This is a genomic window from Streptomyces sp. CA-210063 (assembly GCF_024612015.1).
GTDB lineage: Bacteria > Actinomycetota > Actinomycetes > Streptomycetales > Streptomycetaceae > Streptomyces.
In genome coordinates this window covers 5,174,144-5,229,258 of sequence record NZ_CP102512.1, presented here as the reverse complement: position 1 = coordinate 5,229,258, position 55,115 = coordinate 5,174,144, and the positions used below count along the sequence as shown (strand labels likewise).

The 55,115-nt window shown below is 70.6% G+C and carries 56 protein-coding genes and 1 pseudogene (2 of these 57 running past the window's edge); 26 read left to right on the top strand and 31 right to left on the bottom strand.

Translation table 11 applies throughout. The features are described from left to right. Positions 1-37: the 5' portion of an ATP-binding protein gene (locus tag JIX56_RS22680; RefSeq protein ID WP_257543039.1), read on the bottom strand. The gene continues 950 nt to the left of window position 1, outside the view; the window shows 37 of its 987 coding nt (coding positions 1-37); its start codon is at positions 35-37; its stop codon lies off the left edge, out of view. A 463-nt stretch (positions 38-500) separates the two neighbouring features. Between JIX56_RS22680 and JIX56_RS22675 the strand changes: the two genes are divergently transcribed. Further along, complete coding sequence (locus JIX56_RS22675) at positions 501-1,463, top strand: hypothetical protein (RefSeq protein WP_257543038.1); 963 nt, start codon at positions 501-503, stop codon at positions 1,461-1,463. Between the two features lie 179 nt (positions 1,464-1,642). On the opposite strand, the gene JIX56_RS22670 is transcribed toward JIX56_RS22675, so the two are convergent. Beyond that, entirely contained in the window at positions 1,643-2,083 is a 441-nt protein-coding gene (locus tag JIX56_RS22670; protein WP_257543037.1) for a hypothetical protein, read from the bottom strand. Between the two features lie 366 nt (positions 2,084-2,449). Here JIX56_RS22670 and JIX56_RS22665 point away from each other — a divergent pair, with 366 nt between their 5' ends. Beyond that, positions 2,450-2,896 (top strand): hypothetical protein, encoded by a 447-nt coding sequence (locus JIX56_RS22665; RefSeq protein ID WP_257551036.1) that lies wholly within the window; start codon positions 2,450-2,452, stop codon positions 2,894-2,896. On the opposite strand, the gene JIX56_RS22660 is transcribed toward JIX56_RS22665, so the two are convergent. Both JIX56_RS22660 and JIX56_RS22655 read right to left on the bottom strand, forming a co-directional pair. Next, complete coding sequence (locus JIX56_RS22660; protein ID WP_257543036.1) at positions 2,878-3,348, bottom strand: DUF6174 domain-containing protein; 471 nt, start codon at positions 3,346-3,348, stop codon at positions 2,878-2,880. The genes JIX56_RS22665 and JIX56_RS22660 overlap by 19 nt on opposite strands. A 101-nt stretch (positions 3,349-3,449) precedes the next feature. Continuing rightward, entirely contained in the window at positions 3,450-3,821 is a 372-nt protein-coding gene (locus tag JIX56_RS22655; protein ID WP_257543035.1) for a MerR family transcriptional regulator, read from the bottom strand. 90 nt (positions 3,822-3,911) lie between these two features. On the opposite strand from JIX56_RS22655, the gene JIX56_RS22650 reads away from it, so the two are divergent. Continuing rightward, on the top strand, positions 3,912-4,889 hold the full coding sequence (locus JIX56_RS22650) for an alpha/beta hydrolase family protein (protein WP_331595714.1): 978 nt from the start codon (positions 3,912-3,914) through the stop codon (positions 4,887-4,889). A 243-nt stretch (positions 4,890-5,132) separates the two neighbouring features. On the opposite strand, the gene JIX56_RS22645 is transcribed toward JIX56_RS22650, so the two are convergent. The 8 genes and pseudogenes from JIX56_RS22645 to JIX56_RS22610 form a co-directional block, all read right to left on the bottom strand. Further along, positions 5,133-5,738, bottom strand: coding sequence for a hypothetical protein (locus JIX56_RS22645; RefSeq protein WP_257543034.1), 606 nt, complete (start codon positions 5,736-5,738; stop codon positions 5,133-5,135). A gap of 291 nt (positions 5,739-6,029) precedes the next feature. Beyond that, a complete protein-coding gene (locus JIX56_RS22640; protein WP_257543033.1) occupies positions 6,030-7,445 on the bottom strand; it encodes a glycoside hydrolase family 43 protein in 1,416 nt (471 codons plus the stop codon). After that, a complete protein-coding gene (locus tag JIX56_RS22635; protein WP_257543032.1) occupies positions 7,442-9,460 on the bottom strand; it encodes a ricin-type beta-trefoil lectin domain protein in 2,019 nt (672 codons plus the stop codon). The genes JIX56_RS22640 and JIX56_RS22635 overlap by 4 nt, the downstream gene beginning before the upstream one ends. A gap of 282 nt (positions 9,461-9,742) precedes the next feature. Continuing rightward, positions 9,743-9,931, bottom strand: a pseudogene (locus JIX56_RS22630) (hypothetical protein); the annotation flags it as partial. 4 nt (positions 9,932-9,935) lie between these two features. After that, positions 9,936-11,084: a hypothetical protein gene (locus JIX56_RS22625; RefSeq protein ID WP_257543031.1), complete on the bottom strand. Its 1,149-nt coding sequence runs from the start codon at positions 11,082-11,084 to the stop codon at positions 9,936-9,938. 163 nt (positions 11,085-11,247) lie between these two features. Next, on the bottom strand, positions 11,248-11,508 hold the full coding sequence (locus tag JIX56_RS22620; protein ID WP_257543030.1) for a hypothetical protein: 261 nt from the start codon (positions 11,506-11,508) through the stop codon (positions 11,248-11,250). Then, positions 11,505-11,708, bottom strand: a complete 204-nt coding sequence (locus tag JIX56_RS22615) for a hypothetical protein (protein ID WP_257543029.1) — start codon at positions 11,706-11,708, stop codon at positions 11,505-11,507. Before JIX56_RS22615 ends, JIX56_RS22620 begins: the two co-directional genes overlap by 4 nt. Before the next feature lie 821 nt (positions 11,709-12,529). Next, entirely contained in the window at positions 12,530-16,438 is a 3,909-nt protein-coding gene (locus JIX56_RS22610) for a glycoside hydrolase family 2 TIM barrel-domain containing protein (RefSeq protein WP_257543028.1), read from the bottom strand. Between the two features lie 216 nt (positions 16,439-16,654). Here JIX56_RS22610 and JIX56_RS22605 point away from each other — a divergent pair, with 216 nt between their 5' ends. Beyond that, positions 16,655-17,545, top strand: coding sequence for a hypothetical protein (locus tag JIX56_RS22605; protein ID WP_257543027.1), 891 nt, complete (start codon positions 16,655-16,657; stop codon positions 17,543-17,545). Positions 17,546-17,581: 36 nt separating this feature from the next. On the opposite strand, the gene JIX56_RS22600 is transcribed toward JIX56_RS22605, so the two are convergent. Beyond that, positions 17,582-18,061: an Lrp/AsnC family transcriptional regulator gene (locus JIX56_RS22600; RefSeq protein WP_257543026.1), complete on the bottom strand. Its 480-nt coding sequence runs from the start codon at positions 18,059-18,061 to the stop codon at positions 17,582-17,584. A 110-nt stretch (positions 18,062-18,171) separates the two neighbouring features. Here JIX56_RS22600 and JIX56_RS22595 point away from each other — a divergent pair, with 110 nt between their 5' ends. From JIX56_RS22595 to argG, 5 genes are all read left to right on the top strand, one after another. Then, positions 18,172-19,062, top strand: a complete 891-nt coding sequence (locus JIX56_RS22595; RefSeq protein ID WP_257543025.1) for a class I SAM-dependent methyltransferase — start codon at positions 18,172-18,174, stop codon at positions 19,060-19,062. A 43-nt stretch (positions 19,063-19,105) separates the two neighbouring features. Continuing rightward, a complete protein-coding gene (locus JIX56_RS22590) occupies positions 19,106-20,014 on the top strand; it encodes a hypothetical protein (RefSeq protein ID WP_257543024.1) in 909 nt (302 codons plus the stop codon). 177 nt (positions 20,015-20,191) lie between these two features. Next, a complete protein-coding gene (locus tag JIX56_RS22585; RefSeq protein ID WP_257543023.1) occupies positions 20,192-21,574 on the top strand; it encodes a serine hydrolase domain-containing protein in 1,383 nt (460 codons plus the stop codon). Between the two features lie 76 nt (positions 21,575-21,650). Further along, positions 21,651-22,247, top strand: a complete 597-nt coding sequence (locus JIX56_RS22580; RefSeq protein WP_257543022.1) for a 3'-5' exonuclease — start codon at positions 21,651-21,653, stop codon at positions 22,245-22,247. Positions 22,248-22,415: 168 nt separating this feature from the next. Continuing rightward, on the top strand, positions 22,416-23,870 hold the full coding sequence (argG, locus tag JIX56_RS22575) for an argininosuccinate synthase (RefSeq protein WP_257543021.1): 1,455 nt from the start codon (positions 22,416-22,418) through the stop codon (positions 23,868-23,870). Positions 23,871-23,956: 86 nt separating this feature from the next. Here the strand turns inward: argG and JIX56_RS22570 are convergent, their stop codons facing one another. The 4 genes from JIX56_RS22570 to JIX56_RS22555 form a co-directional block, all read right to left on the bottom strand. After that, positions 23,957-25,531, bottom strand: a complete 1,575-nt coding sequence (locus JIX56_RS22570) for a HEAT repeat domain-containing protein (RefSeq protein WP_257543020.1) — start codon at positions 25,529-25,531, stop codon at positions 23,957-23,959. Between the two features lie 130 nt (positions 25,532-25,661). Beyond that, positions 25,662-25,865 carry a hypothetical protein gene (locus JIX56_RS22565; protein ID WP_257543019.1) on the bottom strand — a complete coding sequence of 68 codons (204 nt, stop codon included), beginning with the start codon at positions 25,863-25,865 and terminating at the stop codon, positions 25,662-25,664. 99 nt (positions 25,866-25,964) lie between these two features. After that, positions 25,965-26,543 carry a dihydrofolate reductase family protein gene (locus JIX56_RS22560; protein ID WP_257543018.1) on the bottom strand — a complete coding sequence of 193 codons (579 nt, stop codon included), beginning with the start codon at positions 26,541-26,543 and terminating at the stop codon, positions 25,965-25,967. A gap of 130 nt (positions 26,544-26,673) precedes the next feature. After that, complete coding sequence (locus JIX56_RS22555) at positions 26,674-26,862, bottom strand: hypothetical protein (protein ID WP_257543017.1); 189 nt, start codon at positions 26,860-26,862, stop codon at positions 26,674-26,676. Positions 26,863-27,011: 149 nt separating this feature from the next. Here JIX56_RS22555 and JIX56_RS22550 point away from each other — a divergent pair, with 149 nt between their 5' ends. Genes JIX56_RS22550 through JIX56_RS22540 form a run of 3 tightly spaced genes read left to right on the top strand, consistent with a single transcriptional unit; the run spans position 27,012 to position 29,454 of the window. Continuing rightward, positions 27,012-27,314, top strand: a complete 303-nt coding sequence (locus JIX56_RS22550) for a hypothetical protein (RefSeq protein ID WP_257543016.1) — start codon at positions 27,012-27,014, stop codon at positions 27,312-27,314. A gap of 1 nt (position 27,315) precedes the next feature. Beyond that, the gene (locus tag JIX56_RS22545; protein ID WP_257543015.1) at positions 27,316-28,779 is read left to right on the top strand and encodes a purple acid phosphatase family protein; all 1,464 of its coding nucleotides are present in this window, start codon (positions 27,316-27,318) and stop codon (positions 28,777-28,779) included. Between the two features lie 45 nt (positions 28,780-28,824). Beyond that, a complete protein-coding gene (locus JIX56_RS22540; protein WP_257543014.1) occupies positions 28,825-29,454 on the top strand; it encodes a hypothetical protein in 630 nt (209 codons plus the stop codon). Positions 29,455-29,484: 30 nt separating this feature from the next. On the opposite strand, the gene JIX56_RS22535 is transcribed toward JIX56_RS22540, so the two are convergent. Further along, positions 29,485-30,075 (bottom strand): TetR/AcrR family transcriptional regulator, encoded by a 591-nt coding sequence (locus JIX56_RS22535; RefSeq protein WP_257543013.1) that lies wholly within the window; start codon positions 30,073-30,075, stop codon positions 29,485-29,487. A gap of 185 nt (positions 30,076-30,260) precedes the next feature. Here JIX56_RS22535 and JIX56_RS22530 point away from each other — a divergent pair, with 185 nt between their 5' ends. Both JIX56_RS22530 and JIX56_RS22525 read left to right on the top strand, forming a co-directional pair. Beyond that, positions 30,261-31,013, top strand: a complete 753-nt coding sequence (locus tag JIX56_RS22530; protein WP_257543012.1) for an NADPH-dependent F420 reductase — start codon at positions 30,261-30,263, stop codon at positions 31,011-31,013. Between the two features lie 40 nt (positions 31,014-31,053). Next, positions 31,054-31,809, top strand: a complete 756-nt coding sequence (locus tag JIX56_RS22525) for a dienelactone hydrolase family protein (protein WP_257543011.1) — start codon at positions 31,054-31,056, stop codon at positions 31,807-31,809. A gap of 110 nt (positions 31,810-31,919) precedes the next feature. Here JIX56_RS22525 and JIX56_RS22520 read toward each other — a convergent pair whose 3' ends face one another. Continuing rightward, a complete protein-coding gene (locus tag JIX56_RS22520; RefSeq protein ID WP_257543010.1) occupies positions 31,920-33,329 on the bottom strand; it encodes an alpha/beta hydrolase in 1,410 nt (469 codons plus the stop codon). A 152-nt stretch (positions 33,330-33,481) separates the two neighbouring features. Continuing rightward, a complete protein-coding gene (locus tag JIX56_RS22515) occupies positions 33,482-34,660 on the bottom strand; it encodes a cytochrome P450 family protein (protein WP_257543009.1) in 1,179 nt (392 codons plus the stop codon). A gap of 207 nt (positions 34,661-34,867) precedes the next feature. Here JIX56_RS22515 and JIX56_RS22510 point away from each other — a divergent pair, with 207 nt between their 5' ends. Beyond that, positions 34,868-35,557, top strand: a complete 690-nt coding sequence (locus JIX56_RS22510; RefSeq protein WP_257543008.1) for a TetR/AcrR family transcriptional regulator — start codon at positions 34,868-34,870, stop codon at positions 35,555-35,557. A gap of 130 nt (positions 35,558-35,687) precedes the next feature. Here the strand turns inward: JIX56_RS22510 and JIX56_RS22505 are convergent, their stop codons facing one another. Together JIX56_RS22505 and JIX56_RS22500 are read right to left on the bottom strand one after the other, a co-directional pair. Continuing rightward, a complete protein-coding gene (locus tag JIX56_RS22505) occupies positions 35,688-37,115 on the bottom strand; it encodes a coniferyl aldehyde dehydrogenase (RefSeq protein ID WP_257543007.1) in 1,428 nt (475 codons plus the stop codon). A 161-nt stretch (positions 37,116-37,276) separates the two neighbouring features. Further along, entirely contained in the window at positions 37,277-38,065 is a 789-nt protein-coding gene (locus JIX56_RS22500; protein ID WP_257543006.1) for an SDR family NAD(P)-dependent oxidoreductase, read from the bottom strand. Positions 38,066-38,137: 72 nt separating this feature from the next. On the opposite strand from JIX56_RS22500, the gene JIX56_RS22495 reads away from it, so the two are divergent. Then, on the top strand, positions 38,138-38,752 hold the full coding sequence (locus JIX56_RS22495) for a TetR/AcrR family transcriptional regulator (RefSeq protein WP_257543005.1): 615 nt from the start codon (positions 38,138-38,140) through the stop codon (positions 38,750-38,752). After that, positions 38,749-39,552, top strand: a complete 804-nt coding sequence (locus tag JIX56_RS22490) for a maleylpyruvate isomerase family mycothiol-dependent enzyme (RefSeq protein WP_257543004.1) — start codon at positions 38,749-38,751, stop codon at positions 39,550-39,552. Before JIX56_RS22495 ends, JIX56_RS22490 begins: the two co-directional genes overlap by 4 nt. A 139-nt stretch (positions 39,553-39,691) precedes the next feature. On the opposite strand, the gene JIX56_RS22485 is transcribed toward JIX56_RS22490, so the two are convergent. Continuing rightward, positions 39,692-39,889, bottom strand: coding sequence for a ferredoxin (locus JIX56_RS22485; protein WP_257551034.1), 198 nt, complete (start codon positions 39,887-39,889; stop codon positions 39,692-39,694). Between the two features lie 23 nt (positions 39,890-39,912). Then, entirely contained in the window at positions 39,913-41,223 is a 1,311-nt protein-coding gene (locus JIX56_RS22480; RefSeq protein ID WP_257543003.1) for a cytochrome P450, read from the bottom strand. 161 nt (positions 41,224-41,384) lie between these two features. Here JIX56_RS22480 and JIX56_RS22475 point away from each other — a divergent pair, with 161 nt between their 5' ends. Beyond that, positions 41,385-41,861 carry a MarR family winged helix-turn-helix transcriptional regulator gene (locus JIX56_RS22475; RefSeq protein WP_257543002.1) on the top strand — a complete coding sequence of 159 codons (477 nt, stop codon included), beginning with the start codon at positions 41,385-41,387 and terminating at the stop codon, positions 41,859-41,861. A 134-nt stretch (positions 41,862-41,995) separates the two neighbouring features. Here the strand turns inward: JIX56_RS22475 and JIX56_RS22470 are convergent, their stop codons facing one another. Further along, on the bottom strand, positions 41,996-43,201 hold the full coding sequence (locus tag JIX56_RS22470) for an SCO2400 family protein (protein ID WP_257543001.1): 1,206 nt from the start codon (positions 43,199-43,201) through the stop codon (positions 41,996-41,998). A gap of 413 nt (positions 43,202-43,614) precedes the next feature. Between JIX56_RS22470 and JIX56_RS22465 the strand changes: the two genes are divergently transcribed. Then, the gene (locus tag JIX56_RS22465) at positions 43,615-45,441 is read left to right on the top strand and encodes a lysyl oxidase family protein (RefSeq protein WP_257543000.1); all 1,827 of its coding nucleotides are present in this window, start codon (positions 43,615-43,617) and stop codon (positions 45,439-45,441) included. A 100-nt stretch (positions 45,442-45,541) separates the two neighbouring features. Here the strand turns inward: JIX56_RS22465 and JIX56_RS22460 are convergent, their stop codons facing one another. Then, positions 45,542-47,026, bottom strand: coding sequence for an MFS transporter (locus tag JIX56_RS22460; RefSeq protein WP_257542999.1), 1,485 nt, complete (start codon positions 47,024-47,026; stop codon positions 45,542-45,544). 177 nt (positions 47,027-47,203) lie between these two features. Between JIX56_RS22460 and JIX56_RS22455 the strand changes: the two genes are divergently transcribed. Beyond that, positions 47,204-47,986: an AAA family ATPase gene (locus JIX56_RS22455; RefSeq protein ID WP_443031858.1), complete on the top strand. Its 783-nt coding sequence runs from the start codon at positions 47,204-47,206 to the stop codon at positions 47,984-47,986. A 23-nt stretch (positions 47,987-48,009) separates the two neighbouring features. On the opposite strand, the gene JIX56_RS22450 is transcribed toward JIX56_RS22455, so the two are convergent. Further along, positions 48,010-48,333, bottom strand: coding sequence for an ATP-binding protein (locus JIX56_RS22450; protein WP_257542997.1), 324 nt, complete (start codon positions 48,331-48,333; stop codon positions 48,010-48,012). Positions 48,334-48,370: 37 nt separating this feature from the next. Here JIX56_RS22450 and JIX56_RS22445 point away from each other — a divergent pair, with 37 nt between their 5' ends. Then, entirely contained in the window at positions 48,371-48,928 is a 558-nt protein-coding gene (locus tag JIX56_RS22445) for an isochorismatase family protein (protein WP_257542996.1), read from the top strand. 152 nt (positions 48,929-49,080) lie between these two features. Then, complete coding sequence (locus tag JIX56_RS22440) at positions 49,081-49,317, top strand: hypothetical protein (RefSeq protein ID WP_257542995.1); 237 nt, start codon at positions 49,081-49,083, stop codon at positions 49,315-49,317. Between the two features lie 85 nt (positions 49,318-49,402). Here JIX56_RS22440 and JIX56_RS22435 read toward each other — a convergent pair whose 3' ends face one another. Then, the gene (locus tag JIX56_RS22435) at positions 49,403-50,086 is read right to left on the bottom strand and encodes a response regulator (protein ID WP_257542994.1); all 684 of its coding nucleotides are present in this window, start codon (positions 50,084-50,086) and stop codon (positions 49,403-49,405) included. Between the two features lies 1 nt (position 50,087). Beyond that, positions 50,088-51,248, bottom strand: coding sequence for a sensor histidine kinase (locus tag JIX56_RS22430; RefSeq protein WP_257542993.1), 1,161 nt, complete (start codon positions 51,246-51,248; stop codon positions 50,088-50,090). A 274-nt stretch (positions 51,249-51,522) separates the two neighbouring features. Between JIX56_RS22430 and JIX56_RS22425 the strand changes: the two genes are divergently transcribed. Next, positions 51,523-52,161, top strand: coding sequence for a hypothetical protein (locus JIX56_RS22425; protein WP_257542992.1), 639 nt, complete (start codon positions 51,523-51,525; stop codon positions 52,159-52,161). Between the two features lie 81 nt (positions 52,162-52,242). On the opposite strand, the gene JIX56_RS22420 is transcribed toward JIX56_RS22425, so the two are convergent. Together JIX56_RS22420 and JIX56_RS22415 are read right to left on the bottom strand one after the other, a co-directional pair. Beyond that, on the bottom strand, positions 52,243-52,548 hold the full coding sequence (locus tag JIX56_RS22420; protein WP_257542991.1) for a hypothetical protein: 306 nt from the start codon (positions 52,546-52,548) through the stop codon (positions 52,243-52,245). Beyond that, positions 52,548-52,868, bottom strand: coding sequence for a hypothetical protein (locus JIX56_RS22415; protein ID WP_257542990.1), 321 nt, complete (start codon positions 52,866-52,868; stop codon positions 52,548-52,550). Before JIX56_RS22415 ends, JIX56_RS22420 begins: the two co-directional genes overlap by 1 nt. A gap of 159 nt (positions 52,869-53,027) precedes the next feature. On the opposite strand from JIX56_RS22415, the gene JIX56_RS22410 reads away from it, so the two are divergent. The 3 genes from JIX56_RS22410 to JIX56_RS22400 all read left to right on the top strand — a co-directional run. Next, entirely contained in the window at positions 53,028-53,273 is a 246-nt protein-coding gene (locus tag JIX56_RS22410) for a GntR family transcriptional regulator (RefSeq protein ID WP_257542989.1), read from the top strand. A gap of 754 nt (positions 53,274-54,027) precedes the next feature. Next, on the top strand, positions 54,028-54,393 hold the full coding sequence (locus JIX56_RS22405) for a hypothetical protein (protein WP_257542988.1): 366 nt from the start codon (positions 54,028-54,030) through the stop codon (positions 54,391-54,393). Next, positions 54,390-55,115 carry the 5' portion of a hypothetical protein gene (locus tag JIX56_RS22400; protein WP_257542987.1) on the top strand. It continues 663 nt past the right edge of the window, so the window shows 726 of its 1,389 coding nt (coding positions 1-726); the start codon lies at positions 54,390-54,392; the stop codon falls past the right edge of the window. The genes JIX56_RS22405 and JIX56_RS22400 overlap by 4 nt, the downstream gene beginning before the upstream one ends.

Sequence of the window (55,115 nt, the reverse complement as noted above, 5' to 3'; positions counted from 1 at the left end):
TGCCGCTGCCGCCCTTGCCTACGAAGGCCACGCGCATGGACGCTCACCCCGCTCGATGCCGGCGGCACCCTTGACGCCGATAATGAAAATGGATGTCATGAACGTAGATTCGGGAGCGGGGACGGGCTTGTCAAATCCGCCCCATATCAACCCCCTTGGCAAAGAGGCGAGTTGGCGAACTCTTTGTTGATCGGCGACTCACTGTTGGGCTACTCGTGAAGACTGCGGAGCAGAGGATTCCCTTTGTGTCCCATATGTGCCTCCGGTGTGGCGTACGTGTGCCGAGCGGCGGCCGGCGCAGGCAACCCGATGGGCGTTTCCCGAGGTTGACAGCCCAAACGCCTTGGTAAACGATGTGCGGACCCTGTGGCTCAAGTGACCAATGAGCCCGGTGTCTTTTTCGACCACTCACCCTGGCGCGGCCCCGGCGTGGCTTTGTGCTGCCGTCCTGCCGCCGTGCCCCGGGTCTCGTACGTACCGAGTTCGAGAATGGGATCTGCATGTCCATAGCGAGACGTGTCATCGTGGGCCGCCTGTTGGGGACGGGCGTGGCCGCTCTGGCGTTGAGCGCGGCGGTGTCCGGCCCGGCCTTCGCCACCGACACACCCGGCGGCGACGGCTGGGGCAAGAAGAGCTACGCCCCCGGACAGGGCGCGGGCACGCCCACCGAGACCGACCGCTGCGAGTTCTCCCTGGACGGCGTGAAGTTCGCCGACTGGGTCAAGCTCGACGACCAGAACCTCAAGCCCACCGAGGACGGCAAGGTCCACATCAAGGTCCGCACCGCCTCCGACGCCACGACCTGCACGGTCTCCCTCGCGTCGTATCTGGCTCACGGCCCGACCTTCGGCACCTCCGGCGAGCAGGTCTTCGTCGACTTCGACACGGTGACCGTGAAGCCGGGCGCGACGGACTCGCTGGACATCGCGGTCCCCGACGCGGGCTGCTACGCCCAGATCGACCTGTACCGGGGTGCCGTGAAGTTCGACGGCAAGCTCGACGCGAACGACGGCTTCGAACACGGCGACCTCCCCAAGGGCCCCGACCGCCCCGTCATCAAGGACAAGCTGATCGCGGCCTGGAACGGCGGCACGAAGGACTGCACGACGGAGCAGCCGCCGGCTGAGGAGAACCCGCCCGCCGAGGAGCAGCCCCCGGCCGAGGAGAACCCTCCGGCTGAGGAGAACCCGCCCGCGGAGGAGCAGCCCCCGGCCGAGGAGAACCCGCCCGCCGAGGAGAACCCCCCGGCCGACGACACCCCGGAGACCGACTCCCCGGAGCCCACCCCCTCCGACTCCACCCCGGGCGCCCCCACCCCCAACAGCGGCGACCCCGGCGACCTCGCCGAGACCGGCGGCGGCAACGCCATCCCGATCGCCCTCGGCGCGGCGGGCCTGGTGGCCGCGGGCGGCGTCATCTTCGTCATGACCCGCCGCAAGGGCGCGGGGCGCGCGGGCGCCTGACCCCGCCGGCTCACCCGGCCGTACTCGGCTGTACTCCGCCGTACTTCTCGAACCGACGTGGCGCCCGGGCCTCCTCCGAGGCCCAGGCGCCACGTCGGTGTGCCCCCGGTGGCACGCAGTCGGCCACCCCATCCTGGGTTACAGCCCGCCGTACTCGGTCGCCATCGTGACGACAGCCGTCAGGCCGTCACGCTGTACTTGCTGGTGCATCCGCGGTAGTCGCCCCTAACCAGGCAGACCCACATCGTGTACTTGTTCCCCTCGGGCAGGTTGCCCGACACCTTGACTTCGTAAGGGGAGTTGTGGCCGCGCGTCGTCGCGATGCGGCCCGTGCTGAGGTGGGCCTCGATGCCGTAACCGTCCGCCACCGGGTCCCAGGCCACCAGCGTGTCGCCGGTGTTGGACCCCGAGGGGTCCTTCTGCCACTCGCCGCTCCCGGCGAACACGCCATCCGCGTAGATGCTGATCGTGCGGTCTCCGCTCTCGGTGAAGACCACGGTTCCCCACGTGATGCTCGGGGCGGCGCTCGCCGTGCCGGTGCCGGCCGCCATCGCACCTCCCACCAGCAGAGCGGTGGTCAGGAAGCTCGCGGTCTTTCTCGCGGCGGTGCTCTTCATCATGGTTCCCCTCCGTTTTGCCGGTCGTCCTGTACTGCCGTGAGGCGTTGCCATCGGCTCTCCCGATCACGGCACTCGGACGACAATGCCCTGCCGCCGCCCGGAAGTCGTTGGCCGGGAGTTTCCTGTGGCTTGGCACAGCGTCAACCATCGGAGGAGCAGGTGATGCCTGACGAGAGTCCCCGTGCGGGCCTTCGAGGACGCTGACCGGCTCGCGGGCCGTACCTTCGTCGGAATCGCGTTCGCGCCAACCTCGAAGAGGTGATCGATGACTCGACGACGACTGAGCATCCGACGGCCGCCATACGTACCCCTTGTCGAGTGCTCTCGGCATGCATCGGTATGGAGAAGGCGAACGGAGAACAGGACGTGGTGAGGAAGCTGACGCGTGGCGCCGCGCTGGCTGTGACTCTGGCCGTCCTGCCCCTGGTGGCGGCGTGCGGCGGTGGTGACGGGGATGACAAGGCCGCGGACAAGGCGACGGACGAGTCCAGCCCGGTCGCCGCGGTCGTCGCGCCGGCCAAGGTCGAGGTGATCGCTCAGCTCACGGGGTGCGAGGTGAAGATCCGGACCGAGGCGGAGGAGCTGCGCGAGGGCGTGTGTCATACCGCCGAGGGCGACTACCTCATCACCACCTTCCCCAAGGAGGAGCTGAAGGAAGTCTGGCTGGAGTCGGCGGCCATCTACGGCGGCAAGTACCTGGTCGGGCCGCGCTGGGCCATCTCCGCCAAGCCCGCCGTGCTGGAGCCGTTGAAGGCCAAGGTGGGCGGCGCGATCCGGGATCTGAGTCAGCAGCCTCAGCCGAGCGCTTCGTAGTCGCTGAGGGCGTACGCCTCCTCGTCGTCGATCGCTTTCTCGTCCCAGTCGATGGAGATGCTGACGGGCCGCCCGTCCTTCGCGTACTCGACGTCCACGACGTCGGCGCCCTCCTCCCGCGCCACCTCCGCCTGCTCCAACAGCGCCGCGATCGTGGGCACTTCACCCAGCTGCTGCTCCACGACCTGCCGCCCGCTGTCATCGACCCCGACGGTCTCCACGACCTTGCCGTCCCGGACCGTCACGTCCAGCGTCCCGATCAGCGGCCGCTCACCCTCAGTCGACTTCAGCCTGTAGCGGTACGCGGAGGGCTCCCGCCAATCGGTCGGCGACGCCTTCGCGGCCGCCGACTCCTCCCCGCACGCGGAGACTCCCCACGCCAACGCGCCGGCCAGCGCGGCGGCGTAGAGAGTTCGGCGGCGTCGTACTCGTACGGCGGCGGTCGTCAGCATGGTGGCCTCCTCGAAGACGGTCACCACTGAGACGTGGGACGGGGCGGCGACGTTCGCCCCCGTGGCGGCTACGTGGCGGCTACGTGGCGGCTACGTGGCGGCTACTGGGGGCGGCAGCGTTGGCCGGTTCGCCAGTTCGCGGTGGCGGTGGTGATGACGGTGTCCAGCCTGTCCCGGGCGCTCACCAGATCGCCGATCCGGCTGTCGATACGGTCCCGTTCGGCCGAAAGCCGGTCGAGCAGCTCGGACGTGGCCTCACCGTTCACGACACACGGCAGCAATTCCGAGATCGACTTGCTCGTCAGCCCAGCGGCGTACAACTGCTGGATCAGTTGGACACGGTTGACCGCGCTGTCCGGGTAGTGCCTCTGGCCGCTGGGGCTGCGTTCCGAGGCGAGCAGGTTCTGTTCCTCGTAGTAGCGCAGTGCCCGAACGCTGACGCCCGTCCTGGTGGCGAGTTCGCCGATACGCATCAGGTCTCCCACACTTCTTGCCTCTGACGTCAGCGTCAGGTTTTAGCGTATCCCGCGAAGGCGTCACCGAAGGGGAAAGAGGAACTTTCCATGACCGCATCCGCCGCCCCATCCGCCACCACCGCATCCGCCACCACCGCATCCGCCACCACCGCATCCGCCACCACCTCCGCCCCCGTCGTCTCGGTGAAGCCGGTCGTGCTGGAAGCACCGGGCCGTGGTGCGGACCTGCCGGTGAGGGTTGCCGCGCCGACGACCGGGAGCGAACTGCCGGTCATCGTCTTCTCGCACGGCTTCGGCTCGTCGCTGAACGGCTACGGCCCCCTGACCGACTTCTGGGCCGCTCACGGCTTCGTGGTGATTCAGCCCACCCATCTCGACTCCAGGGCGGTGGGCCTGCGCCAGGACGATCCCCGCACACCGCGGCTCTGGCGTTTCCGCGTCGAGGACATGAAGCGCGTTCTCGACCGGCTCGATCTGCTGGAGGCGGCCGTCCCCGGTCTCGGCGGCCGCCTCGACCGAAGCCGCATCGCCGCTGCCGGACACTCCTTCGGCGGTCAGACGGCGGGCAATCTGCTGGGCCTGCGCGTCCTCGATCCGGTGAGCGGGAAGGAAGAGGACCTGTCCGACTCGCGGATCAAGGCGGGTGTGCTGCTCGCCACGGCCGGAAAGGGCGGAGCCGACCTGACACCGTTCGCGGCCGAGCACTTCCCCTTCATGCACCCGAGCTTCGCCCACATGACGACACCGGCCCTCGTGGTCGCCGGGGACCGGGACGACTCCCCGCTGTCCGTCCGGGGACCGGAGTGGATGGCCGACCCGTACGTCCTGAGCCCGGGAGACAAGAGCCTGCTCACCCTGTTCGGGGCGGAACACTCGCTCGGCGGGATCGCCGGCTACGAGGCCCAGGAGACGACGGACGAGCACCCGGAGCGCGTCGCCCTGATCCAGCGCGTCACGTGGGCCTACCTTCGCCACGCACTCGGCATCGAGGACGCCGCCTGGACGGCGGCGCGGAAGGGTCTGACCGAGAGTGCCGCCCCCATGGGGCGGATCGAATCCAAGTGAGACGCCTTCCCCGTACAACGCGTGAACCCCACTTCGTGGGACACGAAGTGGGGTTCACGTACTGGAGCGCCGGGCAGGCCTTGCACCTGCATTTCCCCGCAGGAAGCGGGGCGTCTTTCCTTGGACCACCAACGCATGAGGGCTACCGGGGGTTTGAAATCCGGTGAGCGGCTCGTGATCAACTATAGCGGGTCCTCGGGGGTGTTGCATCCCACGTCAGAGCCATCAGAGCCATCAGAGCCGTCAGAGCAGGTACGCCTGCGCGGCGTACCCGACGCGGAGGTACTTGGCGTTCCGTTCGCCGTACGCCTTCCGCAGGATGGGCTCGGCGGTGCCGGGGTCGTCGACGCCGATCTCGATGTAGCCGGTGCCGTCCAGGCCGACCTGGCGCATGGTGAAGGTGCCGTCCCAGCGGCTCATGTCCTCGCTGATGAGGTCGAGGAGGGTGTTGAGGTCCTTCTCGTTGATGTCGCGGTCGTGAAGGCGCAGGGTCACGCCCTTTTCGGCGGCGTCGCAGACGGCGGTGTCGAAGGGCTCGGAGGGGATGCGGTAGATGTCCAGGGAGACCTCGTCCTCGTCCAGGACCAGGTCGGTGAAGACGGCGGAGTGGCGGCCGTGGGCCAGTTTGTCCACGTGCGTCAGGGTCCGCTCCAGGGGGGTGTTCTCCTCCGGGGCGCCGCGACCGGCGACGCTGCCGTGCGGCTGTTTCCCTTGGCAGGTCCTTGAAGGGGTTGATACGTCCTCGACGGTCTGGGCGTCGGCTGTTGAGCCCTGGAGGTTGCCGAGTGCCACGACGGCGGTGAGTACGGCAACGGCCGTGCCGTTGCCGGCTCGCGTACGCCTGCTCATGTGTGCCTCCGATGCTTCTGCGGTGGCCGGTGCCGCCGCGATCGGTACTGAGACGCCGGACAGGGGCGATGTGTTCGGGCCGCTGCCTTTCTCGCCCCCGCCGCCCCTACCCGTCCCATCCCCAGGGGCCGCGCGCCCCTTCCACCCCCGTCAAAGACTCGGGGCTCCGCCCCGGACCCCGTTCGCGCGGTTCCCCGCGCCCCTGAAAAGCGCGGTTCCCCGCGCCCCTGAAAAGAGGGGCGCGGGGAACCGTGTGACCAAGCCGTAGACAGCCGGGCACTGCCGGCCGGCTCAGTAGCCCACCCGGAATGTCGCGTCCGCGCGTTCCGTCGTCGTCGAGATGGGGTCGATGCGGAGGGCGTAGGCGCTGTGGCGGATGTAGCGGGTCGGGTTGTTGTAGGAGCGGAAGGAGGACCAGGTGGAGTCGGCGAGGCCGGCGACGCGGGTGAATGTGGCGTCGGCGGCGAAGGTGGAGGTGCCGTCGTTCTGGTCCAGGCGGAGGTTGTAGCTGTAGTGGCGGAGGTAGCGGGTCGGGTAGTTGACCGACTGGAAGGAGACCGCCGAGGAGTCCGCCAGGCCGGGGACCAGCTTCCACTGGGAGTCGGGGTACGGGTCGAAGGGGTACTCGTCGATGCGCCCCGCGAAGCCGCTGTGGCGGACGTAGCGGGACGGGTAGTTGTAGGACTTGAGGCGGTTCCAGGACGGCGCGCCCCACTTGGCGAGGAGGTTCGAGTACTCCGTCGACGTGATCGGGTGGATGCCGCAGTGCTTGGAGTTGAGCGGCTGGGTGTAGAGCTTCTGGTCGAGGGCCGTCCAGGTGCCGGAGGCCAGGTCGGTGGACTGCCAGACGTAGAAGACGCCGTTGGGGGTGTACGTGTCTCCCCAGAGGTACCAGTTCGAGGAGGAGAGGGACTTCACCACCGTGGGGGCCTCGGTGCCGCCGTGGGACACCGCCGTGCTGAACGGGGTGAAGCTGCCGGGGGTGAGGGTCGTCGAGCGGGCGCCCACGAGGGTCTGGTTGACCTTGTAGTAGAGGTAGTTGACGCCGTTGACGCCGATCGTGAGGTTGCCGTCGATGATGTCGTAGCCGGGGTCGAAGAACACCTGGGGGTTCGTCGTCGTCCGGAAGTCGGTCGTGTAGCTGACCATGATGACGTTGTGGCCGCTGCTGTTCACCGAGGAGTAGAGGATGCCGTACTGGCCGCGGGAGGCGTCCCAGTAGGCCTCGGGGGCCCAGCTGTGGGTGGTGGTCATGTCGTGCAGCTTCAGCAGGCGGTAGCCGGTGAAGGTGCGCAGGTCGGTGGAGTCCCAGACGTGGATGTGGACGCTGTCGCGGGTCCAGTCGGTGCCGGACAGGTCCGTCGCCAGGACGACGAACGTGCCGTCCTGCTTGCGCATCACGAAGGGGTCGCGGAGGCCGCCGGCGCCCAGGGTCGGGGTGACCACGGGGGCGTTCTGGTTGAGCGGGGTCCAGTTGAGGCCGTCCTGGCTGACGGCCAGGTGCAGGCCGTAGTCGGCCTCCAGCATGGTGTTGGACTCGGTGAAGTAGACCATCGCGTACGCCGAGTCGGCGGCGTGGGCGGTGCCGGCGCCGAGGGCCAGCGCGCCCGTCGCGGCCAGCGGGACCGTCGCGGCCATGCCGAGGAACGTACGGCGGGAGGGCCCGCTCGCGTCCGGGGTTCCACCAGCAGAGTTCACAGGGGTCATGTCTGGCTCCACTTCTGGTTGTTCTGACCGTTGCAGGTCCACAGGACGAGCTTCGTGCCGTTGGCGGTGGCCGCTCCGTACGCGTCCAGGCAGAGCCCGGAGGTGACGTTGGTGATCGTGCCGTCGCTGTTGACGTTCCACTTCTGGTTGTTGCCGCCGGTGCAGTCCCAGATGACGACGCGGGTGCCGTTGGTGGTGCCGTGGTTGTAGGCGTCCAGGCACTTGTTGCCGTACACGACCAGTTCGTTGCGGGCGGTGTGCGTCCAGGTCTGGTTCCGGCCGCCGTTGCAGTCCCACAGCTGGGCGTCGGTGCCGTTGGCGATGGTGCTGTCGTTGATGTCCGCGCACCGGCCGGAACCCGTGCCGGTGACGAGGGTGCCGTTCGTGCCCGGCAGCGGTCGTACGACGATGCCTTCGAGGGTCGGGGCGCCGGAGAACGAGACCGTGTTGGCGCTGCCCTTCGTCAGTGACAGGGCGACGGAGATGTTGCCGGGGGACGAGCCGGTCGGCGGGAAGGAGACCTTCGTCGGCGTCTGGCCGTTGACCGTCAGCGTCCCGACGCGGGCCGTCGACGTGTTGTTGGTGTAGGAGACGTCGACCGTCTTCAGGCCGGTGTTCCCGGCGACCACACCGGAGAAGCTCGACGTGCCGGTGTACGTGCTCGCCGACTGCTCGGTGCCGCCCTTGACCGTGAGCATCACGGAGGTGCCCGCCGGGACGCTGGTGGTGTAAGCGGTGCCGGGCGTACCGACGTTCGTACGGCTCCACAGGTCACGGACGGTCGCGGCCGCGTTCGTCAGGCCGAGGTCGGACCAGCGGACGGTCATGTTCTGGGTGGTGGAGGTGCGGTTGAGGAGGACGACCGCGCGGTTGCCGCTGCCGGAGAGGACCTTGCCGTAGACCTGGAGGCCGGTCGTGTCCTCGGCGACCTTGACGCCCTGGAGGCCGCGCGGGTCCTGGTCGACGGCGATGACCTCGGGGTTCTTGAGGATGTTCGCCGTGTCGGTGGTCATGGTGGAGAGGTCGTTGCCGGCGAGCAGCGGGGCGCCGGAGATCGCCCACAGGTTCATGTGGGTGCGGTCCTGGGCGGCGGTGAGACCCATACCGACCATCAGCATGTCGGGGTCGTTGTAGTAGCCGGTGTGCTGGGCCGTGGGGTGAACGTTCCGGTCGTAGTTCGTCAGCACGTTGCCGTACGTGAAGGTCTGGCCGTGGTAGAAGATGTCCGTGTTCGTCCGCCACATCGGGCCCATGCCCGGGGCCCAGTTCCAGGTGTTGGAGTAGCCCCAGTTGCACAGGGAGAGGGCGAGGGGGCGGCCGGTGGTGGCGGTCGCGGCGGCCACGGCGTCGCTGATCGCCTGGTAGGTCGTCTTCGGGTCGAGGCCCTCGGCGTCACCGCCGCACCAGTCGACCTTCACGAAGTCGAAGCCCCACCGGGAGAACTGGAGCATGTCCTGCTCGTAGTGGCCCTCGCTGCCACTGCCGGGCGCGGCCGGGCGGCCGGTGGGGAAGTAGTAGCCGCAGCCGTCCTTGCCCGCGTCGGTGTAGATGCCCGCCTTCAGGCCCTTGCTGTGGATGTAGTCGGCGATGGCCTTCATGCCGCCGGGCCACTCGGCCTCGTCGATGGTGATGTTGCCCGCGCTGTCGCGGGTGCCCTGCCACCAGCCCTCGTCGATGTTGATGTACTCGTAGCCGGCCTCCGGCAGCCCGGCCGCGACGAACGCGTCGACCTGCTGCTTGATGACGTTGTAGTCGACCTTCGCGGCGAAGGCGTTCCAGGAGGCCCAGCCCATCGGGGCTTCTGGGACGGCTATTTGACGATCCGTCACCGCTACGGGGGCCGCGTTGAGTTCGGTGACGGGCGCGGGCGTGGTCGTGCCGGTCGTGCCGTTCGTCGTGGGCTGGGCGAAGAGCAGGGCGGCCGTCGCGGCGGTCGCGAGAGCGAGCGCGCGTACGGCGGCGGATCTGCAACGGCGCCTGAGATCAAGGGCGTTGGTGCGGGACGGGGGGTGCATGCGGCTCCTACGATGGATATCCGGGGGTCGATATCTCGAACAAGGATCGGCTCGCCGAACGTATCGGCTGGCCGAAAGTAGAGCCGGGGGAGGTGGAAGTCAACGGATGTGACACGGGTGGTTTCAGAAGGGGGTCGCAAGAGGGTCGCAAAGCGCTCGCAAGACGCTCGCAAGGCGCTCGCAAGGCGACGACACCGAGCCCGGGATGGGCTCGGCGTCGCGCTTCGGCGGCCGGTTTTATGACGGGAACACAGACGCGCCGAGTCGGGGGATGGAGCGAGGTCAGCTCTTGTGACCGGTCACCTTCGCGATCCACTTGATGAAGTCGGCCGCGTCCTCGTTCGCGCCGTGGCCGCCGTCCCAGTACATGAAGGCGTTGACGTCGCTGTAGAGCGTGAAGTGGCGGGCCTCGGTGGTGCCCTTGCCGAAGAGGTTGTTCTCACCGGAGGAGAGGTCGAAGGCGTCGAAGGAAGCGTCAGAGGTCGTCGGCGACGTTGGCCAGGAAAGCGGCGTTGGCCGCGCTGTCGTGGCCGAGGGCGACCTGTCGGTGCGGGAGGACGGCGAGGTGTTCGGCGACAGTGGTCCTGGCCAGGACGCCGCCGGCGGGGTCGATGCCTTGGGCAAGGCCGAAGACATCCGGGTAGCGGTCTTCGGTGGAGCCGCTCATGAAGTCCGCCTCACCGAGCGTGCGGCCACCCTCGACCAGGGCCGGGACGGCGGCGGCGTCGACGCGGGGAAACAGCAGGGCGCCGACACGCCCCTCGGTCGCCAACTCCATGCCGAACCAGCCGGGGAACTGATCGGGGAAGACCTGCACTTTCCGTTCCCTGCGGCCGTCCGGCTCCCACAAGGGATCGCGCCGTCCGGCCAGGAGAGCAGCGGTCACTTCGGGGTGTTGGGTGGGGTGAAGTTGTTCTCCGGCGCGCAGTCGTTCCCGTACGACGTCGTACAGCCCGAGCGCGTCCAGCAGGCCGAGCCCGACGGCGGCCGCGGCGGGCCACGGCAGGACGCGCAGGTCGTCGCCGACGGGTTTGACGAACACCCGGTCATTCGCGAGGAGTTGGTGACCGCGGGAGGCCAGGAGTAGCGCCGTGGTGGTCTTCCCCGCTCCCTTGGAGCCGAAGGAGAGTACGACCCGCCCGTCACGGGCGACGGCGGAGGCGTGCAGCAGCGTCCACCCGTCCCGCAGCAGTGCCGCCCGGATCATCTCCCGGGCGAGCCGGGCGGCGGCCAGGGCTACGGGTTCGGGGGCACGGCCGTAGACGGCCAGGTGTCCGGCGAACGGTTCGGAGCGGTAGGCCAGGTGCTCGGCGGGCGAGACGGCGGTGATGGTGCCTGTGCCTGTGCCTGTGCTGTCGCGGACGAGGAGCAGTTGGGCTTTGGCGTAGGTGACCTTGTCGTGCGGGCCGGCGGTGACGTGCGCGGCCAGGTCGTCGTACGCCTGCCCGTCGACGTTCGCGGTGACCAGAGGTCCGGCGAGGACTTCATCGACAGGCATCGCGGCCGCCTTCCACCAGGGGCCGAAGTACCGGAGGGCCCAGGAGGTGACGAAGGCGGATGTGGTGCTTCGGACGGTCACGCTCGCGGCTCCGGCGCGGAGCCGGGTTGCGGTGGGGGTACTCACGGTGTCTCCCAGGTGTCGGCCGTTGACGTGGTCGAGGAGGCGGGCTCGGGTGAGGTGCTCACGACAAGCCGCGCCTCAGCCCCGCTCCGCCGCAGGGCCATGGGAGGGGATGCGTCGGTGGCGGGGCGTTGGGCGTCGGTGCGGTGTCGTCCGCGCGTACGCGTTACGCGCGGCCCACGATGTGGGCGGTGCCGGGTGAGGCCTGGACGGTTTGTCGGCAGTCGGGTGCGGCCGTTGGTGCGGGGTGGCCGTCGAGGGCGCGGCACAGGGCTGCGTGGAGGTGTTCGGCTTCGGCGAGGGTGAGGGTCAGTTCGGTGTCGGCGGAGTGTTCGCCGGTGCGGGTCAGCCGTAGTGGTACGGCGAGACGGTCGTCGTCGGTCCGGTGTACGGGCCGCGCAGGGGTGCGTTCGGTGATCCACCTCATGGTGTCGCCCCGTCCTTCCCGATTCGCGCGAGGCGGTACGTGCCCCACAGTTCCCGTCCCGTCTCGCAGCCGTCCTGTGCCTTGTGGACGCGCTTGCAACCGCTGTCGCACGTGCGGGTGTGCTCGAACCACAGCCGGTAGGCACGCAGCATGGGAATCTCGGCGCACCGGGTTGCGGCCCTGGTCTGTCGGTCGGCCATCAGCACACCTCCGCGAACTGCCGCGTGTGAAGCGGTGATGACGGGCAGCTCGGTGTACGGCCACGGCTGCGGGTCCGCCGGGCGCACTCCCGCTCGACGGCGACCAGGTAAGGCCGGACCATGGGTCGCACCCGGATGCTGTTGGCGAATCCGATCGGCGACCGCAACTGTCGTTTGAGTCCCAGCGACACGCTGGGCGTACGGCGTGTCGCTGGGACTGAGCGGACACTTGGCGCTCTCTGCGCAGATTCGCCAACAGCGTCGGTCGCACCCGTCGTGGGGTCTCCTTCTGCCGCCTCCGGCCGTGGCGCAACTTGGTACGTCCTTATACGTGCATGCTCGGCCTATGCTGTCCTGGGTCGGCCTTTTACGCTCAAACGCGTGATCGAGATTGACCGGGAGAGCATCACCCCGAATTGTTCAGGGGGTCCAGGGCAAGGGCGTGTTCGTCATCGCGAAGCCCGAGAAGGCTCAGCTCGCCGATGGACCAGGTGGGGGTGACTGAGGCGACCCTGCGCGTCTCTGACCGGACCTCCGGCCTGAGTCAGGACGGCAGTGGAGAAAAGGGCTGAGCCAGGTGCGAGAGGCGCCGGTCAAACGCTGACCTCCGTGCCAAAATCCCTTGCCCTTGACCCTGGTTGGGCCGTTTGTGCAACGACGGTAGAGGGGGCGACGCTTTGCGTCCATGCATGACTATGACTATGCGCGTTCTTGCATAAACCAGTCGGGCTGGAGGGCGCGCGGCCACGAGGGATGGGTAGGGCGTCGAGACCGACGGCCTCGCCAAGAGCTGAGGCGGGGCCGTCACCGAGGGCAGCTCGCTACTCCGTAGCCGTAGGCCGCCGCGAAGCCCCCATCGCCTCGTCCACACCCCCCAGCGGCCGCAGCCGATACGTGTACGCGTAGTCGCGGTTGGCGAAAAGCTTGTACTCGTCGTGGGTGTGGGCGCCCCAGCTGTTGTCGCCGCCGACGCCCATCTGGCGGTGGTTCACGCGGAGGACGACCGCGTCGCGGGGCGTGAGCTGGTAGTCGTGGCGGGCGCCGAGGGAGAGGTCTTCCGGGGTGAAGTGGGAGGCGTTGAACTCCAGAAGGGTGCCGGGTTCGGCGGAGACGAGCAGGCCGGAGCCGTTCTTGCCGGTCAGCGCGACCCACCGTACGTCGGTCTTGTTGCCGTTCTCCTGGGGGCGGATGTACGGGGTCCACTGGTCGGCGACGGTGCCGGAGTAGCGGCCCACGTCGGTGCCGTCCTTGCGGTCCCAGTAGTTCTCCTCGGGCCCGCGGCCGTAGTAGTGCAGCCGGTCGAGGCGGCGCGGGAGCAGGAGGAGGGTGCCGACCTCCGGGATGTACGGGAGGGACGCGGCTCCCGGGTGCAGGGTGCTGTCGACCTTGATCTCGGCGTTGCCGAAGACCGTGTACGTCGTGGTGTACGTCGACTCCACGGTCGTCGGCAGGGTGCCGCTGACCTTGATCTCGACGGCTCGGTCTCCCAGGGGGCGTACCTTCACGTCGGTCACCTCGCGCTGTGCGCCCGCGTCGCGCCAGGTCTGGTTGCGGGTGTGCTGGCCGTTGCCGAGGTCGTTCTCGGTGGGCGCCCGCCAGAAGTTCGGCACGGGGCCCGTATCCACCAGCCGCGTACCGCCCGCCTCGTACGAGGTGATCGTGCCCGTGGCCTTGTCGACCACGACCGAGAAGCCGGCGGTCCCACGGCCGCCCTTCCCGGTGACCGTCACCCTCCCCTCACCGTCCTCGTACGTCAGCGTCGGCACGCTCGTCAGCGGTACCGGTGTCACCGCCGGGCTGCCCGCGTCGATCGGTAGTTGCTGCTTGGCCACCTCGAAGCCGGCCTGCGCCCACGGGGTGGACTCCGTGGTGGTGAAGGAGAGCTGGAGGAAGTACTCGGTGCCGGGTGCGGGGGAGGAGAGGAGGCGGAAGGGGACGGTGATGTCCTTGGCGGAGAGGGGTGGGACGTCGAGCTGGGCGCCGGTGAGGCGGCCGTGCCGGACGACCTCGCCGTCGGCGACCAGCGCCCAACTCCCCTTGAAATCGCGGAGGTTGGTGAAGAGGTACTCGTTGGTGAGGGTGACCACCCGGGGGTCGTCGCCCGGCGCCGGGGCCGTGTTGATCGCCTGGTAGACCTGCTTGACCTCGGTCGCCTTGCCGGTGTGGCGGCGGTCGGCGGTGACGATGCCGTCCGCGCTGGAGGTGCCGTCGTTGGGGTTGTCGCCCCAGTCACCCCCGTAGGGGAAGAAGGTACGTTCCTTCGGCTTCTTCTCGTGGACCTCGACCGTCGCCGCGTCGAACCAGAAGCGGACGCCGTCGTCGTCGGGACCTCGGTCACCGGAGGCCAGCTCGGTGGTGCTCAGCGCACGGGCGTACACCCGTGCCCGGCGTATCGTGCCGCTGAACTCCCGCGTCGCGTTGTCGACATCGGTGGCCAGCGAGAGCGGCGCGGTGGTGCTGTTCGGCCGCCGGGTGGTGGTCCGGGTGGCCTTCGCCTCCCCGTCGACGTAGAGGGTGAGGGAACCGGTCGACGCGTCGAAGACACCGGCGATGTGGTGCTCGGTGCCCGTCCAGCCCGTGTCCGGCAGGGCCCAGCTCGCGCTCACCCACTGGCCGCCGCCGTGGATGAAGAACTCCAGGGTTTTGTCGCTCTGCTTCAGCGCGTACTGGGTGTCGCCCTTGGCGAGGATCGGCTGGTGGTAGCCGGTGTGGCGAGGGGTGATCCACGCTTCGAGGGTGAGCGAGCCGGTGAGGTCGAGGGAGGGGTCGCGGGAGAAGACGGTCGCGGCTGAGACGCCCTTCTTGCGGTCGAACGTGCCGGAGGAGTTGAGGAGTTCGCCGCGCAGCGCCTTCGGCCCGGTCTCGGTGAAGAGCTTCCGGCGCGGTGTCGGCCAGCGCAGCGACTGGTCGACGAAGTCCCAGATCCAGCCGCCCTGCAGCACGTCGTGGCGCCGGACGAGGTCCCAGTACTTCGTCAGGTTGCCGTTCGAGTTCCCCATCGCGTGCGCGTACTCGATCATCACGTACGGCCGGGTGTCGTTCGTGTCCTTCGCCCGCTGCTCGACGCGCGCCGGGTTGTCGTACATCTCCGAGCGGATGTCGCTGATCGTCGGCCGGTCGTCGCCCTCGTACTGGACGACGCGCGTGGTGTCGTACGACTTGATCCAGTTCCGCATGTTCACGAACGTGCTGCCGCCGCCGGCCTCGTTGCCGAGCGACCAGATGACGACCGAGGCGTGGTTCTTGTCGCGGTGGACCATGCTCTGCGCGCGGGCGACACAGGCGGCGGACCAGTCGGGGTCGTTGCCGGGGAAGCGGTCGCGGATGCCGTGCGTCTCGAGGTTCGTCTCGTCGACGAGATACAGGCCGTACTCGTCCGCCAGTTCGTACCACAGTGGGTTGTTCGGGTAGTGGGAGGTGCGGATGGAGTTCATGTTCATCCGCTTGATGATGCGGATGTCCTCCACCATGTCCGCGCGGGTGAGGGCCGAGCCTCGGTCCGGATGCATCTCGTGCCGGTTGGCGCCACGGAACGAGACCGGCTTCCCGTTGATCCGCATCAGCCCGTCCTTGAGGGCGAACTCGCGCAGACCGACGCGGTGGGAGAGCGTCTCCACGACCTTGCCGCCCGGATCGCGGAGCCGGAGCACGGCGGTGTAGAGGTTCGGGTGCTCGGCGGACCAGAGGGCGGGGGACGGGACGGCTCTGGCGGCCTGTACGGTCACGTCCTCGCCCGGGGCGCCGACGGTGACGTCCTGCCGCAACGGCCGGGACCAGACCGGGTGCCCCCGGTCGTCGTAGAGCTGGGTCTCGACGGAGTACGACGAGCCGACGCCGCCCTCCTCGTATCCGCGCACGCTCGCGGTGACGGACAGCTCGGCGGACGTGTGGTCGTCGCCGAGCGGGGTCTCCAGCTTGAAGTCGCGCAGGCGGACGGTGGGCGTGGAGTAGAGGTAGACCGAGCGGAAGATCCCGCTCAGCCGGATCATGTCCTGGTCCTCCAGCCAGTCGCCGTCGGAGAAGCGGTACACCTCGACGGCGAGGTGGTTGGTGCGGCCCGGCTTCAGATGCGGGGTGATGTCGTACTCGGCGGGCGTGTACGAGTCCTCGGCGTAGCCGACCAGTTCTCCGTTGACCCACACATAGTGCGCGGACTTGACCCCCTCGAAGTGCAGGAAGGTACGCCGCCCGGCCCAGTCCGCCGGGACGGTGAAGGTACGCCGGTACTGCCCGACGGGGTTGAACCGGGTGGGCGCGGCCGGCGGCTGGGCCTCCTCGCCCTGCCCGTTGGGCCCCCACCACGGGTAGGTGATGTTGACGAAGATCGGCCGGTCGTAGCCGTGCAGCTGCCAGTGCGCGGGCACCGGGATGGTGTCCCAGCCGCTGTCGTCGATGTCGGTGCCGTAGAAGTCGGGGTCGCGGTCGTCGGGCCGCTCCGCGTACGCGAACTTCCACCTGCCGTCGAGGCTCACCCGGTACGGGGAGTCGGTGCGGTCGGCCCTGAGGGCCTGTCTGACGTCCGCGTACGGCATGAGGGTGGTGTGGGGCGGCTCCGCGCCGACCTGGAAGAGGGCGATGTTTCCGGACCACTCGGGGGTGCCGTCGGCCTTCGTCCCACTGCGGGGGGCCGCGTAGGCGTCTCCGCGGGGGAGGGCCAGGGCTCCGAGGAGGGCGGCGCCGCCCTCCAGGAGACGACGGCGACTGACGGGGTGCGGGTGCGGGTGGTGCATTGCCGGGGCCTTCCTCGCGACGACAGGGGGGTGCACGTACGGAGACGTGTGGGACGAGGAGCGTCGGATGCTGTCCGGTGATGTGAGAAAACCGGGCCCACCCTAGGACTTCGAACAGAAGCGGAGCAATGAATCTGTCGGACTTTGTGCGGTCCTGAGGGGTGCCCCCGCTGGTGTCGCGCGGGTGGGACCGGGTCCCGCCCTTACTGTGCCCGCATGGTGGAGGGTGTGACGCTGGCGCTGTGCGCGGCGGTCTGCATGGGTACGGCGACGGTGTTGCAGGCGCTGGGGGCGCGGCGGGCGGCGGGCGGGGACACGGGCGAGGGCGAGGGCGCGGGGAGCCGGGCGGCGCGGGGGCGGTGGCATGCGGTGACGGCGGTGTTGCGGGGGTGGCCGTTTCTCGCCGGGGCCGGACTGGACACGCTCGGGTTCGGGGCCCAGGTGGTGGCGTTGCGGCTCGTGCCGTTGTTCCTGGTGGAGGCGGCGGTGGCCGCGTCGCTGGCGGTCACGGCGGTGGTCGGGACGGCTGTGCTGGGGCTGCGGCTGCGGCGCGCCGAGTGGGGTGCGGTGGCCGTCGTATGCCTGGGTCTTGCGACGCTGGCGGTGTCCGCCGGGCACGCGGGGGACGGACACGGCGACACCCCGCTGCGGGTGGCGGTGCTGTGCGCGTCGCTGCTGGTCGTGGCGGGCGGCTGGGTGGTGGGCGGGCGGCTGCGGCGGGGCCGGGCCGTGGTGCTCGGCGCGGCGGCGGGCCTGAGCTTCGGCCTCACCGCGATCGCGGTCCGCCTGCTGCCGGACGGGACCGTCCCCGACGTCCTGGCCCAGCCGTCCGCGTACGCCGTGGTCGTCTCCGGCCTCGGCGGCTACCTCCTCCTCGTCCAGGCCCTCCAGTCCGGCTCGGTGACGGCGGCCACGGCGGCGATGGTGATCTGCGAGACCGTCTGGCCGGGCGTGTTCGGGGTGGCGTGGCTCGGCGACACGACCCGGGACGGGTACGGGTGGCTGGCGGTGGCCGGGTTCGTGTGCTGTGTGGGGGGTGGGGTGGCGTTGGCGCGGTTCGGGGAGGCGGGAGGTGACCGAGCTGTGGGGGCGGGGCGAGTCGAGTGAGCGGCGGCTGTGAGCTGGGGCCGGGCGCGGCCCCGCCTACCTGCCCCCGCCGTACTCGTGGCCGTCCAAGGGCGTCAGCACCCGCACGTTCGTCTGCTGGTAGATCACCGAGCTGCGGAAACTCACCACCTCCCGCCGGGCGCTGAACCGGTCCATGAGGAAGGCGTGCAGCCGGTCGATGTCCGGTACGGCCACGTGCACGACGAAGTCGTCGTCGCCGGAGACCACGAAGACCGAGACCACCTCGGGAAGTTGGGACAGATACGCCTCGAAGCCGGAGATCACGTCCCGGCTCAGCGGGCGCAGCCGGGCGAAGACCAGTGCCTGGAGCGAGCGGCCCAGCAGCCGGGGCTGCACGGCCGCGTGGTAGCCGGTGATGACGCCGCGCGACCGTAAGGCCCGGACCCGCTCCAGGCAGGTGGAGGGTGCGATGCCCACGAGGCGGGCCAACTCCCGGTTGGTGAGCCGTGCATCGCGCTGCAGATGGCTGAGGATCGCCGAATCAGTGTCGTCCATGGCCGCCATTTTCCAGGGCACGGCGAATATGGTTCGGCAGGCCGTCCGTATCGCCGTATCCCGCTCTAGATTCCCCTTCGCCTGCCGGATACGAAGGGGATGCGTGCCTCATGACGACCGCCACGACCGCCACGACCGCGACGACCGCGACGACCGCCACGACCGTTACAACCGCCACGACCGTTACGACGTCCGGGATCGCCACGACCGCCGTCGATCACTACGACCGGTTTCTCGCCCAGCACTACACGTGGATGCTGGGTGGTGATCTGCTCTCGCTCGCCGAGGCCCGGCGTGCGTTCCTGGCGGAGTGGGGTGTGGTTCCCGGGCAGGCAGGGGGCCTCGCCGTGGATCTGGGGTGCGGCCCGGGGCACACGAGCCTCGCCCTGGCCGGGCTGGGCTTCGACTCCGTGCTCGCCGTCGACCTGAGCGAGCCGCTGCTGGGCGAACTGGCCGCACACGCCGCCGAGTCGCCGGCGGTGCGTCCGGTGCGGGCGGACGTGCGTACCGCGCTGCCGGAGCTGGTCCGTCCGGGCTCGGCGGCGGCGATCGTCTGTCTCGGTGACACGCTGACCCATCTGCCGACGAGAGGGGACGTGGCCGCGCTGTTCGCCGATGTCGCTCAGGCGCTCGCGCCCGGCGGGACGGCCGTCTTCGGCTACCGCGACCTGACGGTCCCGCTGACCGGTACGGACCGCTTCCTGCCGGTCCGTGCCACCGAGGACCGGATCATGACCTGCTTCCTGGAGTACCCGGCCGACTACGACGACTACACGGTCGTCGTGCACGACCTGATCCACACCCGGGACGGCTCCGGCGGCGACTGGGCCATGGACGCCCACAGCTACCGGAAGCTGCGGCTCTCCCACGCCTGGGTGCTGGAGCAGTTCCGTGTCGCCGGGCTGCGTCCCACGCGGGAGGGGACGGGCCCGGGAGGCATGCGGATCGTGGCGTTGGAACGCGCGGCAACCTCCGGGCGGTCGGCGGCGACCACAGGGTGACGTCAAGGCACGTGAAATCCCGCCCCCACCAAGGGAGTTCACCATGCGCACCCGCATCACAAGACTGCTCACCGTCCTCGCCGCCGTCGTGGCCATGCTGCTCGCACCCGGTCTGACGACCCCGTCCGTGGCGCAGGCGGCGAACGACCGATCGGCCCGGACGCAGGCCCAGGCCGACGCGGTGGCCGCCGCGGCGGATGTCTGGAACCCGCCCTCGAACCTGGTCCAGCCCCTCAACGAGGTCTGGAACCACGTCGAGTCCACGTACGGCGACCTGTACGGCTTCCGCAACTACGGCTGGGACCAGATCATGGCCAACCGCGGAAGCGTCAACTACTGCGTCCGCTGGGAGTCGGACCAGCCGGTCAGCGCGACCCTGCGCGACCAGATCCACGCCGCGCTGAAGAAGCAGTTCGGCAAGTGGATGGCGGCGATGGTCGACAACGGCGCGGGCCACAACGCCTGGCCGTACACCAACGTCCCCGTCAACATCGTCGGCTGGGCGGTGAAGAACCGCTCCACCCTCCAGTGGACCGACAACTCCGTCGACATCTACACCAACATGCTCGACGGCGGCGGAGCCCCACAGTGCGCCCCCGACTGCGGCCGCTTCTTCCACCAGGACGGCAACTACTCCCGCTGTCCCGGCGGCGCTGCCCGCCACTACGACCAGTCCCTCTGGCTCACCGAGGGCTTCGGCGGCGGCGCCGGCGGCGACTGGGGCCAGCGCATGGGCCGCGCCTACTTCACCGGCGCCCTCGCCCAGGAGAACATCCACATCTACCTGCACGAGGTCGGCCACACCTTCGGCCTCGACGACTTCTACGACTGGACCCCCACCGGCCAGTGCTGCTTCCTCATGAAGGCCGGCAGCGCCACCCAGATCACCGAGTTCGACAAGTGGATGTTCCGCGACTTCTGGCGCCACCTGAAGTACCGGTACGGCCTCTGACACCCATCCTTCGCTGATGTTCGCGGGGCCATGACAGATGTCATGGCCCCGCTGTGAACGTGATCGTCCACGCGAAGGATGTAAGGCGCACCGACAGCCCGTGACAATCACCTGACAGGGCCCGGGAGTTGACCGACCCCGGGCCATCGGGAACGTCAGGATCGAGGGGGACACGCCGTGCGCATCAAGCGTCTCGTCGGGACCGCACTGGGCACCACACTTCTGCTCGTCACCACGGCGCCCGCGGTGTCCGCCGCGCCCGGTGACGTGGGCACGGCCCCGGCGCCCGCCGGACTGGACCGGGACGGGCTGCGCGGCACGCTGGACGCGATCCACGAGGCCGGTATGTACGGCACGTACTCGTCGGTGCGTGACGGGCGTGAGCGCTGGACGGGTGCGTCGGGGTCGGCCGACGTGGACACGGGCCGGAAGGTCACCCCGAACATGCGGCACCGCGTCGGCAGCATCAGCAAGACGTTCACGTCGGTGGCGATCCTGCAGCAGGTGGAGCGGGGCCGGATCAGCCTCGACGCCCCGGTCACGGACTACGTCCCGGAGCTGTTCGACGGGACCGCCGCCGACCGGGAGCGCGGTGACGCCATCACCGTACGCATGCTCCTCAACCACACCAGCCACATCGGCGACTACATCCTCGGCGCCTTCCCCTCCCTCGCCCAGAACTCCACCGCCGGCCTCGACGAAGGGCGCTTCCGTTCGATCAGCCCCGGGGAACTCGTACGGCTGGGCCTGGCGGCCCCCGCCACCGGCCGCCCCGGCGCGCAGCCGGGCTCGTACTCGAACACCAACTACGTCATAGCCGGCCTGATCCTGGAGAAGGTCACCGGCCAGAAGGCGTCGGCGTACCTCACCCGCCACGTGATCGACCGCGCCGGCCTGGACCACACCTCGTTCCCGCGGACCCCGTACATCAAGGGCCCGCACCCCAAGATGTACGAGTCCTTCTACGGTCTCATCGACCCGCCCCGCGACTACAGCGTCTACGACATGTCCTGGGCCTACACCGCCGGAGCGATCGTCTCCACGACCGACGACCTCAACCGCTTCTACCGCAAGCTGCTCGCCGGCGACCTCGTCGGCCGGGCGTCCCTCGCCGAGATGCAGCGCACGGTTCCGGTGTCGGTGGCGGGCGACCCGAACGCCACCATCGACTACGGCCTCGGCATCTACACCGTCGAACTCCCTGGCTGCGGGCGTTTCTGGGGCCACGACGGAGCGGTCTTCGGCGCCGGCACCATCAGTCTCACCAGGGCGGACGGCGGTCGTCAGCTGTCCATGGGCTGGAACCTGATGAAGTACCAGCGCCTCAACGCGGACGGTACGGCCCTGGAACCGAGCCCGATCGACGAGGCGATCAACATCCACCTCGTCGAGGGGCTCTGCCCGACACCGGAGACGAGTGCGGCGGAGGGGTCCGGGGCGGCGCTGAAGTCCGGGATCGCGGCGGCGGACGCCGAGCGGGCCCTTCCGGACGGCCTGCTGGGCGTGGACCTGTCCACCGGGGGCCGGCCGGTGGCCCCGAACGTGGCCCCGAACCGGTAACCCGGTCCCGGAGTCACGGCCGCTGGTGGGTAGAACGCTTCCGTAACCGCCCTCGCACCGCAGGGAGAGTAGCGTTTTGCCCACCTTCGTCATCTTCGACCTGGAGTTCACGACCTGGCCGGGGGCCATGGAACAGGACTGGTCGGCTCCCGGCCGGCTGCGGGAGATCGTGCAGATCGGCGCGTTGCGTCTGGACGAGGAGTACTCCGTCGTCGAGGAGTACGAGACGCTGGTCCGGCCGGTGGTGAACCCGAGCCTCTCGCCGTTCTTCACCGACCTCACCGGCATCGACCAGCAGGCCGTCGACCGGGACGGCCTCCCACCCGCACAGGCGCTGAGCGACTTCCTCGCCTTCTGCCAGGGCCGGTCCGTCCTCTCCTACGGCAACGACATGCTCGTCCTCGGCGAGAACATCGGCTGGGCCCGCGCCCGGGGCGAGCAGATCAAGCACAACGCCCTCACCCCCGGCTTCCTCAACATCCGCCCCTGGCTCAACACCGTCGCCCCGGCCACGGCAGCCATCAACTCGGGCCGTCTGTGGCAGGTCCTGGGCCTCACCCGCCCCGCCCCGGGCGACGAACACTCCGCCCTCTTCGACTGCCACTCCATCGCGGCGGCGCTGCGGCACCTGTCCGACGAGGGGGCCACTCTGCCGGAGGCGTTGTTCCTGTAGCCGGGGTGGGGGCCGGGGTCTGTGCGGCGCACGCCCGATCCGGTCGGCCCGTCAGGCCTCGGGCCTCGGGCCTCGTCACCGAGCCCCCTCTCGCCCGTGGGACCTGAATCACCTTCGGTATCACCTTCGGCCTTTGCATGATCATGCGTCAGCGTGCATAATCTTCCTATGTCCAAGGTCCTCACCTCTCTTCCGGCCGGCGAGCGCGTCGGCATCGCCTTCTCGGGCGGGCTCGACACCTCGGTCGCGGTCGCGTGGATGCGCGACAAGGGTGCCGTCCCGTGCACCTACACCGCTGACATCGGCCAGTACGACGAGCCCGACATCGCCTCGGTGCCCGGCCGCGCGAAGACTTACGGTGCGGAGATCGCGCGCCTGGTCGACTGCCGGGCCGCGCTGGTCGAGGAGGGCCTGGCGGCGCTGACCTGCGGCGCGTTCCACATCCGCTCGGGCGGGCGGGCGTACTTCAACACGACCCCCCTCGGCCGTGCCGTCACCGGCACGCTGCTGGTGCGGGCGATGCTGGAGGACAACGTCCAGATCTGGGGCGACGGCTCCACCTTCAAGGGCAACGACATCGAGCGGTTCTACCGGTACGGGCTCCTCGCCAACCCGCACCTGCGGATCTACAAGCCCTGGCTCGACGCCGACTTCGTCACCGAGCTCGGCGGCCGCAAGGAGATGTCCGAGTGGCTGGTCGCCCACCAGCTGCCCTACCGGGACTCGACGGAGAAGGCGTACTCCACCGACGCCAACATCTGGGGCGCCACCCACGAGGCCAAGACCCTGGAGCACCTGGACACCGGCATCGAGACCGTCGAGCCGATCATGGGCGTCCGGTTCTGGGACCCCGAGGTCGAGATCCTCACCGAGGACGTGACCGTCGGCTTCGACCAGGGCCGCCCGGTGACGATCAACGGCAAGGAGTTCGACTCCGCCGTCGACCTGGTCATGGAGGCCAACGCCATCGGCGGCCGCCACGGCCTCGGCATGTCCGACCAGATCGAGAACCGCATCATCGAGGCCAAGAGCCGCGGCATCTACGAGGCCCCCGGCATGGCCCTCCTGCACGCCGCGTACGAGCGCCTCGTCAACGCCATCCACAACGAGGACACCGTCGCGCAGTACCACAACGAGGGCCGGCGCCTGGGCCGCCTCATGTACGAGGGCCGCTGGCTGGACCCGCAGGCGCTGATGATCCGTGAGTCGCTGCAGCGCTGGGTCGGCGCGGCGGTCACGGGCGAGGTCACGCTGCGCCTGCGCCGTGGCGAGGACTACTCGATCCTCGACACGACCGGCCCCGCCTTCAGCTACCACCCGGACAAGCTCTCCATGGAGCGCACCGAGGACTCCGCCTTCGGCCCCGTCGACCGCATCGGCCAGCTGACCATGCGCAACCTCGACATCGCCGACTCCCGCGCCAAGCTCGAGCAGTACGCCGGCCTCGGCCTCATCGGCACCGGCAGCCCCACCATCGGCGCCTCCCAGGCGGCCGCGACCGGCCTCATCGGCACCATGCCGGAGCTGCCGGAGGGCGGCGCCGAGGTGATCGCCTCCCGCGGCGAGGTCTCCGCGGAGGACGCGCTGCTGGACCGCGCCGCGATGGAGTCCGGCACGGACTGACCGGCCTGCGGTACCGAGGGAGGCCGGCTCGACATCCACCCCGTCGAGCCGGCCTCTCCCGTTCGCGGACCGGCCCTTCGCCGCGGTCAGACGACGCCGTAGCCCTTCAGCTCGTCGAGGAGGCGGCCCGCCTCATACCGGGTGCGGGGGGAGACGGCGGGGGAGCGCGAGAGCGCGGTGATCACGCCGAGCAGATCGAGCCCGTCGGGTGCGTCGGGCAGCTCCTCGTACCAGTAGACGTAGCGTCCGATGCCCACCAGCGCCTGGTGGCGGACGGGTTCGGACGGATCGTCGAGGTGGGACAGGAAGAGGGCTACGTCTCCGTCGTCGTCCTCGTCAAGGAGGGAGAGGACGGCCGCCCTGACCTCGTCGGACGGGTGGTCGATCAGGCGTCGTAGGGCGGGGCGGGTCTCGGGATACTCGCTGAGCGCGTCGCGGGTGTGCCCGATGATCGGCTCGTCGGTCGTCAGCAGTCCGAGCAGGGCCTCGGCCCTCGCGCCCCGCCGCCGGCGCCGCAGCCTGCGCCGTCCGAGCAGCCGCAGACCGTCCACCGCTCCGGCCCGCACCCGTTCGTCCGGATCGTGGAGGAGCGCCAGCAGTGTCAGGGTGGACCCGGTGGCCGCCAGTTCGCCCAGCGCGGTGGCGGCGGCCGCCCGGACCTCGGGACGACCGAGACCGGGGCCCGCCTCGGGACCGGGGGTGGCGGCGACTGTCGCCCTGAGCCACTCGACCGCCGTCGGTGTACCGATGTCGACCAGGGCCTGCACGGCGATGGAGCCCGTCCCCGGACGGTCGAGCCAGCGCACGACCGCGGGCACGGCGCGGGTCTCCTTCCACTGGCCGAGGGTGCGCAGGAGCAGGGCGGCGGTGTCGGTGTCGGTCTCGGCCTCCAGTGCCGACAGCAGGGCGTCGGCCGTGCTCGGCCGCCGGTCCTTGGACAGTTGGCGCACGACCGCCGACCGGACGTCCGGGGACTCGTCGCGCAGGCCGGCGAGGAGTGAGTCGCGCATGCGGCGGATGTCCTCCGCGGGCAGCATCTCCAGTGCCCGCACGCGAGCGAGGCCGTGGCCGTGCTCCGCGGTGCGCAGCACCTCGTCCAGTGCGGGCTTCCGTGGCAGCGAGGCGAGCAGGGCCCTCCGCGCGGGGCCCCACAGGTACGGCGTCCGCTCGCCCAACAGCCGTACGTACACCGCCATGTCGACGGTATCCTCCCGACTGCTCAGCCCGAGCAGCCCGTTGAGCCGCAGATGCCAGTCCGAGTCGTCCAGCAGCAGCCGCCGGAACGCCTCGGTGACGGCCGGCCCGGTGAGCGCCAGCCGCTCGGCGGCGAGCGACGCGCGACGACGTACCTGCGGATCGGCGTCCCCCATCAGCTCGACGACCACCGCGCCCGCCCCGCTGTCCCCGGCATCCCCGAGTCGTCCCAGCGCGTCGGCCGCCCCGGCCCGCACCTCGGCCTCGGCGTCCCGAGCCGCCCGCACGACGACATCACCGTGCTCGTCCCACCGCCCCAGCCGCCCGAGCCCCTTGACGGCCGCCGCTCTCCGCCCCGGTTCTGCCGCCGACAACTCCCGTAAGAAGAAGGCGATCTGATGTGCCGCACCGCCTGTGCCGCCGTCCTTGCCGCCGTTGTTGCCGTCGTTCTCGCCGCCGCCACCCATGCGCTCCCCCTTTGGATCCCCTGAACTCCCCGGTCGGAGAGATCCGTCGACGAGGACGACTGTTCAGGGGGCGAAGGAGTTGCACGGTGGTCCGGTGCGACGGGCCGGGAGACGGGCCGGGCAGTGCTCGCTAGCTGTCCGAGCTGCTCGAGATGTCCTGGCCGCTCTGGGTGCGGGACTTGCCGCTCGCGCTGCGGGTAAGTTCGCTGCCGAGCAGCGTCGCCTTGGCCACACCGCGCGCCCAGCGCGGGGCGTCGCCCCGGGCCGCCCAGAAGACGCAGCCGCAGCCGCCGATGGCGAGCAGGACGACGACGGACAGTATGAGCACGAGCATGCTCGACCCCTCTTCGTACGGTGGTCCGCCATCCTCTCAGGCGCCGCGAGGCGAGGCGACGGAGGCGAGGCGACGCAGGCGAGGCCTGGAGCCCGTCGTCTAGCGGCGTACCCGGTAGAGCAGGTGGAGGACCCGGTCGCCCCGGATCACCGTGTGCGGGTCGTCGAGGAGGTGCTGGGTGTCGGTCGAGCCGAAGTACCGCTTGCCGGAGCCGAAGACGACGGGGACGACGTCCATGGCCACCTCGTCGACCAGGCCGAGCGCGAAGGCCTGGCCGCCCACGTCGCCCGCCGCCACGCCGACGTTGCGGTCGCCGGCGAGCTCCTGGGCCTTCGCGATCGCCTCGGGGACACCGTCGACGAAGTGGAACGGGGCATCCGGGTGCCATCCCTCGGGCCTGGGCCGGTGCGATACGACGACGATGTGCTCGCCCGCCGGAGGCGTCCCCTCCCAGCCGTTGGTGATGTCGAACACGTGCCGGCCGACCACCAGCACGCCGAGGCCCGCCCACATCGGCTTGACGTACTCGGCCGAGACCTTCGAGACCTTGGCCTGGCCGACACCGCCGAGCGGGACGTCGCCGTTGGAGTACCAGTCGAACAGCGGGCCGACCTGATCGTTCGCGTCGGCGATGAAGCCGTCCACGGATACGACGTTGTGCATCACCACGGTGCCCATCACATCTCCTGTGCGTCTGTGTATGTGTCTGCGACTGCGTCCGTACGGACAGACAGACCCGGTACCGGATAGACCCGGCACCAGACAGACCCGGTACGCCGCCGAAACTCATCGCCGCGCGGGAGACCGCTCAGGCGCCCTGCCCCTGTCCCCGGCCGCGCAGGAGGCCGGCGCCCGCGCCGAGCGAGACGACACCCATGCCGACGGCGGTGGCCACGCCCTGGGCGCCGTCGACGGCGAAGGGGGCGACCGCGGCGACGGTGAGGTTGAAGAGGAACAGGAACCACAGGACGGGCTTCGAGCCGAGCAGGGCCTTCATGGGAGTTTCGCCTTTCGGGGGAGGACCGGCGAGATCGGCTTGACCTCGTGACTTCCACGATCGCGTTCGGCGGCCGCCGCCACGAGGGAGTGCCCTCCCGGAACGGAGGTGTAGCCTGCTACACCCTTGGCTGTCGGGAGGTGAGACGCGTGACGGAACACGACAGTGGGATGCGGTCGCTCCTCCGTGCCGCCTCCGGCGATGAGCCCGCCATCCGTGCCGCCTCCGGCGGTGAGGCCGCCGTCCGTGCCGCCTCCGGCGGTGAGGCCGCCGTCCGTGCCGCCTCCGGCGGTGAGGCCGCCGTCCGTGCCGCCTCCGGCGATGAGCCCGCCGTCCGTGCCGCCTCCGGCGATGAGCCCGCCGTCCGTGCCGCCTCCGGCGGTAAGGCCGGTGGCCGTGCTGTCGCCATCGGCACCATGGCCGGCGTTAACGGGCCGCGGGCACGGTCCTGACATGCGCTGCTGCCTCTCCGCTCCCCTCGCCGCCCTGGCGGCGCTCCCCGCCCCCGCCGACCTCCTCCGCTCCGGCGCGCTCCTCACCCCGGCCGTGCTCCGCTCAGCACTCGCCGCGCGCCGGGAACGCCGTACCCACCCCGACACCGTGACGGCCCTCCACCTGGAACTGGTCACCCTCACGGAGAACAGCGCCGTCATCACCTGGTACACCGCCGTGCCCGGCACCGACGACGGCTTCGGTCACCTGCTCCCCGCCGTCACCGAGGGCGAGGTCGTCTACGGCACCCACCCGGCCCACCTCGACCGCACCGCGGCAGAGGACCACCCCACCGCCCACCACTACGTGGAACTCACGGACCTGGAACCGGGCCAGACGTACTACTACCAGGCCCGTTCGCGCGGCCGGGCCGCCACACCGACCCCCCTGCACCTGGTCCGGGGCAACGCCGTGGGCACCTCGCTCCACGGCCTGGGCTCGCACGGGGGGCCGTACTCCTTCACCACCCCGCAGCCGCCCCCCGGCCGCCACCTCGTCTCCCTCGCGCTCTGCAACGACCTGCACCTCGGCGAGACCACCGCGGGCCTGGTGGCCGGCGTGCCGATGCTGCGCGGGGTCTCGCAGCCGCCCGGTCTCGCCCCGTACCCGGAGATCATGAGCCGGGCCATGATCGAGGAGGCCCAGCGGCGCGGGGCGGACCTGCTGCTGGCCGCCGGGGACATCTCGGCCGCCGGCGCGCCCCGCGACCTGGCCGAGGCCCGCCGCATCCTGGACGGTTTCGGCACCCACGGGCGGGACTACTTCGTCGTACGCGGCAACCACGACCGCCCGCGCCACCCCGACGACGCCTTCCGCGACGGGTTCCTGGGCGGCGGTGACGGGCCCGGCTACTTCGCCCGCGACCTGGGCGGGCTGCGCCTGATCGGCCTCGACACCTACGAGAAGGACGGCAACGGGGGCGACGCAGGCGGCCTCGGCGCCGAGCAACTCGCCTGGTTCCGGGCCAAGTTGAGGGAAGAGCGGGACCAGCCCACCATCGTCTTCGGCCACCACCCGCTGACCACGCGCGACGCCGTCTTCCCCATGGGGCGCGGCCAGCGCCTCGACCGCCGCCAGGCCCGGGAGATCGTCGACGCGTACGCGTCCGCCCCCGGCGTCTTCCTCCACCACGCGGGCCACACCCACCGCAACAAGCGCACGGTCCTGACCAGCGCCCCGCACGTCACCCAGCAGGAGGTCAGCGCGGTCAAGGACTATCCGGGCGGCTTCTGCCTCCTGCGCGTCCACACCGGCGGCTACGCCCTCAACTACTACAAGAACAGCAGCGTCCCGGCCCGCGCCTGGGTCGAACGCAGCCGCCGCACGGCCGGCGGTCTCTGGCCGCACCACGCCCTCGGCCGCTCGGTGACCGACCGCAACAGCATGCGCCGCCATGACCTGTCCGGCGTCGGAGCGCACGGCTGAACGCGGGCGGGCCGGACTGTCAGTGCCGCGCAGTACGTTCCGGGGATGGGCATCTATCTGGTGAGCGTCGGCGCGGAGGAATGGTTCGGTGGGATCGAGGGCGAGGGTGCGGATCATGACGAGGACGAGGACGAGGACGAGGGCGGCTGGGGGCGCGTCGCCTCGGCGTTGAACGAGGAGCTGGGGCGGCGGGGGCTCCCGGCCTATGAGTCGGTGCCCGAGGAGGCGGAATTCGTCCGTGGCTCGGGGCTGGCCTTCGAGGAGAAGCTGGTCCCGCCGATGGACGGCTTCCTCAGGCTGTGCGAGGCCCACCTCACGCGCGAGGAGACGGAAACCCTCTGCGGCTGGACGGTCCTGGTGCCGTTGTCGCTCGACGAGGACATCTGGCTGGACGTCGAGGCCGGCTACACGGATTCGACTCTGGTCGCCGGCGCTCCCCGGGTACTGGCGCTCGCGGAGCGGCTGGCGGTGGTCGTCGAGCTTCCGCCCGAGACCCCGCAGCTGTGCGACAACCTCGACCTGACCATGTGGTTCCTGGACGGAGAGGCGAAGGAACTGGCGGCGACCCGGCCGGGGCCGTGGGCCGACGACCTCGACACGGCCTTCTACGTCGCCCTGTTCCTGCGCGCCGCCCAGCACTCGATCCGCCGGGGCTGCCCGATCGTCTACACCTGACGCAGGGCCCGCCTTCGGCCCCGGCCGCGCCTACGGCGCGAGCGCCGCGAAGGCCTCGTCCAGGAGGGCGACGAGGTCGAGGTCGCCGTCGGAGGCCGTCCAGTGGTCGAGGGCGATGTTGAGGCAGTCGAGGGCGGCGGCGGCCCGTACGGTGTCGGCGAGGCTCGGGGAGCCCGAGGAGCCGTGGCGTTCGGCCAGGGCCCGGGCCAGCGTGGGCCGCCAGCCGTGCTGCTTCTCCAACTGGCGTGCGCAGAGCGCGGGGGTCTCCCGGACGAGCCGGGTGGTGGCGAGGGAACCGGCCGGGTCCTGGTGGTACCGCTGGATGACCGTGTCCAGCGCCCGCCGCAGCGCCGTCCAGTCGTCCTCGTCGGCGGGGCGGGCGCGCAGCGCCTCGGCGACCCAGTTGCCGTGCGCGTCGAAGGCGCCGAGTACGGCGTCCTCCTTGGTGCCGAAGTAGCGCAGGAAGGTGCTCCGGGACACCCCGGCGGCCGACGCCAGATCGTCGAGCGTCACCTTGTCGAAGCCGTCGCGAAGGAACAACTCGAAGGCAACCTGGGTGAGTTCGGCCCGTACGGCGGCCCGTGCGATGTCCCTGGTGTTCGTCCGCGCTGCTCCGCTCACCCCTCAATGTTACCTCCCGGCCGACCCTGGCTTGCGGGTGTGTGTCTCAATGGCTAGCGTGACACTCAGTTTCACACACGGCACTTCATTTCATGCCTTGCTTTCTCGTGCCTTTCTCCTGCCTTTCTCCTGCCCTTGCCTGCCCTTCCCCTGCCCTCTCTCACGCCCCTGTGGAGGCCCGACCCATGACCAAGACCCTCGGACTCATCGGCAGCGGAATGATCGGCGGCGCGGTGGCGCGGCTGGCCGTCGCCGCCGGCCTGGACGTCGTCCTGAGCAACTCGCGCGGCCCCGAGACCCTCGCCGACCTGGTCGGTGAACTCGGCGAGCGGGCCCGCGCCGCCACCCCCGCCGAAGCCGCCCGGGCCGGCGACCTGGTCGTCGCGACGATCCCGCTGCACGCCTACGCGCGGCTCTCCGCCGCCGACCTGGCCGGGCGGACGGTGATCGACACCATGAACTACTACCCGGAGCGCGACGGTCGCCTAGCCGAGCTGGACGGGGCCGAGGTGACCTCCAGCGCCCTGGTGCAGCGGCATCTGGCCGACTCGTACGTGGTCAAGGCGTTCAACAACATCGACTTCCGGCGGCTGTTCACCAGCGCCCGGCCCGCCGGTGCCGCCGACCGCAGCGCCCTGCCGATCGCGGGCGACCACGCGACCGCCAAGGCGGAGGTGACCCGCCTCCTCGACGCCCTCGGCTACGACGCGGTCGACATCGGCCCTCTCTCCGACAGCTGGCGCAGCGAGCCGGGCACACCCGTCTACGTCGAGCCGTACCTGGCGGCACGGCCGGCCGGGCTCAGCCAGGAGGAGGCGGGGCGCTGGTTCTTCGAGACCCCCGGTGTCCCGGTCCCGGCCGCCCGGGTGAGGGAACTGACCGACACGGCCGTCCGGGGCGAGGCGGGCGGCTCCCGCATGGCCCTCTCCAGGGACTGAGCCGCGACCGTTTCCTGATTCCCCCATGCAAGGAGAGCCCATGACCTCCGTACTCACCTCCCCGACGGACATCCCGACCCCCGACGGAACCGTCGACGCGCACGTCTTCCACCCGGCCGGCGACGGCCCGCACCCCGCCGTCCTGCTCTACATGGACGCGTTCGGGGTGCGCGGGCATCTGAAGGGGATGGCGGAGCGGCTGGCGGCGGCCGGCCATGTCGTCCTGCTGCCGAACGTGATGTACCGCAGCGGGCGGGCGCCCCTGGTGGAGCTGCCCGACTTCATCAACCCGGCGGAGCGGCCGGAGATCATCGAGCGGATCCGCCCGGCGATGCGGGGCCTGACGCCGGACGCGGCCATGCGGGACGCCGGTGTCTACCTGGACTGGCTGGCGGCCTCGCCCCTGACGAACGGCGGCCCGGTGGGCATCACCGGCTACTGCGTGGGCGCGGGCCTGGCACTGCGGACGGCCGGGACGTACCCGGAGCGGGTGGCCGCGGCGGCCGGCTTCCACGGCGCGCACCTCGCCACCGACGCGCCGGACAGCCCCCATCTGCTCGCCGACCGCATCACCGCCGAGCTGTACTTCGGCCACGCCGACAACGACTCCACCAACCCCGCCGACCAGATCGACCGCCTCGACAAGGCCCTCACCGCGGCCGGCGTCCGCCACCGCGCCGAGGTCTACGCGGGCGCCCACCACGGCTTCACCCAGGCCGACACGGCCATGCACAGCCCCGAGGCGACGGAACGCCACTGGGCCGCGCTGCTGGATCTGCTGGCGCGCAACCTCTGAGTCGAAGGGGCGGGCGGGTCGGGCAGGGCTCACGGGGCGGGCGGGGCGGGCGGTGTTTGCGGGCCGGGCCGTGCACGCGGTGGGTGCTGCCGTGCACGGCCCCGAGGATGTCAGCGGACCCCGGTCACCACCCGCCCCACGAACTCCGCCAGCGTGCGCGTGGCCGTGTTGTGCTCCGTGGCGGCGAAGAGCGGGTCGAGGTGGTTCATGCCCTCGTCGGTCTCGTGGACGGCGTACGGGATACGGGACTCGGCGACGACCCGCCGGGCGCCCTCGACGACGGTCCCCTGGGAGTAGCTGGTCTGGAAGGCGTACAGCGGGATGTCGAGCCCGGCGGCGTGCCGCAGCCGCAGCCCGAGGGAACGGGCGAGATCGGTGTCGGCGTAGACGTCGCTCACATCCAGATCCACGGACAGCCGGGCGGGCCAGTACCACTCCCACACCCCCGGCACGGGCCCCGCGTACGCCTCGGCGACCCGCCCGATGGGCGTGATCCCGTCGTCGACCCACCCCCGTACGCCACTGCCGTCCGCCTCGGCGGCGAGGTGCCCGGAGTGGACGCTGATGTCGTTGGGCCAGCCGAACCCGGCGTCGACGAAGGTCCCCAGCAGCGCGGCGTTGGTCACCGGGAACGGCACCCGCAGCGCCTCGGGCACCCGCTCCTGGAGCACGGACCGCCCCTCGGGGTCGTGATGGGCGTACCACCCGGCGAGCTGGTACCAGATCTGCGTACTCTCCGCCCGGCCGCCCAGCCCGACCCCGCTGAGCGTCATGTCGAAGACCTGCCCGCCGGCGATCGCCGCGAGCCGCTCCCGCACCTCCTCCGGCGAGTCCCGCACGGGCGTCCCGGTCCCCTCGAACGCCCCGCGCACACCCCCGTCGAGGACCGCCAGCCCGGCGAGATCCCGATATCCGGCCCGTCCCGCGAAATCCCAGGCCGCATACGCCAACGCACTGGTCGCACCCCAGGAATGCCCTCCGAGCACGACCCGCCGCCGCCCACCGCCCCGAGCGGCCAGCACGACACATCGCAGATCTTCGAGGGCCCGCTCCAGCCCCCACGCCCCGAAGAACCCCGCCTCGGCCGGCTCCCACGCCCGATACCGCCCGTCGAGGTAGTACCCCACCGGGTCGGCCGTGCCCCCGAACCCCGTCCGGTCGGCCAGATTCTCCTCCCGCCGGTCCACGGCCCACACCTGCACCCCCGGCACCCGCGCGACCAGATCCCGGGCCATCAGCCGAAAGTCATTGGCCGCCCCGAACATCCCCGGCACCAGCACCAGGACGGTCCCCGCATCCCGAGGCCCCACCGTGAGCACATGCACCCGATCACTCCCGACGGGCCCACCCCCGGCCCCCACGGCGACCGGCACATAGGCCTCCACCCCGGCCGCCTCACCAGACCCCCGCCCGACCTCGGCCGCCCAGGCAGGCCCACCTCCCGCCCCTGCCCCCACCAGAGCCAGCCCTCCGGCCAGCCCACCACTCAACACCGCTCTACGCGCCGGCCGCTTCGTCATCTTCGGTCGTCTCCTTGGGAGTTGGGGGGTTACGACACTTGCCCAAGCTTCTCCCGGAGTGCGGGCCGGTCTGTCACCAGGGTCTGACGTCCAGGACGGATCGCTCCGGACGGATCACCACAGGCGGATCACCCCAGGCGGTCCCAGACGGATCACCCCAGCCGGACCGGCAGTTCCGGCAGGCCCCTCAGGAGGGTGCTGGTTCGCCAGGTGAGGGTGGTGGGGGTGGTGGCGAAGGTGAGGTGGGGGTGGTGTTGGAGGAGGAGGCGTAGGGCGATGGTGGCCTCGGTGCGGGCGAGGGGGGCGCCCAGGCAGTGGTGGAGGCCGTGGCCGAAGGCGAGGTGGGAGTTGGGGCGGCGGGTGAGGTCGAAGCGGTCGGGGGACGGGAAGTGGAGAGGGTCGCGGGAGGCCGCGGCCAGGGAGACCTGGACGGCGTCGCCGGGGGAGATCGGGGTGTCCGCGAGGATCAGGGGTTCGGCGGCGAAGCGCAGCACCGTGGCCTGGACCGGGGAGTTGTAGCGGAGGGATTCCTCTGTCGCCGCGCCGGTCAGGGTGAAGTCCGCGCGGAGGGCCGCCAGTTGGTCGGGGTGGGTCAGCAGGCTGTGGACGGTCGCCGAGATGAGGTTGACCGTCGTCTCGTGGCCCGCGACGAGGATGAGGAAGGCCATGCCGAGGAGTTCCTCGGAGGAGAGGGCGTCCGGGTCCGTGGCCGTCAGCTCGCTCAGCAGGGTGTCGTCGGGGGTGGCGCGTTTGCGGGCTATCAGGTTCGTGAGGTAGTCCGTGAGGGCCGCGGCCGCGCCTGCCGTCGCTTCCGGTGACGTCGGCATCACCAGTTCCGTCGACCAGTCGTGGAAGACGTTCCGGTCGGTGTCGGGGACGCCCAGGATCTCGCAGATCACCGCCACGGGGAGCGGCAGCGCGTACCGGCTCACCAGGTCGGCCGTGCCCTGAGCGGGCAGTTCCGACAGCAGGGCCGTCGCTATGTCCTCGATCCGGGGGCGTAAGGACGCCGTCCGGGCGGGGGTGAAGTGCGCGGCGACCGACTGGCGCAGCCGGGTGTGCTGGGGCGGGTCGCTCTGGAGCATGTTGACGCCGATCGCGTTGCCGCCGTCCGTCTCCCAGGCGGAGTGGCGGATGTCGTTGCTCAGCCGGGAGTCCGTCAGCGCGGCCCGGGCGGCGTCCCGGCTCACGACCAGCCAGCAGTCACCCGTCTGCGGGAGGTGCACCCGGTGCACGGGGCCCTTCGCGCGCAGGGCCGCGTAGACGGCGTGGGGGTCGGTCGCGAAGTCGTGGCCGTCGGGGGCCAGTTCGTCCAGCGTGGGTGCTCGCATGGCCTGTTCGCCGCCTTTCGGTTCGCGGTTCTCGATGCTATGTGGGGAGCTCTCCCCGTTTTCTGGTTCGACGATAACATCGGGGCATCGGCGCCGGGGAGCAGTCCCCGTTTGTCGCGGAGCGTGAGCTCTGAGCGTGAGCTCTGAGCGTGAGCGCCGAGGACGGGCGCGGAGGACGGGCGCGGAGCATGAGCACGGAGGATGAGCATGACCGTCGGTGCGGACCGCGCGACACCGCCGCCACGGCGGCGCGACGCGCAGCGCAACTGGGAGCTGCTGGTGGCGGCGGCCCATGAGGTGTTCACCGAGCAGGGGCTCGACGCGCCGCTGGATGTGATCGCCCGCCGGGCGGGAGTGGGGAACGCGACGCTCTACCGGCACTTCCCGAGCCGCGCCACCCTCATCGACGCCGTCTTCCACGACCAGCTCACGGACACGATGGCCGTCGGGGAGCGCGTCCGGAACGCGCCGGACGCCTGGACCGGGCTCAACGAATACCTCGGGACGGTCTTCGGCACGCTGGCCGCCGACCGCGGCACGAACGACCTCATGACCACGCACATGCGGGGTGTCGACGTCCTGGAGGACGTGCACGAGCACAACCGGCGGACCCTCGACCAGCTGCTGGCGCGCGGCCGCGACGAGGGCACCGTCCGCCCCGACGTCACCACCGAGGACGTCCTCTTCGCCCTCGCCGCCCTCGGCCGAGCCGTCCCGGCCCTCACCGCCGCGACCGCCCCCGACGCCTGGCGCCGCCCCCTGACCCTCCTCCTCGACAGCCTCCGCCCACCCGGACCTACGTCCCCGCCCCCGCCCTTGCCCGGGCCCGCCCTCACCGCCGCCCAACTCGGTGACGTACTGGAGGCGTTGGGATCTCATCGGGGGACGAGGGGATAGGGCCCTGTAGTCCTGGCCCGGACACCAGGGACCAGGTAGCCCGCCGGTAGCCATCTCCTCGGCGTCAAGGCCGTCATCGCCGAGTCCCTCGGCCTCATCGGCGAGGACGCCTTCCCCTCCGGTTGTCGAACTATCGAAGGAAGAAGTTGAGAAGGGCGTCGGTGCGCTTGCTGAAGGGGGCGTACAGGAGACGGGCGGCGTTCCAGTGGCCTTGCACGAAGATGCCCTTGGGGTGGCTGAGCGTTCGGAAGCCCTCGACGCCGTGGTACTGGCCCATGCCGCTGGCGCCGACGCCGCCGAAGGGAAGGTCGTCCTGTCCGACGTGCATGATGGTGCCGTTGACGGTGACGTTGCCGGAGGTCGTGCGGTCGAGGACCTTGCGGCGGTCGGTGTCGTTGCTGCCGAAGTAGTAGAGGGCGAGCGGTCGGGGCCGTGCGTTGACGTGGTCGATGGCGTCGTCGATGTCGCGGTAGGGGAAGACCGGGAGGATGGGGCCGAAGATCTCCTCGTGGGCGATGCGCATCTCGTCGGTGACGCCGAGCACGACGGTCGGTGCGAGGGTGTGCGGGCGGTGGGCGGCCTCGCCCGGTCGGTGACCGACCTCGATGATCCGCGCCCCGTGGTTACGGGCGTCTTCGATCAGGTCGGTGAGGATCGCGTACTGCTTGTCGTTGATGATCGAGGTGTAGTCCTTGCTGGTCGGACCGTCGGGGTAGGCGGCCTTCGCCAGCCTGTCGTAGCTGTCGACGAAGGTGTCGATCTCGGATTCGTGCACCAGGGCGTAGTCGGGGGCGATGCAGGTCTGCCCGCCGCTGAGGAGTTTGCCGAAGACGATGTCGGACACGGTCCGGTCGGTTACGTGTCCCTTGGCGACGATGGTCGGGGACTTGCCGCCCAGTTCCAGCGTGACGGGGACGAGGTGCTCGCTCGCCGCCTTCATCACGGCTCGTCCTACCTCGGTGCTGCCGGTGAAGACGAGATGGTCGAAGGGCAGGGAGGAGAACGCGCTGCCGTCGCCGCTGACGATCGTGACCTGCTCTTGTGCGAAGACCTCGCTCAGCATCGACGCGAGCACGGTGTTCGTCGCCGGGGTGAACTTCGACGGTTTGAGCATGACGCGGTTGCCGGCGGCGATCGCGGTGACGACCGGCATCAGCGACAGGTTGACGGGATAGTTCCACGGTGAGATGACCCCGACCACTCCGAGCGGCTGGTATTCGATGCGGTTGGTGCCGAAACGCATGTGCCAGGCGGTGTGGCGGCCGGTCGGGCGCATGAATCGACGGAGATTGCGCTCCAGGTAGTCGATGCCCTGGACGACGCCACCGAGCTCCATCATCGCGGTCTCGTGGCGCGAGCGGTTTCCGAAGTCGGTGTTGATCGCCTCCTCGATGACGCTCCGCCGGGCGATCAGTGCCGCCTTGAGCCTGCTCAGATCGCTGCGCCGCGCCGCCAGTGAGGGCGCTCCGTCGCGGAGATGGGCAGCGCGCTGAACAGCGAGGATGCGACCGAAGCGCTCCGCGTCCGTGGGCTGTGGTGTGACTTCCGTGATGGTCATGATGGTGGTCCTTTGCTGCTGGTGACGGCGACTGCTGCTGGTGACGGCGACTGCTGCTGGTGACGGCGACTGCTGCTGGTGGGGGCGACTGCTGCTGGTGACGGCGACCGCTGCTGGTCGGGGCGACTGCTCTGGTGAGGGCGGCGGAGGAGCAGTGCCGGCTAGCGGCGGGCCATCCGGCCCATGAACCGGACCGTCACGCGGCGCGGCAGGAACTTGCTGACGAGGGCGAGCGGGCGGCCGTTGGTGATCACCGACGGGGGCGCGGAGCGGCGGTCGAGCGTGTCCAGGGCCATCTTGACGACGTGCTCGGGGGTGGCTCGCTTCGTGCCGTAGTCGGCCTGCTGGCTGCCGGCGACGTCGTAGAACTCGGTCTTCGTGGCGCCGGGGCACACGGCGAGGACGCGTAGGCCGGTGTCGTGGGTCTCCTCCCACAGCGATTCGGTGAAGCTGAGGACGAAGGCCTTGGTGGCGCCGTAGACGCTCAGGTACGGGGTCGGCTGGAAGCCCAGCAGGCTCGCGACGTTGATCAGGACGCCGGTGTCGGCGGAGGCCAGCGGGCCGATGTAGGCGCGGCTGAGGTCGACCAGCGCGCTGACGTTCAGCGCGATCATGCTCTGCAGGCGGTCCGGGTCCTCGTCGGTGAGGGCGTTGTGGGTGGCGAAGCCGGCGTTGTTGACGAGGCCGGTGGCGTGGATGCCGCGGGATTCGAGTTCGGCGCGCAGGGTGCGGCCGGCGTCGGGCAGGCCGAGGTCGCGGGCGACGACGGTCACCGTGACGCCGTGGGCGCGGGTGAGTTCGTCGGCCAGGTCCTTGAGCCGGTCCGCGCGGCGGGCGACGAGTACGAGATCCGCGCCGCGACGGGCCAGCTGGCGGGCGAATTCCGCGCCGAGCCCGGAGCTGGCTCCGGTGACGATGACGGTCTGGCGGCGATAGTCGATTTTGCTCATGGCTGCACTCTACGCACGCTCTTGCACTGAGTGCAAGGAATTACATCTCGTGAAGAGATGTACCATCGGTGCATGGCTCAGAAACCGACACCCCTTCGGGAGCAGACCCGCTCGATGGTTCGCGCGCTCCTCGCCCGGACCGCCCTCGAACTGTTCGCCGCCAAGGGATACGACGACACGACACTCGACGAGATCGCCGCCGCGGCGGGTGTCTCCAAACGGACCCTGTTCAACTACTTCCGCAACAAGGAGGACCTCGCGCTCAACGGCCTGTCCGAGCAGGGGGAACTGATCGCCGCACGGCTCGCCGAGCGCCCGGCCGACGAGGACCCGTGGGCGTCGCTGCGTGCGGCGTTCCAGGTGCTGGAGGAGATCGACCTCACCGCCGAGCGCCGGCTCGAGATGATCACGCTGCTGTTCGGCAATGAATCCCTGCGCGCCGGCCACGCCGAGAAGCAGGCCCGCTGGCAAGACCTGTTCGCACCGTTGATCGAGCCGCGACTGCCCGACTCCGACCACCGGGCCCTGCAGGCCCGCGCGATCTCGGCCGCGGCGATCACCTGCCTCCAGGCAGCCACAGAAGAGTGGATGCGCCTGGGCGGACAGGCCGACCACTTCGACCTCTACGACGCCGCCGTACAGGCCATCCGCCGCCCCGCCTCACCACCAGAGAAGACAACGACATGAGCAAGCGCCTGCCCCCCGCCGACCTGCCGAACATGGCCGCCGCCCTGCGCGCCGAACGCGCCGAGATGCTGAACTTCACCAGCGGCCTCACCGACGACGAATGGACCGCGCCCAGCGCCGCAGCCGGCTGGCGCATCGCCGACGTCGTCGCCCACATCGGTGCCACCGCGCGCAGCTTCTACATGCCCTCGGGAGTGCGCACGGTCTTCGCCGCCAGCCTCGAGCAGGTGAACGAAGACCCCGTCGACCGGCGGCGCCACTGGAGCCGCGCCAAGGTGATGGCCGAGTACCAGCGCGCCGGCCGCCGAGCCACCACCCTCCTCGACGTCGTCAGACGCACGCCCGCCGCCCGAGTACGGGTACCGCTGGCCGAACTCGGCCGCCACCCCCTGGCTCTGTTGATCAGCGGAGCACTCGTCTTCGACCATCACACCCACCTGCGCCACGACATGGCCCCCGCCCTCGGCCGGCCCGCACCGCCCACCGACGCGGACCGCATGCGCGCGGTCCTGACGTGGATGATCGCCGTACTCGGCAATCAGGTCGCGCAGGCGCCGGTCGCCGGGCTCGACGCCCGCGTCGCACTGACCCTCACCGGCCCCGGCGGCGGGACCTGGTGGATCGACGAGGCAGGCGCCCTGGCTCCATCGAACGGCAAGGTCGCCGCGCACGTCACCGCCCCCGCGCTGACCTTCCCCGACTGGGGCACACAGCGGTCGTCCTGGCGCGACAGCGACGTGACGGTCACGGGCGACACGGAACTCGCCGCCCGCTTCCTCGACGCCGTCAACGTCATCTGACCGGCGCACGGGAAGCCCGCCTCGCCTCCGAGGCAGCCCCGGACCGCTTGTTCGCTGCTTTTCGTGGCGGCAAGTTCCGGCCGGGGTGCCACGGCTTCGAGCAGGTTCTCCGTTGCGCGAGGCTACTTGCCCAGGACCCTCACTCCCCGTCCAGCGTGATCGCCGCGGCCGGGCAGACCGCCGCCGCCTCGCGGACGGCCGGGTGGTGCGGTGGGGTGGGTTCCGCGTCGAGGAGTACGACGATGCCGTCCTCGTCGCGTTGGTCGAAGACTTCGGGGGCGATGAGGACGCACTGGCCGGCGCCGCAGCACTTCGCCTCGTCGACGTGGACCTTCAGGACCTTCATGGTGCCTCCCTTCGTCACCAGCGCACCGGGACCTCGCGCAGGCCGCCCACGAGGAGGCCCTCGACCTTGCGCAACTCATCGGCGGGGACGGCGAGTTCGAGGGTGGGGAGTTTGCGGAGGAGGACTTCCAGGACGACCTGGAGCTCGGTGCGGGCGAGGGCCTGGCCGAGGCAGGAGTGGGGGCCGGCGCCGAAGGTGAGGTGGGGGTTGGGGCTGCGGGTGAGGTCCATCTCGTCGGCGGCGGTGAAGACCCGCTCGTCACGGTTGGCGGCGGACATACCGCAGAACACGGTGGTGCCGCTGGGCAGCAGCTCCCCGTCGAGGTCGACGTCCTCGCTCAGATAGCGCCGCATCCCGAAGCCGCCGAGGTTGGCGTCGAAGCGGAGTACCTCCTCGACCGCCGTACGGACGAGGGACGGGTCGGCGAGCAACTGCTCCCAGCGGCCGCGGTCGGCCAGCAGCAGCGCGACCATCTTGCCGATCATGTTCGCGGTGGTCTCGTGGCCGGCGACCAGCAACCCCATGCCGGTGGCGAGGAGTTCGTCGTCGGTGAGCCGTTCGGCCTCCGGCAGCGCGGCGCTCTCCACGATCAGCATGCTGAGCAGGTCCTCGCCCGGCTCGGTCCGCTTCGCCGCGACGAGTTCGGCCATGTACCGCGCGAACTCGGTGAACGCCGCCCCCGTCTCCTCCTTCGAGAAACGGCTGACGTTCAGGAACGCGTCCGACCAGTGCGAGAAGCGGTCGCGGTCCTCGGCCGGCGCGCCGAGCAGATCGCAGATGACGTAGACCGGGAGCGGGAAGCCGAGGGCGGCCTTGAGGTCGCCGGGCTGTCCGCGCTCGATCATCTCGTCGAGCAGGGTCTCAGCGATCTCCGCCATACCGGGGCGCAGGGCCGCCATGCGTTTCGCGGTGAAGTACCGGCCCACCTGGCGCCGCCAGCGCAGATGCGGCTCGCCGGTCTCCGGGATCGCCAGCGCGTACTCGGAGGACGCGTCGGCCGCGACGCCGCCCGAGCCGTCGGCGGAGATCCGCGCGGTGTCGTCCCCGGCGCGCGGACGGGAGAAGCGGGGGTCGGACAGGAGGGCGCGGACGTCGTCGTAACGGCTCACGAACTTCGCCCGGTCGCCGCTCGGCAACTCCACCGTGGCCACCGGGCACTTCGCCCGCAGCCGTTCCCATGCGGCGGGCGGGTCCAGGGGGCCGGCGCTCGGCATCGGCAGCCGGACGACATCGGCGTCCCCGCCCGATTCGGTGCGATGACCCCTGTCCGGCTTGGTCTGGTTGGTGCGGGTTGTTCCGTCTTGGCTCGTTTCGACCTGGCCCATCTCTGTATCTCCTTATGTGGGGGAGGGGAGGGAGACGGGAATGCACGCTACACAGGTAGTGCATCGTGCATCAACGGTGCATCATGCACTCTCTATGCATGGCGCAAATTCGACGTAGGGTGAGGGGCCCATGGAGGCCAGGCAGACAGGAGGAGACCGGCGTGGATGCCCGAGAGGCGGGGGAGCGCATCGAGCGGGAGCTGCTGATCCTGACGCGGAACCGCGAGACGTCGACGCCCCGAGGCGTCCGCGACGGCGGGGCCCTGGACCGCAGCGCCTACGTCCTGCTCAGCAGACTCGAGGCCCAAGGGCCCATGTCCATCCCGGACTTCGTGGAGGCGTTCGGGTTCGCCGCGTCCACGTTCACCCGGCAGACCTCGGCGCTTCTGCGCGACGGCCTGGTGGAGCGGACCCTCGACCCCGACGGGGGAGTGGCCCGCAAGTTCCGCATCACCGACAAGGGCTCCGCGCGCCTCGCCGAGCAGCGCGAGGAGTTCGTCACCGGCCTGACCGGCGTCATCGCCGACTGGCCCGCCGAACGCCTCCAGCGCTTCGTCGCCGACCTGGAGCAGTTCAACACCGACATCGAACGCGCCAGCGGACGTTCCTGGCCACGGCCGATGGCCGATGGCCGGTGAACGCTGACAACAACAGCAGCAGCGACGACGCCTGCGGGATGGGAGAGGGCTGACCGCCGGATGACGGTCAGCCCCCTACGGTCGTAAGCCCGCGTACGCCGGTCAGTCCCCGTACGGCGGCCGACCGGTCGGCGTCAGCTCACGCACACGATGCCGAGCAGGCACAGCCCCGACGGTGAAGTCGTCGCCGTGTCGGAGCTCGAACCGCCCGACGTGCCCGTGCCCGTGCCCGTGTCCGAGCCGGAGTCCGTGCCGCTGCCCGTGTCCGTGCCGGTGTCGGTGCCCGTGCCCGTGCCCGTGTCCGTCGAGGAGCCGGCGTCGTCGGCGGCCGGAGGCGTGGTCGCCTTGTCCGTCGGTGTGCCGGTCGCGGCGTCGGTGGCCGTCTTGCCGTTGCTGGAGGAGCCGGTCCGCGCCTGCTCGGCGGACGGCGTCGGCGAGGCCGTCCGCGGCGTGTTGGGGTCGCCCTCGCGGGAGTTCGGCGTATCGACGGCCGAGCGGTCGCTGCGCGAGGTGCTGGTGCCCGGTGACCGCTTGGCGGGGGTGTCCGAGGTGCGCCGGGTGTCGTCGGTCTCCGTCGCCGACGTACGGCCGCGCTGCGAGCCCTGCTCCTCGACGCCGCCCAGGCTCTCGGCGTCCGGCGCCGTGGCCGCCTGGGTGCGGTCGGTGGACTGCCGGTCCATCCCGATGACGGTCAGGCCGCCGCCGACCAGCGCGACGGCGGTCGCGACCACGGCCCGGCGCTGGTTCTTCTTCCACCGCGCCAGCTGGCGCCGCCGCGCGGCCCGCCCCTGCGGCGCCGCCGGCACACCCTCCACGTCCACGTCCGGGTTCACGTCCTCGATGCCGGAGATGCCGGACGTCTCGTTGAGCGGGGCCTCGGACCGCGCGGCCCCGCCCCCGCCCCCGTTCCCGCCGAGTCCGAGGCCAGCCGCGGGCGCCCCGGCGGCCGAGCGGTCAGCCGAGAAGCCGTCCGTCGCCAACCGGTCGGTCGCGAAGCCGTCCCCCGCCAACCGCCCTGTGCCGTACTCGTCCGCCGCGAACCTGTCTTCCGCGAACTCGTCCCCCACCAAGCCGTGATCCGCCAAGCCGTGCGCCGGTGCGTCCTCGTGCCAACCGCCGTCCGTGGCGCCGTACTCCCATGTCGCCGCGGGCACGGTCGGCACCATCGGGAGCATCACCGACCCGGTGGTCGTCCCGGTCGTCCCGGTCGTCCCGGTCGCCCGGGACGGGCCGACGCGGCTGTCGATCGCGGCCGGGGCTATGTCGGGCGCGTAGGCGCCGCAGCCGGGGCACACGAGGGCGCCGTTGAGATGTCGGCGACATGAGGTGCAGTAGTCCATGGAGGTCTTCCTGTGTGGGCATGCCGCCGACCCGCCGGGCCGCGGCCCGGTCACGTCACGTTCGCACGTGGGATCGAGCGGATCGAGCGGTCAGCAACGCTAACGAGCCATTCTCAGAGCTGTGTGCAGGCTGTGTGATGCTCCTGCGTGGATCCTTCGGGGACTTGGAGCCGGTTCCGCAGGGATGTGCGGGCATGTGTTTGAGCCGTGCTCGCCACTGTTTGAGCCGTCCTCGCCGCCCCGTTCGTCGAATTCCGCCTCAACAGGCAACCCGCACACGCCGTTTACCAATCTCACAGGTTGCTCACAGGGCGGCCGGAGCAAGCCCGGCCGGGCCCAGGCGCGTTGGGGTGCGCCGTACGGTCGGCCGACCGGTCGCCGTCCGTGGGCTGTCCAGTCCGATGCCACTGACCATGGCACTCGCAGACGAGGAACCGATGACCAGCCAGATGACCAGTTCGAACAGTCCGAGCAGTCCGACGAACGGGCCGGGGGCCGACGGTACGGGCGAGGGGGCGACCGGCCGGACGAGAGGCCGGGAGCGCCGCAGCCGCCTGTCCCGTCCGGGTCTCGCCGCCCTGGCGTCGCTCACCGTGGTGGCCGCCATCGCCGGGGCCGCTCCCGGCGCCGGTGCCGCGCCCGCCGCGACGCCCGGGAAGCCGGAGCTCAAGCTGATCGCCGCGTCGAACTCCGTGACGCTCACCCGCTCCGAGTGGTCCCAGGGCGTCTTCCTGCAGCTCGGGACGTACGTCACGGTCGACAACGCGCCCCTGGAGTTCCAGGTGACGCGGAAGTCGTACAAGGACCCGATCGTCGCCAAGCAGATCCTCCGCGACGGCAAGACCACGAAGACGAAGACCCTGCCCAAGGGGCTGTTCAACGACTTCTCCGGGCTGCCCGGCTTCCTGGAGATCTCGGTCAAGAACGCGGCCGGCGACGAAGTGGTGAAGAGCGAGGGGAACTTCTGCCCGAACAACGCCTCGGGCCGGATCCGCCCGGACGCCCCGGCGACCAACCACTATCCGCAGAGCTGCTCCACCAACCCGTGGACGCTCGGCTCGGTGTGGGGCGTCGAGAAGGGCTGGGCGGCCAACACCACCACGTGGGACTACGAGGGGGGTGCGGTGGACCTGCCGGTCGGCGAGTACACCGCCCAGGTGGGCGTGGCGAAGAAGTACCGCGATCTGTTCGGCATGCCCGACGACCGGCCGACCGTCAAGGTGACGGTGCGGGAGGAGACCGAGGAGGGCGGCGGCGCGGGCCTGGCCCCGTCGAAGTCGTCGTCCTCCGCCCACCACGGCGGTGCTCACGGCGGCGACCACGCCGCCCAGTCGGCCCCGGCCGGACAGCCGGCCCAGGACGGCCACTACGGCCCGCGCGGCGCCGACGCCCCGACGCCGCCGGAGCTGTCCTTCGCCCTCAAGGACCGGGGCCTCGCCCACCACCTCGGCGACGGCAAGGGCCACACCGATGGCTCCCGCATCGCGCCCGCCCTGAAGGCCGCCCCCAAGCGGCCCACCGGCAAGGCGGGCGCCCCGGCGAACATCCCCAAGCCTGACCTGCGGTCGCTGCCCGCCTGGGACATCGCCATCACCGACGGCGAGGACGGCGACGTGGCCGGCAAGGACTACCTCGCCTTCAGCGCGAACGTCTGGAACGCGGGCCCCGCGCCCCTCGTCGTCGACGGCTTCCGCAAGCCCGGCGCGGACCTGATGGACGCGTACCAGTACTTCTACGACGCCGACGGCAAGCAGGTCGGCTACACCCCCACCGGCACCATGGAGTGGGACCCGCGCGAGGGCCACGAGCACTGGCACTTCACGGACTTCGCCAGCTACCGCCTGCTCAGCGAGGACCAGACGAAGGAGGTGCGCTCCGGCAAGGAGGCGTTCTGCCTGGCCAACACCGACGCCATCGACTACACGGTGAAGAACGCCAACTGGCACCCGGAGAACACCGACCTGTCCACCGCGTGCGGTTCGCAGGACGCCATCTCCGTACGTGAGGTCCTCGACGTCGGCTCCGGCGACACGTACACCCAGTACCGTCCCGGCCAGTCCTTCGACATCACCGACCTGCCCAACGGCACGTACTACATCCAGGTCATCGCCAACCCGGAGAACCGTCTCCAGGAGACGAACCACAAGAACAACATCGCGCTCCGCAAGGTCGTCCTCGGCGGCGACGCGGGCAAGCGCACGGTCCAGGTACCGCCGCACGACCTGATCGACGCGCCGTAACGGACGAGAGTCGCGGCTCGGCACGAACAACGAACCCCCCAGGCCCTGGGCCTGGGGGTTTCGCTGTGGGGGGTGGAGCGGGGGCTGTGGTCCGGGGGCGTTACGCCTTCGCTCCGGCGACCTCCGCCCGCTCCTCGGCCGGGCCTTCGGCGGCGGCCGCCGGGACGGCCGCGCGGCGCTTCGGGATGAAGGAGGCGAGGAGGAAGGCGAGGAGGGCGGCGCCGGCGCCGATGGCCATGACGACCTTGAAGCCGTTCTCGGAGGGAAGGGCGTAGCCGCCGAAGTCGGTGGTCATCTGGGCGAGGATGACGCCGGCGAGGGCGCTGGCGAACGAGGTGCCGAGGGAGCGCATCAGCGTGTTGAGGCTGTTCGCGGCGGCCGTCTCGGACTCCGGCACGGCACCCATGATCAGGGCGGGCATCGCGCCGTAGGTGAAGCCGACACCGCCGCCGATGATGCAGGAGACCAGGATGAGGTGCCAGACCTCGCTCATGAGGACGATGTTGAGGCCGTAGCCGGCGGCGACGATCAGCGCGCCGATCATCAGCGTCACCTTGGGCCCCTTGGCCTTGGTGAGTGCCGCGGACACGGCGGACATGGCCATCATCACCAGACCCTGCGGGGCCAGCACCAGACCGACGGTCATCATGGACTTGCCGAGGCCGTAGCCGGTCTCCTCCGGCAGCTGGAGCAGCTGCGGCAGGACCAGCGACATGGCGAACATCGAGAAGCCGAGCGCGATCGAGGCCAGGTTGGTGAACAGCACCTGCGGCCGGGCGGTGGTCCGCAGATCGACCAGCGGCCGCTTCGCCCGCAGCTCGTAGACGCCCCACGAGGCGAGGACGACGACCGCGGCGCCGAACAGTCCCAGCGTCGTCCCGCTCGTCCAGCCCCAGTCGCCGCCCTTGGAGACGGCCAGCAGCAGCGAGACCAGCCCGGCGGACAGCCCGAGCGAGCCGACGAGGTCGAAACGGCCGCCGGTGCGGACCTTCGACTCCGGTACGACCATCAGGACCAGCAGGAAGGACAGGGCGCCCAGGGCGGCGGAGGTCCAGAACAGGAGGTGCCAGTCCCAGTTGTCCGCGATGAACGCGGCGGCGGGCAGACCGAGGGCGCCGCCGACCCCGAGGGAGGCGCTCATCAGCGCGGTCGACCCGGCGAGGCGCTCGGCGGGCAGAACGTCCCGCATGATGCTGATGCCGAGTGGGATGACGGCGGCCGCCAGCCCCTGGAGCCCTCGCCCGATGATCATCGGGACGAGCGAGTCGGCCAGCGCGCAGACCACCGAACCGGACACCAGCAGCACGATGCTCAGCAGCAGCATCCGCCGCTTCCCGAACATGTCGCCGAGCCGTCCGACGACCGGCGTGGCCACCGCCGCCGCCAGCAGCGTCGCGGTCACCGCCCACGCGGTGTCCGACGCCGGCGCGTCCAGCAGCCTCGGCAGCTCCGGCACGATCGGAATGACCAGCGTCTGCATCAGCGCGACGACGATCCCGGCCAGCGCCAGCACCGCCACCACGGCGTTCGGCCGCGACGGGGCGCCGGCCCCCGCGTCGGCGGGTCGGGCAAGGGTGTGGGACATGGCGGGGCCTTTCGTCAGGAGAGAGAGGGGTTGGGAGAGGGCTTCATCGCCACTGCTTTGCTTGACTTACTCAACCATAAGCTGATTGCTTGACTTACGCAAGTTAGTTCGCGAGGCGACGTGCCCGGAGTGGCCGGTTCGGGTGGATCTCGGCCGCCTCGTGGGAGACTCGGCGGCGTGATTGTCGAACGTGCGTACGCTCACGTTGCCTCGTCCGGCGAACGGGACCCCGGCGAACGGGTCCCCGGCGAACGGGACCCCGGCGAGGGGGACCCCGGCGGAGGGGAACCCGATGAAGGGCAATGGCCTTGGTCCGTGCCCTGTGTGCGCGGGCTCGTCGCGGACGGCCTGCGCTTCACCGCGCCGGTGACCTATCTGGTCGGTGAGAACGGCTCGGGCAAGTCGACCCTCGTCGAGGCCCTCGCCGAAGGCTTCGGCCTGGACTCCTGGGGCGGCTCGCACGACTGGCGTTACGCCAGTCAGCGCCCGAAGTCGGTGCTGGGCGAGCGGATCCGGTTCGACGCGGCGCCGCGTGGACGGCGGATGCTGGGCAGCTGGTCCGCCCGCAAGGGCTTCTTCCTGCGCGCGGAGACGGCGCTGGACGCGCTGGACCGGGAAGGCTTCGCCCCGGAGTCGGTCAGTCACGGCGAGGGCTTCCTCGCGGCGTTCCGGGGGAAGTTCCTCCAGCCCGGCCTGTATGTGATGGACGAGCCGGAAGCGGCGCTGTCGTTCACGTCCTGCCTCGAACTGCTCGGCCACATCGACCAGTTGGTGAAGTGTGGCGGCCAGGTCATCTGCGCCACCCACTCCCCGCTGCTGACCGCCCTTCCCGGCGCGGACATCATCGAGGTCGGCGACCACGGCATGCGCCGGGTGGCCTGGGACGAGCTCGCTCTGGTCGACCACTGGCGCCGCTACCTCGCCGACCCGCGGTCGTATCTGCGGCACGTCCTGGGCTGAAGGCGCCCGGCGGGGCGAGAACGTCAGGAGCGCGGCAGCGGCAGCTCCGCGACCACCTCGAAGCCACCGTGGGGCCCCGGCCCGACCCGGAGCCGACCGCCGGCGGAGTGGGCGCGCTCGCGCATACCGATGAGGCCGTATCCGCCGCCGGGGGTGGGCGCCGGGGTGGCGGTCGCGGTGTGGCTGCCATGGCTGGCGTCGGTGGCGGTGGCAGTGGCAGTGGCGGTGGTGTTGGAGACGGTCAGCCGGAGTTGCGACGAGGTGTAGGCGAGGTGGACCTCGGCGGTGCGGGTGGACGCGTGTTTGTCAGTGGGTGGGGATAGCGTGCGTGTGACACCAATTGGCATGCGTCGCATGGGTCGCATGCGTCAGGGGGGGACAACCGTGACCACACTCGAAGGTCGACCGAACACCGCACTCCTCGTCGTCGATGTGCAGCGCGACGTCGTACAGGAGGCCCACGATCGCGACGCGGTCGTCGCGAACGTGGCCGCGCTGGTCGAGGGGGCGCGGCGGGGCGGGATCCCCGTCGTCTGGGTGCAGCATTCCGACGAGGACCTCGTGAAGGGGAGCGACGGCTGGCGGATCGTCCCCGAGCTGACTCCGGCCGATACCGAACCGCTCGTCCACAAGCGCTACGGCGACTCCTTCGAGGACACCACCCTCGAGGCCGTGCTCGCGGGCCTCGGGGTCGGCCGGCTCCTCGTCGTCGGCGCGGAGACCGACGCCTGCATCCGCTCGACGCTCCATGGCGCACTCGTCAGGGGCTACGACGCCACGCTGGTCGGCGACGCCCACACCACCGGGGACAAGTCGGCCTGGGGAGCGCCGTCCCCGGACCAGGTCATCGCCCACACGAACCTGTACTGGACCTACCAGACGGCACCGGGCCGGACGGCCGGGACCGTCGCGACGAAGGATGTGGAGTTCGGCGGGTCCTGAAACCGCTGGGCTCAGCCGGGTGGGTGGGCAGAGGGCCGCCCACCCCGCTGTCCGGCTCGGTCTCGGTCTGTGGCTCGCGGGTGGCCGGTGACGGCGAAGTGGCCGGCTGCCCAGGTGGGTTGGGGGCGCGTCAGACAACTACGATCAAGGTCATGGACATCGGGGGGCGCGGCCGGGTGTGGGCCGCAGTCGAGATAGTGACCGCTGTGGTGTGCGCGCTCGGGGCAGCGGGTCTCCTGCTGTGGCTGGGCTGGAACGGATCCTGGGCCCTGGGACTACTGGCGTCCAAGGGGGCGGCCAAGGCCGCGGTACTGGGGTTGACGGGCCTGGCCGCCGGGTTGCTGTGGCTGCGGCAGCGCCGCAACCGGTCGGAGGACTCGGAGGGGTGAGCGGGCCGGGCTGTGTCCCTCATGTCTCTGGAAGTGATCTCAACTGGCCGGTCTGCGCAAGCAGATCGAAGGCGACGGCGGAGGCTCACAACAGGCCGAGGTCCCGGGCGCGGAGTGCTGCCTGGGTGCGGTCGCGCAGGGAGAGGCGGGTGAGGATGCGGGAGATGTGGTTCTTTACCGTGCCCTCGCTGAGGTACAGCCGCGCGGCGATCTCCCGGTTGGTGTGCCCGTGTGCCACGAGCCGCAGGATGTCCGTCTCGCGTGGGCTGAGGGAGACCGCGGGGGCCTTGGCGGCGGGGGCAGAACGCGGCAGGAACGCGGTCAGGTGGTGGGCGACGGACGAGTCGAGCTGGGTGACGCCCGCGTGCGCCAGGCGGACCGCGTGGGCGAGTTCCTCGGCCGGCAGGTCCTTGAGGAGATAGCCGTGCGCGCCGGCCCGCAGTGCCCGCACGACGTACTCCTCGTCGTCGAACGTCGTCAGCATCACCACCCGGCACTCCGGCGCCCGGTCCCGCAGGACGGCGGCCGCCTCGACTCCGTCCGTCTCCGGCATCCGGACGTCCATGAGCACGACGTCCGGCCCCAGTTCCAGAGTCTTCGCGACGGCGTCCCGGCCGTCCACGGCGGTGCCGACGACTTCGATGCCCGGGCGGATGGAGAGCAGGGAGGCGATGCCGTCCCGGATGAGCCGCTGGTCGTCCACCACGAGCACCCGCACGGGCGGCGCCTGCTCCGGTTCCTCATTCTCATGGTCATTCGCATTGTTCATGTCACTGCTCCCCCGTCTGCCCGGACTTCGCCGACGCCCCGCGCGGGACCGTCACCGTCACCCGGGTGCCGGCGCCCGGACCGCTGTCGATGTCGATGCTTCCCGCCACCAGATGTACCCGCTCCCGCATGCCGAGCAGCCCGAACCCGGCGGCGTCCGCGTCCGGTGCGAAGCCGCGGCCGTCGTCCGTCACCTCCAGCCGCGCGGCGTCCCCGGCCAACCGGACCACCACCCTCACCTGTGAGGCCCGCGCATGGCGGCGCGCGTTGGTCACGGCCTCCTGCGCGGCCCGGTACAGCGCGGTCAGCTCGACCGCGCCGTAACCGTCCTCGTCGCCGCTCACCTCGACGGTGACCCGCGGCTGTGCCGCGCCGTCCCGCACCAGCGCGGCGAGTGCCGCCGACAGTGTGGGGCGCGTCGCCTCGTCCCGCAGAGCGCGCACCGACTGCCGTACGTCGCCCAGCGCGAGCCGCACGGATCGCCGTGCCTCGTTCAGGGCCCGTTGGGCCGCGTCGGGGTCCAGGCTTCTGAAGTCCGAGGCCATCTCCAACTGCACGGACATCGCGGTGAGATGGTGACCGAGGCTGTCGTGGATGTCCCGCGCCAGCCGGTTGCGCTCGGTGGCGGCGGACAATTCGGCGACCCGCGCGGCATACGCCTCCAGTTCGAGCCGTGCGCGCTGCTCGCCGACGGCCACCGCCGCCATCGAGACCGCCAGCACCAACCCGACGCAGAGCATCAACAGGTCGGACACGTGCTCCTGATCGCGGTACCAGCCGGGCACGGTCAACAGGTAGGTGGCGAGCGGCACCGCCAGACACAGCGCGCCCAGCGCCAGCGCCGTGGTGCGGCCGAAGGCGAAGTAGGCGGTGAACGGCACCAGCACGACCAGCACTTGGGACAGTCCCGAGGCGTCCAGCAGCACCACCGCGCCGATCAGGGCGCAGCGGGCCAGCAGCAGCGGCACCCGGGCATCGGGCCGACGGCGTCCGGCCGCCTCCAGGGCGAACAGCGCGCCGATCGCGGTGACGAAGCCGGCCGTCCGCCAGGCCGTCGGCCCGGGGCCGTCATCCAGGCCGGCCGCCGCGGAGTACAGACCACCCACCAGTACGACGCCGTACAGCAGCGGCGACACCCATCGCACGGGCACATACGCCACCATGCGCACCCCCTCACCCGGTGCGGCCAGGCTAGGGCCTGTCGGTAACGGTCACGACCGCCCCGGGCCCCCGGCGAGCACATCAGGGCCGGAACAGGCCCGACGGCATGTGCCGAACGGCACGGCACCCGTCCGGAAGACGTGACGTCCGGCCGCCGATGCGCGACGTCCTTCATCTCCCGACGCCGTCCGGCTGCCTCCTACGGTTCCGTCAGTTCCGTCAGTTCCGTCTGCGCGACCACCCACCACTACCGTCCGAGCAACCGGGAGTGGCCCCGTGTCCTCATCCGTCACCTCATCGACGTCGACCACCTCATCGACCATGCGCGCCGGCGCCCTGTGCGGGGCGCTGTCCGGCCTGCTGATCGCCCTGCCCGGCCTGGTCGAGGCGTTCACCGGAGAGACCTCGGCGACCAGCGTCCCGCTCGCCCTCGCCCCCGCGTTCGCCCTGCCGCTGCTCACCGCGCTGCACCTGGTCCAGGGACAGGCCGCCGGGAGCCTCGGGAAGATCGCCGCCACCGTGAACCTCATCGGCCTCGGCCTGTTCGGCGGTGCCGCGTTCGCGTCGAACCTGGTGCTCTTCTACTTGGACGAGAACGTCGTCGACCAGACCCTGACCGGCCCCACCGTCCCCGTGCTCATCGGTTCCGCGGCCGTCTTCGCCGTGGGCTGCGCCCTGTTCGGGGCGGCCATGATCCGCGCCCGGGTCTTCCCGAGGGTCCCGTCGTGGGGGTACGCCGTGGTGCTGCCGCTGTTCGCGTTCCTGACCGCGCTGCCCGACTCCCTGCTCACCAGCGGGCTGCACGTCCTGGTCGGCGTCATCCTGATGTGGCTCTCGGCCGCACTGTGGCGCACGGCCCCAGGCGTCGAGCACACCACGGACCCGAACCGGACACCGGTCGTCAGCGCGGGCTGAGGGACCCTTGGACCTTCGGCGTACACCTGTGAACGGGCCCTCGGACCGGTTGTGCCGGTCCGAGGGCCTCACCCCACCGGGTCAGTTCAGGCGATCCAGGCGTTGGCCTCTGCTCTCCGCGACGCGGAGAGCGTCGCCGAGCGCCTCGGTCAAACGCTCGGCGAGGAAACGGAGTTCGCCCTGCGGGCTGTCCGGAAGCAGGTCCTGGGCGTGGGCGAGCAGTTCGGTGCCCATGCCGAGCTGGATGGATTCCGTGGCGTCGGCCAGGCGGGAGACCGGCCCGCCCCGGTCGTCGGTGATCAGGTAGCAGAGCTTGCCGTCCGCTCCCGACCACGGCAACAGGCGCCCCATGACCGCCGGTTGCAGCCCTTCGGTGCTCGCGTCCATCAGGCGACCTCCATCCCGTGGATCCAGTACGGGCCCGGCATGTCCAACCCCAAGGTGGCCATGGCCAGTTCGCGTCGCCGATGACGTTGTTCGTCGGCGGTGACGTACGGGCGTACGGCCACGGTGGCGGCGCCGTCGAGCGGGGTGTCCACGTCCAGGCCGTACGGGCTGCGGTGGGTGGGGAGGGAGGGCGTAGGTGGTGCGAGGGGGGCGGTCGGGTGCGTGGGGTGGTGGTGCGTTGTTCGGTGATGCCTGCCGGGTGGGGGTGGGGTGAGCAGAAGGCTCAGCCGGGCGATGAGGCGACCGATAAGGTCGGCCATGTCATCAACTCCTTCAGGTTTAGTTGGTGGCCGCGCCCCCGGACGGCTTGCTCCCGTCGCGGGGGTTTTCTGCTCTCACGTTACCCCAGTGCATCACGGTGTACTAGGGCATATCGGGGATCGCACTGGTGTCCTGAGTGTAGGCATGGTGGTGTAGTGATGCAGTTCGTACCTGATATTCCCCGCTGGCGGCAGGTTGCCGAGGTCATTCGTGGCCGGATCGATGACGGAACCTACCCACCGCGCACCCGAGTGCCGTCCGTCATGCAGATCATCGCCGAGTTCGGGATCGCGACAGCGACTGCTCAGAAGGTGCTCGCGGGACTCCGCAAGGAAGGCCTCATCTACACAGAACCCGGCCTTGGCTCCTTCGTCGCCGAGCGCCCCGTGGAGCCGGAGCGGTAGTACGGCCGCCCGCTAGGCCAGGACCGGCAGGGGGATTGCCCCGCTCACCAACTTGACTTGCGGCGCAGGCGTCCGGCCCTCGCCCGAGCCGGCGGACTGCCAGTGTTCGCGTCGGCCGGGGCGGTGGGCGGCGCCGAGATGGAGACGATGGTGATGACCGCGTTGGCCACCGCCCAGGGCATCGGGTCGGCGAGGGCGGGCGGACGCCTCAGAGGTCGGAGTGTCTGCTTGGTTTGCTGCATCGCAGGCACTTGCACGGGGGCCATTCCGCCGTGATGAAGGGACAGAGGTCATCCGTGGCGAAGACAGCCCGCTCGGGTTTCCAGGTCTGCCCGGAGTCGTGGGAGACCCGCATGGTCATGAGCGCGTGATCTGCGAAGAGTTCGGGTTTCTTCGCCTCGCTCATGGCGTGTGCTTCCGCCTGGTGCCGACGCAGCTCCACTCCCCTTCGCAGTCGGCCCCCGGTCCGGGGGCTTGCGTACGACGCTACGGAGGGCGTTGCTCTTCGTCCATGTCGGCTCTGGAATATTCCCGGTCTGGCATAGGACGCCGATTATTTGCTGCGGCTCGCTGTCTGCACGACCGTCAGGTCCGGCACTGGTGCCGACACCAACTCCACCGCCGCCGGCCGGCTCACCAAGGGCAGAGTTGCCCGAAAGGGTGGTCATTGGGTCGATCCACCCCCCGGACAGTGTCCAGGATGAGTAGCATGCCGCCGGTTGATAGTCGTATGAACGTCGGAGGCGGGGGCCCCATGACCACGGTCGAGAGCTACTGGGACAAGACCGACGACGAACTGTATGCCCTGCTGGGGGCCGAACTCCTGGGCGAAGGTCTCGGCCTCTCGCCGGAGGACGAGGAGAGCCACCGGGAGTTCGGCAAGGAGTGGTTCGCGGACAAACACGCCGAACTCCAGCGGCGAATCTGCCACCACGAGAAGGCGCAGGCGTTCCTCGGCACGACATCGACGGACCGGCTCATCGACGCCTTCACCGTGCAGGAACTGATCGCCGACTTCGCGGGCGACGCCAAGACCGCCGTCCTGATCGCGGTACTGGTGGGCCGGGTCGGGCTCGGTGTGTTCTGCCGCACCGCCCCGGCGCCGGAGCTCTCCGCGTGAGCGGCGGGAGCCTCGCCTACCGCCAGTACGAGAAGCTGAGGGTCAACCGGGCCCGTCAGTTGGCCAAGATGCGTGCACGGCTGACCGAGCTGGGGGACGACCGCGGGCTGCGGGAACTCGACACGATGATGGCGGAGTTCGGCGCGACCGGACCCCAGTTCCCGGACGACCCCGTCGGTGAAGGGCTCACGGAGATGGTCGGGAACGTGAAGGACGCCCTGGCCGACCTCGGTGCGAGCCGCACGGCCCTGGACGACGTATGGGCCGTGGCCCTCAATCGCGACACGTTCTCCGCCCGGATGACCCGCTTCACCGACGACTCGGGACTCGTCACGGTGTCGGATGCGACCGTCAGCCTGTGTGGGCTGTACGCCCAGGCGCTGGGGCTCGCCGGGCAGCGCGGCCCCGAGACGCAGGTCCTGACCGGACTGCTGCGCTACTACACCACACAGCAGCGGGTGTTCGGGCTCGCGGGGAAAATGGAGATCCGGCTGGAACCGATGGCCACGCAGTACGCCATCCTTCTCCAGTACATGTCCGCGCAGTTCGTCCTGGCCCACGAACTCGCGCACTACGTCCTGGGGCACGCGTCCTCGGTGAGCGCCTTCGCGCCCGACGAGTACCTGCCCGTCTGTTCGGAGAGCCACCAGCTTGAGGCGGAAGCCGACCTGCACGCGTTGCGGGCCGTCCGGCGCGCGTGCGAACGGCTCTTCGACGATCTG

Bases quoted from the DNA above. Each gene is read 5' to 3' on its own strand.
- JIX56_RS22675 (WP_257543038.1), top strand. From the start codon at position 501: ATGTCCATAGCGAGACGTGTCATCGTGGGCCGCCTGTTGGGGACGGGC.
- JIX56_RS22670 (WP_257543037.1), bottom strand. From the start codon at position 2,083: ATGATGAAGAGCACCGCCGCGAGAAAGACCGCGAGCTTCCTGACCACC.
- JIX56_RS22660 (WP_257543036.1), bottom strand. From the start codon at position 3,348: ATGCTGACGACCGCCGCCGTACGAGTACGACGCCGCCGAACTCTCTAC.
- JIX56_RS22655 (WP_257543035.1), bottom strand. From the start codon at position 3,821: ATGCGTATCGGCGAACTCGCCACCAGGACGGGCGTCAGCGTTCGGGCA.
- JIX56_RS22650 (WP_331595714.1), top strand. From the start codon at position 3,912: ATGACCGCATCCGCCGCCCCATCCGCCACCACCGCATCCGCCACCACC.
- JIX56_RS22645 (WP_257543034.1), bottom strand. From the start codon at position 5,738: ATGAGCAGGCGTACGCGAGCCGGCAACGGCACGGCCGTTGCCGTACTC.
- JIX56_RS22640 (WP_257543033.1), bottom strand. From the start codon at position 7,445: ATGACCCCTGTGAACTCTGCTGGTGGAACCCCGGACGCGAGCGGGCCC.
- JIX56_RS22635 (WP_257543032.1), bottom strand. From the start codon at position 9,460: ATGCACCCCCCGTCCCGCACCAACGCCCTTGATCTCAGGCGCCGTTGC.
- JIX56_RS22620 (WP_257543030.1), bottom strand. From the start codon at position 11,508: ATGAGGTGGATCACCGAACGCACCCCTGCGCGGCCCGTACACCGGACC.
- JIX56_RS22615 (WP_257543029.1), bottom strand. From the start codon at position 11,708: ATGGCCGACCGACAGACCAGGGCCGCAACCCGGTGCGCCGAGATTCCC.
- JIX56_RS22610 (WP_257543028.1), bottom strand. From the start codon at position 16,438: ATGCACCACCCGCACCCGCACCCCGTCAGTCGCCGTCGTCTCCTGGAG.
- JIX56_RS22605 (WP_257543027.1), top strand. From the start codon at position 16,655: ATGGTGGAGGGTGTGACGCTGGCGCTGTGCGCGGCGGTCTGCATGGGT.
- JIX56_RS22600 (WP_257543026.1), bottom strand. From the start codon at position 18,061: ATGGACGACACTGATTCGGCGATCCTCAGCCATCTGCAGCGCGATGCA.
- JIX56_RS22595 (WP_257543025.1), top strand. From the start codon at position 18,172: ATGACGACCGCCACGACCGCCACGACCGCGACGACCGCGACGACCGCC.
- JIX56_RS22590 (WP_257543024.1), top strand. From the start codon at position 19,106: ATGCGCACCCGCATCACAAGACTGCTCACCGTCCTCGCCGCCGTCGTG.
- argG (WP_257543021.1), top strand. From the start codon at position 22,416: ATGTCCAAGGTCCTCACCTCTCTTCCGGCCGGCGAGCGCGTCGGCATC.
- JIX56_RS22570 (WP_257543020.1), bottom strand. From the start codon at position 25,531: ATGGGTGGCGGCGGCGAGAACGACGGCAACAACGGCGGCAAGGACGGC.
- JIX56_RS22565 (WP_257543019.1), bottom strand. From the start codon at position 25,865: ATGCTCGTGCTCATACTGTCCGTCGTCGTCCTGCTCGCCATCGGCGGC.
- JIX56_RS22560 (WP_257543018.1), bottom strand. From the start codon at position 26,543: ATGGGCACCGTGGTGATGCACAACGTCGTATCCGTGGACGGCTTCATC.
- JIX56_RS22555 (WP_257543017.1), bottom strand. From the start codon at position 26,862: ATGAAGGCCCTGCTCGGCTCGAAGCCCGTCCTGTGGTTCCTGTTCCTC.
- JIX56_RS22545 (WP_257543015.1), top strand. From the start codon at position 27,316: ATGCGCTGCTGCCTCTCCGCTCCCCTCGCCGCCCTGGCGGCGCTCCCC.
- JIX56_RS22540 (WP_257543014.1), top strand. From the start codon at position 28,825: ATGGGCATCTATCTGGTGAGCGTCGGCGCGGAGGAATGGTTCGGTGGG.
- JIX56_RS22530 (WP_257543012.1), top strand. From the start codon at position 30,261: ATGACCAAGACCCTCGGACTCATCGGCAGCGGAATGATCGGCGGCGCG.
- JIX56_RS22525 (WP_257543011.1), top strand. From the start codon at position 31,054: ATGACCTCCGTACTCACCTCCCCGACGGACATCCCGACCCCCGACGGA.
- JIX56_RS22520 (WP_257543010.1), bottom strand. From the start codon at position 33,329: ATGACGAAGCGGCCGGCGCGTAGAGCGGTGTTGAGTGGTGGGCTGGCC.
- JIX56_RS22515 (WP_257543009.1), bottom strand. From the start codon at position 34,660: ATGCGAGCACCCACGCTGGACGAACTGGCCCCCGACGGCCACGACTTC.
- JIX56_RS22510 (WP_257543008.1), top strand. From the start codon at position 34,868: ATGACCGTCGGTGCGGACCGCGCGACACCGCCGCCACGGCGGCGCGAC.
- JIX56_RS22505 (WP_257543007.1), bottom strand. From the start codon at position 37,115: ATGACCATCACGGAAGTCACACCACAGCCCACGGACGCGGAGCGCTTC.
- JIX56_RS22500 (WP_257543006.1), bottom strand. From the start codon at position 38,065: ATGAGCAAAATCGACTATCGCCGCCAGACCGTCATCGTCACCGGAGCC.
- JIX56_RS22495 (WP_257543005.1), top strand. From the start codon at position 38,138: ATGGCTCAGAAACCGACACCCCTTCGGGAGCAGACCCGCTCGATGGTT.
- JIX56_RS22490 (WP_257543004.1), top strand. From the start codon at position 38,749: ATGAGCAAGCGCCTGCCCCCCGCCGACCTGCCGAACATGGCCGCCGCC.
- JIX56_RS22480 (WP_257543003.1), bottom strand. From the start codon at position 41,223: ATGGGCCAGGTCGAAACGAGCCAAGACGGAACAACCCGCACCAACCAG.
- JIX56_RS22470 (WP_257543001.1), bottom strand. From the start codon at position 43,201: ATGGACTACTGCACCTCATGTCGCCGACATCTCAACGGCGCCCTCGTG.
- JIX56_RS22465 (WP_257543000.1), top strand. From the start codon at position 43,615: ATGGCACTCGCAGACGAGGAACCGATGACCAGCCAGATGACCAGTTCG.
- JIX56_RS22460 (WP_257542999.1), bottom strand. From the start codon at position 47,026: ATGTCCCACACCCTTGCCCGACCCGCCGACGCGGGGGCCGGCGCCCCG.
- JIX56_RS22450 (WP_257542997.1), bottom strand. From the start codon at position 48,333: ATGCCAATTGGTGTCACACGCACGCTATCCCCACCCACTGACAAACAC.
- JIX56_RS22440 (WP_257542995.1), top strand. From the start codon at position 49,081: ATGGACATCGGGGGGCGCGGCCGGGTGTGGGCCGCAGTCGAGATAGTG.
- JIX56_RS22435 (WP_257542994.1), bottom strand. From the start codon at position 50,086: ATGAACAATGCGAATGACCATGAGAATGAGGAACCGGAGCAGGCGCCG.
- JIX56_RS22430 (WP_257542993.1), bottom strand. From the start codon at position 51,248: ATGGTGGCGTATGTGCCCGTGCGATGGGTGTCGCCGCTGCTGTACGGC.
- JIX56_RS22420 (WP_257542991.1), bottom strand. From the start codon at position 52,548: ATGGACGCGAGCACCGAAGGGCTGCAACCGGCGGTCATGGGGCGCCTG.
- JIX56_RS22415 (WP_257542990.1), bottom strand. From the start codon at position 52,868: ATGGCCGACCTTATCGGTCGCCTCATCGCCCGGCTGAGCCTTCTGCTC.
- JIX56_RS22410 (WP_257542989.1), top strand. From the start codon at position 53,028: ATGCAGTTCGTACCTGATATTCCCCGCTGGCGGCAGGTTGCCGAGGTC.
- JIX56_RS22405 (WP_257542988.1), top strand. From the start codon at position 54,028: ATGACCACGGTCGAGAGCTACTGGGACAAGACCGACGACGAACTGTAT.